At 67.3% G+C, this 54,498-nt stretch carries 56 protein-coding genes, 3 tRNA genes and 1 pseudogene; 20 read left to right on the top strand and 40 right to left on the bottom strand.

Annotated elements, in window-relative coordinates; all coding sequences use genetic code 11:
- Window positions 1-67: 67 nt before the first annotated feature.
- The 17 genes from AC3WRR_RS16540 to AC3WRR_RS16620 form a co-directional block, all read right to left on the bottom strand.
- Window positions 68-874 carry a hypothetical protein gene (locus AC3WRR_RS16540; protein WP_010809188.1) on the bottom strand — a complete coding sequence of 269 codons (807 nt, stop codon included), beginning with the start codon at window positions 872-874 and terminating at the stop codon, window positions 68-70.
- 41 nt (window positions 875-915) lie between these two features.
- The gene (locus tag AC3WRR_RS16545) at window positions 916-1,257 is read right to left on the bottom strand and encodes a hypothetical protein (protein ID WP_492297496.1); all 342 of its coding nucleotides are present in this window, start codon (window positions 1,255-1,257) and stop codon (window positions 916-918) included.
- 16 nt (window positions 1,258-1,273) lie between these two features.
- Window positions 1,274-2,017 carry a lytic transglycosylase domain-containing protein gene (locus AC3WRR_RS16550; RefSeq protein WP_010809190.1) on the bottom strand — a complete coding sequence of 248 codons (744 nt, stop codon included), beginning with the start codon at window positions 2,015-2,017 and terminating at the stop codon, window positions 1,274-1,276.
- Window positions 2,017-3,387 (bottom strand): OmpA family protein, encoded by a 1,371-nt coding sequence (locus AC3WRR_RS16555; RefSeq protein ID WP_439669013.1) that lies wholly within the window; start codon window positions 3,385-3,387, stop codon window positions 2,017-2,019. The genes AC3WRR_RS16550 and AC3WRR_RS16555 overlap by 1 nt, the downstream gene beginning before the upstream one ends.
- A 58-nt stretch (window positions 3,388-3,445) precedes the next feature.
- Window positions 3,446-3,838, bottom strand: a complete 393-nt coding sequence (locus AC3WRR_RS16560) for a hypothetical protein (protein WP_492297498.1) — start codon at window positions 3,836-3,838, stop codon at window positions 3,446-3,448.
- Between the two features lie 168 nt (window positions 3,839-4,006).
- Window positions 4,007-4,717, bottom strand: coding sequence for a TadE family protein (locus AC3WRR_RS16565; protein WP_010809193.1), 711 nt, complete (start codon window positions 4,715-4,717; stop codon window positions 4,007-4,009).
- The gene (locus tag AC3WRR_RS16570; protein WP_492297500.1) at window positions 4,714-5,079 is read right to left on the bottom strand and encodes a DUF192 domain-containing protein; all 366 of its coding nucleotides are present in this window, start codon (window positions 5,077-5,079) and stop codon (window positions 4,714-4,716) included. Before AC3WRR_RS16570 ends, AC3WRR_RS16565 begins: the two co-directional genes overlap by 4 nt.
- The gene (locus tag AC3WRR_RS16575) at window positions 5,076-5,957 is read right to left on the bottom strand and encodes a type II secretion system F family protein (protein WP_010809195.1); all 882 of its coding nucleotides are present in this window, start codon (window positions 5,955-5,957) and stop codon (window positions 5,076-5,078) included. The genes AC3WRR_RS16570 and AC3WRR_RS16575 overlap by 4 nt, the downstream gene beginning before the upstream one ends.
- Window positions 5,958-5,969: 12 nt before the next feature.
- Complete coding sequence (locus AC3WRR_RS16580; protein WP_011614826.1) at window positions 5,970-6,818, bottom strand: type II secretion system F family protein; 849 nt, start codon at window positions 6,816-6,818, stop codon at window positions 5,970-5,972.
- Window positions 6,819-6,827: 9 nt separating this feature from the next.
- Entirely contained in the window at window positions 6,828-8,687 is a 1,860-nt protein-coding gene (locus AC3WRR_RS16585) for a TadA family conjugal transfer-associated ATPase (RefSeq protein WP_010809197.1), read from the bottom strand.
- Between the two features lie 7 nt (window positions 8,688-8,694).
- Entirely contained in the window at window positions 8,695-10,236 is a 1,542-nt protein-coding gene (locus AC3WRR_RS16590; protein WP_010809198.1) for a type II and III secretion system protein family protein, read from the bottom strand.
- A gap of 54 nt (window positions 10,237-10,290) precedes the next feature.
- A complete protein-coding gene (gene cpaB / locus AC3WRR_RS16595; protein WP_011614823.1) occupies window positions 10,291-11,322 on the bottom strand; it encodes a Flp pilus assembly protein CpaB in 1,032 nt (343 codons plus the stop codon).
- A 42-nt stretch (window positions 11,323-11,364) separates the two neighbouring features.
- Window positions 11,365-11,538 carry a hypothetical protein gene (locus AC3WRR_RS16600; protein WP_010809200.1) on the bottom strand — a complete coding sequence of 58 codons (174 nt, stop codon included), beginning with the start codon at window positions 11,536-11,538 and terminating at the stop codon, window positions 11,365-11,367.
- 4 nt (window positions 11,539-11,542) lie between these two features.
- On the bottom strand, window positions 11,543-12,268 hold the full coding sequence (locus AC3WRR_RS16605; RefSeq protein ID WP_011614822.1) for a hypothetical protein: 726 nt from the start codon (window positions 12,266-12,268) through the stop codon (window positions 11,543-11,545).
- A 1-nt stretch (window position 12,269) separates the two neighbouring features.
- A complete protein-coding gene (locus AC3WRR_RS16610) occupies window positions 12,270-13,031 on the bottom strand; it encodes a hypothetical protein (RefSeq protein WP_010809202.1) in 762 nt (253 codons plus the stop codon).
- A gap of 58 nt (window positions 13,032-13,089) precedes the next feature.
- Window positions 13,090-14,619 (bottom strand): pilus assembly protein TadG-related protein, encoded by a 1,530-nt coding sequence (locus AC3WRR_RS16615; RefSeq protein WP_010809203.1) that lies wholly within the window; start codon window positions 14,617-14,619, stop codon window positions 13,090-13,092.
- A gap of 52 nt (window positions 14,620-14,671) precedes the next feature.
- A complete protein-coding gene (locus AC3WRR_RS16620; RefSeq protein ID WP_010809204.1) occupies window positions 14,672-14,965 on the bottom strand; it encodes a Flp family type IVb pilin in 294 nt (97 codons plus the stop codon).
- A gap of 431 nt (window positions 14,966-15,396) precedes the next feature.
- Here AC3WRR_RS16620 and AC3WRR_RS16625 point away from each other — a divergent pair, with 431 nt between their 5' ends.
- Window positions 15,397-15,693: an ArsR/SmtB family transcription factor gene (locus tag AC3WRR_RS16625; RefSeq protein WP_010809205.1), complete on the top strand. Its 297-nt coding sequence runs from the start codon at window positions 15,397-15,399 to the stop codon at window positions 15,691-15,693.
- A gap of 514 nt (window positions 15,694-16,207) precedes the next feature.
- Complete coding sequence (locus AC3WRR_RS16630; RefSeq protein ID WP_011614818.1) at window positions 16,208-17,050, top strand: class I SAM-dependent methyltransferase; 843 nt, start codon at window positions 16,208-16,210, stop codon at window positions 17,048-17,050.
- On the opposite strand, the gene AC3WRR_RS16635 is transcribed toward AC3WRR_RS16630, so the two are convergent.
- Window positions 17,051-17,626, bottom strand: coding sequence for a DUF1415 domain-containing protein (locus AC3WRR_RS16635; RefSeq protein ID WP_011614817.1), 576 nt, complete (start codon window positions 17,624-17,626; stop codon window positions 17,051-17,053). It abuts the gene before it with no gap.
- A 90-nt stretch (window positions 17,627-17,716) separates the two neighbouring features.
- Between AC3WRR_RS16635 and AC3WRR_RS16640 the strand changes: the two genes are divergently transcribed.
- Complete coding sequence (locus tag AC3WRR_RS16640) at window positions 17,717-18,982, top strand: TIGR03862 family flavoprotein (RefSeq protein WP_439668647.1); 1,266 nt, start codon at window positions 17,717-17,719, stop codon at window positions 18,980-18,982.
- Here AC3WRR_RS16640 and AC3WRR_RS16645 read toward each other — a convergent pair.
- Window positions 18,979-20,604 (bottom strand): NAD(P)/FAD-dependent oxidoreductase, encoded by a 1,626-nt coding sequence (locus tag AC3WRR_RS16645; protein WP_010809209.1) that lies wholly within the window; start codon window positions 20,602-20,604, stop codon window positions 18,979-18,981. The genes AC3WRR_RS16640 and AC3WRR_RS16645 overlap by 4 nt on opposite strands.
- A 67-nt stretch (window positions 20,605-20,671) precedes the next feature.
- Window positions 20,672-21,043, bottom strand: coding sequence for a hypothetical protein (locus AC3WRR_RS16650; protein ID WP_010809210.1), 372 nt, complete (start codon window positions 21,041-21,043; stop codon window positions 20,672-20,674).
- A 176-nt stretch (window positions 21,044-21,219) separates the two neighbouring features.
- Here AC3WRR_RS16650 and AC3WRR_RS16655 point away from each other — a divergent pair, with 176 nt between their 5' ends.
- Both AC3WRR_RS16655 and AC3WRR_RS16660 read left to right on the top strand, forming a co-directional pair.
- Window positions 21,220-22,656, top strand: coding sequence for an aminotransferase-like domain-containing protein (locus AC3WRR_RS16655; RefSeq protein WP_010809211.1), 1,437 nt, complete (start codon window positions 21,220-21,222; stop codon window positions 22,654-22,656).
- A 152-nt stretch (window positions 22,657-22,808) separates the two neighbouring features.
- Window positions 22,809-24,314: a sensor domain-containing diguanylate cyclase gene (locus tag AC3WRR_RS16660; protein WP_439668646.1), complete on the top strand. Its 1,506-nt coding sequence runs from the start codon at window positions 22,809-22,811 to the stop codon at window positions 24,312-24,314.
- An 11-nt stretch (window positions 24,315-24,325) separates the two neighbouring features.
- Here AC3WRR_RS16660 and AC3WRR_RS16665 read toward each other — a convergent pair whose 3' ends face one another.
- From AC3WRR_RS16665 to AC3WRR_RS16685, 5 genes are all read right to left on the bottom strand, one after another.
- Window positions 24,326-24,580, bottom strand: coding sequence for a putative hemolysin (locus AC3WRR_RS16665; protein ID WP_041687227.1), 255 nt, complete (start codon window positions 24,578-24,580; stop codon window positions 24,326-24,328).
- An 89-nt stretch (window positions 24,581-24,669) separates the two neighbouring features.
- Window positions 24,670-25,572: a lipid A hydroxylase LpxO gene (lpxO, locus tag AC3WRR_RS16670; protein WP_492297505.1), complete on the bottom strand. Its 903-nt coding sequence runs from the start codon at window positions 25,570-25,572 to the stop codon at window positions 24,670-24,672.
- Between the two features lie 157 nt (window positions 25,573-25,729).
- Window positions 25,730-26,041 (bottom strand): hypothetical protein, encoded by a 312-nt coding sequence (locus AC3WRR_RS16675; protein ID WP_010809215.1) that lies wholly within the window; start codon window positions 26,039-26,041, stop codon window positions 25,730-25,732.
- A gap of 32 nt (window positions 26,042-26,073) precedes the next feature.
- A complete protein-coding gene (locus AC3WRR_RS16680; RefSeq protein ID WP_052181627.1) occupies window positions 26,074-27,516 on the bottom strand; it encodes a DUF2252 domain-containing protein in 1,443 nt (480 codons plus the stop codon).
- Between the two features lie 136 nt (window positions 27,517-27,652).
- Window positions 27,653-28,096, bottom strand: coding sequence for a carboxymuconolactone decarboxylase family protein (locus tag AC3WRR_RS16685; RefSeq protein WP_010809217.1), 444 nt, complete (start codon window positions 28,094-28,096; stop codon window positions 27,653-27,655).
- A gap of 142 nt (window positions 28,097-28,238) precedes the next feature.
- Between AC3WRR_RS16685 and pdxR the strand changes: the two genes are divergently transcribed.
- Both pdxR and AC3WRR_RS16695 read left to right on the top strand, forming a co-directional pair.
- Window positions 28,239-29,687, top strand: a complete 1,449-nt coding sequence (pdxR, locus tag AC3WRR_RS16690; protein WP_010809218.1) for a MocR-like pyridoxine biosynthesis transcription factor PdxR — start codon at window positions 28,239-28,241, stop codon at window positions 29,685-29,687.
- Window positions 29,688-29,845: 158 nt separating this feature from the next.
- Window positions 29,846-30,154 (top strand): hypothetical protein, encoded by a 309-nt coding sequence (locus AC3WRR_RS16695; protein ID WP_010809219.1) that lies wholly within the window; start codon window positions 29,846-29,848, stop codon window positions 30,152-30,154.
- A 43-nt stretch (window positions 30,155-30,197) separates the two neighbouring features.
- Here the strand turns inward: AC3WRR_RS16695 and AC3WRR_RS16700 are convergent.
- Window positions 30,198-30,880: pseudogene (locus AC3WRR_RS16700) on the bottom strand (Fe2+-dependent dioxygenase).
- A 149-nt stretch (window positions 30,881-31,029) separates the two neighbouring features.
- Here AC3WRR_RS16700 and AC3WRR_RS16705 point away from each other — a divergent pair.
- Window positions 31,030-31,311 (top strand): hypothetical protein, encoded by a 282-nt coding sequence (locus tag AC3WRR_RS16705; protein WP_010809220.1) that lies wholly within the window; start codon window positions 31,030-31,032, stop codon window positions 31,309-31,311.
- A gap of 144 nt (window positions 31,312-31,455) precedes the next feature.
- Here the strand turns inward: AC3WRR_RS16705 and AC3WRR_RS16710 are convergent.
- The 4 genes from AC3WRR_RS16710 to AC3WRR_RS16725 form a co-directional block, all read right to left on the bottom strand.
- A tRNA-Met gene (locus AC3WRR_RS16710) sits at window positions 31,456-31,531 on the bottom strand.
- A 91-nt stretch (window positions 31,532-31,622) separates the two neighbouring features.
- Window positions 31,623-31,862 (bottom strand): hypothetical protein, encoded by a 240-nt coding sequence (locus tag AC3WRR_RS16715; protein WP_010809221.1) that lies wholly within the window; start codon window positions 31,860-31,862, stop codon window positions 31,623-31,625.
- A 157-nt stretch (window positions 31,863-32,019) separates the two neighbouring features.
- Window positions 32,020-32,280, bottom strand: coding sequence for a hypothetical protein (locus AC3WRR_RS16720; protein ID WP_010809222.1), 261 nt, complete (start codon window positions 32,278-32,280; stop codon window positions 32,020-32,022).
- 213 nt (window positions 32,281-32,493) lie between these two features.
- A tRNA-Arg gene (locus AC3WRR_RS16725) sits at window positions 32,494-32,570 on the bottom strand.
- 156 nt (window positions 32,571-32,726) lie between these two features.
- Between AC3WRR_RS16725 and greB the strand changes: the two genes are divergently transcribed.
- Complete coding sequence (gene greB, locus AC3WRR_RS16730) at window positions 32,727-33,290, top strand: transcription elongation factor GreB (RefSeq protein ID WP_010809223.1); 564 nt, start codon at window positions 32,727-32,729, stop codon at window positions 33,288-33,290.
- A gap of 111 nt (window positions 33,291-33,401) precedes the next feature.
- Here greB and AC3WRR_RS16735 read toward each other — a convergent pair whose 3' ends face one another.
- The 4 genes from AC3WRR_RS16735 to AC3WRR_RS16750 form a co-directional block, all read right to left on the bottom strand.
- Window positions 33,402-35,813 carry a RelA/SpoT family protein gene (locus tag AC3WRR_RS16735; RefSeq protein WP_037024397.1) on the bottom strand — a complete coding sequence of 804 codons (2,412 nt, stop codon included), beginning with the start codon at window positions 35,811-35,813 and terminating at the stop codon, window positions 33,402-33,404.
- 196 nt (window positions 35,814-36,009) lie between these two features.
- Complete coding sequence (gene rpoZ, locus AC3WRR_RS16740; RefSeq protein WP_006578656.1) at window positions 36,010-36,213, bottom strand: DNA-directed RNA polymerase subunit omega; 204 nt, start codon at window positions 36,211-36,213, stop codon at window positions 36,010-36,012.
- A gap of 105 nt (window positions 36,214-36,318) precedes the next feature.
- On the bottom strand, window positions 36,319-36,981 hold the full coding sequence (gmk, locus tag AC3WRR_RS16745; RefSeq protein WP_010809225.1) for a guanylate kinase: 663 nt from the start codon (window positions 36,979-36,981) through the stop codon (window positions 36,319-36,321).
- Between the two features lie 31 nt (window positions 36,982-37,012).
- Window positions 37,013-37,948, bottom strand: a complete 936-nt coding sequence (locus AC3WRR_RS16750) for a YicC/YloC family endoribonuclease (protein WP_010809226.1) — start codon at window positions 37,946-37,948, stop codon at window positions 37,013-37,015.
- Window positions 37,949-38,136: 188 nt separating this feature from the next.
- Between AC3WRR_RS16750 and AC3WRR_RS16755 the strand changes: the two genes are divergently transcribed.
- The 5 genes from AC3WRR_RS16755 (at window position 38,137) to hemW (ending at window position 42,815) form a co-directional block, all read left to right on the top strand.
- A complete protein-coding gene (locus tag AC3WRR_RS16755) occupies window positions 38,137-39,183 on the top strand; it encodes a serine/threonine protein kinase (protein WP_011614808.1) in 1,047 nt (348 codons plus the stop codon).
- A gap of 56 nt (window positions 39,184-39,239) precedes the next feature.
- The gene (locus tag AC3WRR_RS16760; protein ID WP_011614807.1) at window positions 39,240-40,154 is read left to right on the top strand and encodes a PP2C family protein-serine/threonine phosphatase; all 915 of its coding nucleotides are present in this window, start codon (window positions 39,240-39,242) and stop codon (window positions 40,152-40,154) included.
- Window positions 40,155-40,236: 82 nt separating this feature from the next.
- The gene (gene rph / locus AC3WRR_RS16765; protein WP_492297508.1) at window positions 40,237-40,956 is read left to right on the top strand and encodes a ribonuclease PH; all 720 of its coding nucleotides are present in this window, start codon (window positions 40,237-40,239) and stop codon (window positions 40,954-40,956) included.
- Between the two features lie 15 nt (window positions 40,957-40,971).
- On the top strand, window positions 40,972-41,589 hold the full coding sequence (rdgB, locus tag AC3WRR_RS16770) for an RdgB/HAM1 family non-canonical purine NTP pyrophosphatase (protein WP_010809230.1): 618 nt from the start codon (window positions 40,972-40,974) through the stop codon (window positions 41,587-41,589).
- Entirely contained in the window at window positions 41,586-42,815 is a 1,230-nt protein-coding gene (gene hemW / locus AC3WRR_RS16775; RefSeq protein WP_010809231.1) for a radical SAM family heme chaperone HemW, read from the top strand. Before rdgB ends, hemW begins: the two co-directional genes overlap by 4 nt.
- Before the next feature lie 79 nt (window positions 42,816-42,894).
- Here hemW and AC3WRR_RS16780 read toward each other — a convergent pair whose 3' ends face one another.
- Window positions 42,895-43,392, bottom strand: coding sequence for an outer membrane lipoprotein (locus AC3WRR_RS16780; RefSeq protein WP_010809232.1), 498 nt, complete (start codon window positions 43,390-43,392; stop codon window positions 42,895-42,897).
- 287 nt (window positions 43,393-43,679) lie between these two features.
- Here AC3WRR_RS16780 and AC3WRR_RS16785 point away from each other — a divergent pair.
- Window positions 43,680-43,769, top strand: a tRNA-Ser gene (locus tag AC3WRR_RS16785).
- A gap of 47 nt (window positions 43,770-43,816) precedes the next feature.
- Here the strand turns inward: AC3WRR_RS16785 and AC3WRR_RS16790 are convergent.
- Genes AC3WRR_RS16790 through AC3WRR_RS16810 form a run of 5 tightly spaced genes read right to left on the bottom strand, consistent with a single transcriptional unit; the run spans window position 43,817 to window position 47,731 of the window.
- The gene (locus AC3WRR_RS16790; protein WP_010809233.1) at window positions 43,817-44,188 is read right to left on the bottom strand and encodes a hypothetical protein; all 372 of its coding nucleotides are present in this window, start codon (window positions 44,186-44,188) and stop codon (window positions 43,817-43,819) included.
- Window positions 44,189-44,228: 40 nt separating this feature from the next.
- Entirely contained in the window at window positions 44,229-45,398 is a 1,170-nt protein-coding gene (locus AC3WRR_RS16795; protein WP_492297510.1) for an osmoprotectant ABC transporter ATP-binding protein OsmV, read from the bottom strand.
- A complete protein-coding gene (locus tag AC3WRR_RS16800) occupies window positions 45,395-46,045 on the bottom strand; it encodes an ABC transporter permease (protein WP_010809235.1) in 651 nt (216 codons plus the stop codon). The genes AC3WRR_RS16795 and AC3WRR_RS16800 overlap by 4 nt, the downstream gene beginning before the upstream one ends.
- 10 nt (window positions 46,046-46,055) lie before the next feature.
- The gene (locus AC3WRR_RS16805; RefSeq protein ID WP_231881390.1) at window positions 46,056-46,988 is read right to left on the bottom strand and encodes a glycine betaine ABC transporter substrate-binding protein; all 933 of its coding nucleotides are present in this window, start codon (window positions 46,986-46,988) and stop codon (window positions 46,056-46,058) included.
- A gap of 26 nt (window positions 46,989-47,014) precedes the next feature.
- Entirely contained in the window at window positions 47,015-47,731 is a 717-nt protein-coding gene (locus tag AC3WRR_RS16810; RefSeq protein WP_010809237.1) for an ABC transporter permease, read from the bottom strand.
- Window positions 47,732-48,421: 690 nt separating this feature from the next.
- On the opposite strand from AC3WRR_RS16810, the gene AC3WRR_RS16815 reads away from it, so the two are divergent.
- The 5 genes from AC3WRR_RS16815 to AC3WRR_RS16835 all read left to right on the top strand — a co-directional run bounded on the left by AC3WRR_RS16815 (window position 48,422) and on the right by AC3WRR_RS16835 (window position 54,478).
- On the top strand, window positions 48,422-49,354 hold the full coding sequence (locus AC3WRR_RS16815; RefSeq protein WP_010809238.1) for a pirin family protein: 933 nt from the start codon (window positions 48,422-48,424) through the stop codon (window positions 49,352-49,354).
- A gap of 316 nt (window positions 49,355-49,670) precedes the next feature.
- Window positions 49,671-51,233: an ABC transporter ATP-binding protein gene (locus AC3WRR_RS16820; RefSeq protein WP_492297512.1), complete on the top strand. Its 1,563-nt coding sequence runs from the start codon at window positions 49,671-49,673 to the stop codon at window positions 51,231-51,233.
- The gene (locus AC3WRR_RS16825; RefSeq protein WP_010809240.1) at window positions 51,226-52,335 is read left to right on the top strand and encodes an ABC transporter permease; all 1,110 of its coding nucleotides are present in this window, start codon (window positions 51,226-51,228) and stop codon (window positions 52,333-52,335) included. The genes AC3WRR_RS16820 and AC3WRR_RS16825 overlap by 8 nt, the downstream gene beginning before the upstream one ends.
- 18 nt (window positions 52,336-52,353) lie before the next feature.
- Window positions 52,354-53,274: an ABC transporter permease gene (locus AC3WRR_RS16830; RefSeq protein WP_492297514.1), complete on the top strand. Its 921-nt coding sequence runs from the start codon at window positions 52,354-52,356 to the stop codon at window positions 53,272-53,274.
- Window positions 53,275-53,332: 58 nt separating this feature from the next.
- A complete protein-coding gene (locus AC3WRR_RS16835; RefSeq protein ID WP_010809242.1) occupies window positions 53,333-54,478 on the top strand; it encodes a BMP family ABC transporter substrate-binding protein in 1,146 nt (381 codons plus the stop codon).
- Window positions 54,479-54,498 lie beyond the last annotated feature (20 nt).

Consider the following 54,498-nt stretch of genomic DNA (forward strand, 5'->3'; position numbering starts at 1 on the left):
GCCGCGTCGGCCGGGCTGCCATCGCCTTCGTGGAGAAGCCTGGGGGACGATCCGGACGATGTCCGGGCTATTTGACCGAGACCACCTCGATGGTGCCGGTCTGGCCGTTCTGCACGACCTCCTGCTTCATGACCAGGCCCATGTCGGGGCAGTACCAGTCCGTAACGCTGGCGCTCGCCGGCGGCACCGACACGGTGTGGCCCGCCACCGTGACCGGCGCCATGGTCGTGCTGCGCTCGTAGCGGACCGGCCAGCAGGATTTCTGGCCGAGGCGGGTGGGGATGGTCGCGCGCTTGCCGACGACCTTGCCGCCGATGGTGACCTTGGCGGACGGGATCCTGGCCTGGCCGGCGCTCTGGCCGGCGGCGGTCATCTGCAGGTCCATGCGCACCGTCTGCGATTCGCCCGGCAGCCGCTGTCCTTCCGCTTCAATGACGCCGCCATAGGCCAGGGTCCCGACCGCGCTGCTGTCGAGCATGCCCGATGCCGTGCCGGCGGCGCTCTTGCCCTCGACCTTGCCCGGCGCGCCGCCGCGCGAGATGGTCAGGCGGTCTTCGATCACCGCCATGGTGTAGTCCAGCCGCGTCTCGTTGCCCGAGCCGGCCGCGGCCACATTCGACACGACGCTGATATTGGCATTGCACTGGCCCTTGCCCGACTTGCGCACGCCGGACACGGACATGGTCGCCGTGCCCGGCGCACCGCCCTGCATGGTCATGCGGATCTCGCCGCCGTCATGCATCCACGGCGCATCGCAAACGCCGGCCGCTGCGGCTGCCGGCAGCAGCAGCGCAGCGAAGGCCACGCTTGCGCCAAGCGCCGTGCGGCGGTCCAGGGATTGCCGCGCGCTAGCGCGGTCGGAATTCTTCGGCATCTGTCGCCTCTCCATTGGTCAGTTCAGCAAAGCACCGGCAGTCAGTCCTTGCATTGCGGCATGTCGCGGAAGCTGTCGCGCACCGTCGCACAGGACTGCGCCAGGCCATCCTTGTCGGAGACGTCGGCCCAGCGCGTGCGGATCGATTCCAGCTCGCCGGGCAGCCCGTCGCGCAGGGTCTGGGCGGCCGCGGCCTGCCCCGATTTGTCGAGCTGGGCCGCCATGTTCTCGGTGCAGGCGCGCTGCGCGGCCTCGGCTTCCTGGCAGGCCTTCGGCAAGGCATCGCTGGCCGCTACGGAACGCCCTTCTTCCTTGCCACAGCCGGCAACGGCCAGCGCCAGCATGACCGGCAGGCAGGCACGCGGAATCCAGTACGACATCATGACTTCTCCTTTTTCTTCACCGCGGAGGCGGGGGGTTCTGATACGAGACAATGGCAAGGCCGCCGTGCTGCGCCGGCGACGCCGGCTGGCGCAAGGGCGCCGCGGCGCTGCCGTCCTGGCCGCCGCGCAAGCGCGCATAGCGGCCCAGCACCTGCGGCACGTAGGCCTGGGTCTCGGCAAACGGAGGGATGCGCGACCCGTGGCGCAGCACCGCGCCTTCGCCCGCGTTGTAGGCGGCCAGGGCCAGGCTGGTGTCGCCGTTGAAGCGCGACAGCAGGCCGCCCAGGTAGGACGCACCGGCCTGCAGGTTCTGGGCCGGGTCATAGGCATCTGTCACGCCCAGCATGCGAGCCGTGGCCGGCATCAGCTGCGTCAGGCCGATGGCGCCCTTGTCGGAGGTGGCTTGCGGGTTCCAGCCCGACTCCACCTCCACCATGGCCATCAGCAGATGCGGGTCCACCGCCGCGGCCTGCGCCGCGCGGTGCGCGAGGGCAACCAGCTCAGAGGGTGGGGACTTGGCGCTGACGACCGCGGCCTTTGCCGCCGCCAGCGTTGGCAGCCCGATAAACGCCCGCGCTGGCAATGCCGCGGGCGCCGCGGTGGACGCCAGCCGTGCCGGCGCGGCGCTGCGCGACGTGAGGAAGGTCACGCCGCTGCCGCGGTCGGCATGCATCACGATCTCGGCGCCGGCCGGCACCGCGCCCGCCACCAGCATTGCCGCCACCACACCGCGCGCCGGCGCGGCCACGAGCGCAGGCATCACTGCTTGGCCAGCTCCACGCGGCGGTTCTGCGCGCGGCCGAACGGCGTGTCGTTGGGCATCAGCGGATGGGTGGCGCCATAGCCCTTGGCATCGAGCCGGTCGGCGGGCACGCCGGCGCTTTCCAGATAGCGCCTGACGGCGGCGGCGCGGCGCTCGGACAGCGGCTGGTTGCGCGCGTCGCCGCCGGTGCTGTCGGTATGCCCCTCGACGCGCAGGCGCCAGTCGGGGTGCGCCAGCACCGCCTTGGCGGCACGGTCCAGCAGCGGCCGGGCCGCCGCGCTCAGCACGTCGGAATCGGTTTCGAAGTTGACGCCGTAGAGCTGCACGCGGCCCGCGCCTTCCAGCGCCTGGCCGATGGGATCGGGGGCGGCCTCGGCCTTCGGGAAGCACGGCGGCGCCTTGTCCGCCAGGCGCCAGCCGCCGGCCTCGCGCACGCTGTCGAAGGTGCGGGCATCGCCCTTCACCAGCGCCGCGTAGGCATGGCTGCCGTCGGGGCTGAAGGCCATGGCGCCCTTCTCAGGCGCGCCCTCGGTGGTGCGCCGGAAGGCCAGCAGGGCGCCGTTTTCCAGCCCGCCGGAAATCGTTCCCAGCACCTGCGTGATCTTCATCTGCTTGTTGCTGTAGTCGCCTTCCACGTAACAGCCTTCCACCGCGGCGCCGTCTTGGTGCAGCAGCACGTAGCCGGACGAACCGAATTCCACCGGAAACTGGTAGATGCCGCCCACCTGGCGCACCTTGTCGGCCGCGGCCTCGGGCTTGCCGTAGGCCATGAACTGCTGCAGGCCGATCTGGCCCTCGTCCTGGTCGCCCGGCCAGCGGTTGCCGGTAAGCGTCAGGCGCAGGGCCCCGGCCTTGACGGGCTGGGCCAGCGGCACGCGGGTATCGTAGCCGTCCTGCCCCGGCAGGTCCGCATCGTAGATCACGGTCCAGGGGCCTTGCGTGCCGCCGGCCGAGGCTTCGACGCGGGCATGGCGCGCATTGCTGCGCGCCCCGGCATCGGACAGGCCGCGGAAGCGCAGCACGTCGACGGACGAGGCCTGCGCCAGCGCAATCACCAGCTCCTGCCGGCTGCCGTTGCGCATAAAGCCGGCATGGTCCGGAATCTCATTGAGCAGCGGATACCACGAGCGGTCTTCCTTGTCGCGGTTGACCACGAACGCGCCCGACCACAGCCCGGCAACGTTGGTTTGCGCGGGCGTTGCCGGCGCCGATGCCACGGGCTGCGCCGATGCCGCTGCAGGCGCGGGCTGCGCATCGCCTTGCGCAGCGGCGCTGTCAGCAGGCTTCTTCTTGCAGCCCGCCAAGGCCAGCAGGGCCACGACGCCCAGGCCAATGGCGGCCTTGCGGGTCGTCAGTCCAAACGTCATTCCCTTCAAGGTACTTCCCCTTCTTCTTTTTGTGATGCCGGCCTGTCCGGTACGCGCCTCAATGCGGGGCGCGCATCAGCATGTCGATCTTCTGCAGCCGCACGCGGACTTCGCGCTCCAGCGGCACCAGTGTTTCCGGGCTGGCTCCGGCCTTGCTGGCGCGCGCGTAGTTCGCGATCGCCTCGTTCATGCCGCGCTGCTCTTCGGCCAGCGCACGCTTGACCAGCTCGCGCTCATCGCTGGCCGCCACGCTCGGAATCGCCGCCTGCGCGGCCCCCGCGACGGCGGCCTGCGCCAGGGCGGGCGCGTTGCCGCGTGCGGACGGTGCCGCTGCCTGGGGCGCGGAAGCCGCCGGAGCCCGCGCTGCCGACGCCGGCACGGCGCCGCTCACCGCCGGCGGCGCACGCCGCGTGGTGATGATCTGCACGCCTTCGGAGCGAGAAACCTCCATCGCCGCCAGCGCCGGTTGCGGCACGAACCCGAGGTTACACAACAACAGCAACGCCAAACAACCCCGCTTCGGCAATTTTGTCGACCTTGTCGATTCTGGCATCGGTGTCTTCGGGCATATCCCGGCAAATTTTCACAAATACTTACAAAAACGGCGACTGCGGATGCGTCAGTTGCCGCGATACGGCGATTGCATCCGCACGATCGCCTCGGACTCGAGCGGGATGCGCCATTCCGACGCCAGCGTGGCCCGTCCGGTGCAGAAATTGGGCGTGGTCGGGACCTCCATGCCGCGGTACGAACCGGTCGCAACAAAATTCCGGATGCCGTTGACCAGCGAGTAGATGGTGCGGTCGGCAAACGGCACGAACATTTCGTAGCAGTACGTGACCCGGATCTTCAGCAGGTTGGCGTCCTGGATATTGACGCCAGAGGACGGCCCCGCGCTGGTGGCGCGGTACATCAGGCTGTCGTTGGGGATCTCCCGCGTGGTCTTGCCGGCGTAGTAGCCGCTTCGCCCGAAATCCTGCAGCGCCGCCGGCGTCGGGTTCAGCACGTCGATCCTGGCCTGGGTGCGGGCCTCGAACTGGGCCTTGGCATAGCCGGTGGCATGCGCGGTACGGTCGGCGGAGCGCACGAACAGCGGCGTCAGCCCCAGCGCCAGCCCCTTGCGCATGCTGGCCAGCCGGCCGTGGTCGACGGCGCCTTCGCGCGCGGCCTGCAAGGCGGCGTGGTCTAGCGTGGCCTTGGCCTGGTACAGCAGCCCGAACTGGATCACGCCCAGGCACAGCAGCAGCAGCGCCGGCGCGATGATCAGGAATTCCACCGCGGACTGTCCCCGTGCCCCGCGCCGCGCCGCGTGCTTTTGCTGGTGCGTCATGGCCCCTCCTCCCGCAGTTCCAGGTTCTGGCCCGGCGCAATCCCCAATGCCGCCGCGCGCCCCGCGCCGAGCTCAAGCGTCTGGCGCGCGCGCCAGTGGGCACGCACGCGCAGGCGTCCCACGCACGGGTGCACCGCCAGCACGCGCTGCCGCTTGTCGAGAAACACCACGTCGATCGCCATGCGCATGCCAAAGGTGTGGACTGCGCCGCAGGGGGACAGCAGCAAGGCTTCGTCCGGTGCCATCGAATCGCGGCTGAGCAGCCCCGTCATGCGTTCGCGCGCAGTGGCCGCCACCGACACGCGCACGCCGGTGTCGAGCGTGCTGTGGCCGGCCTGCAGGTAGAGGCGCGCCTGCCTCACAGCAGCCCTTCCTGCATAAACTTCATCACGATCGGGAAGCCAAGCACGATAAAGGTGACCGGGAAGATAAACACCACCAGCGGAAAGATCAGCTTGACCGGCGCTTCCATGGCCTGCTTCTCCGCGCGCTGGAAGCGCTCGGTGCGCCGCTGCTCCGACTGGAAGCGCAGCGTGGCGGCCAGCCCCGAGCCCATGCGCTCCGCCTGGATCACGGCACCGACGAAATTGGTGACCTCCTTCACGCGCAGGCGGTCATCCATGCGGCGCAGCGCATCGGCGCGGCTCAGGCCCGACTTCAGGTCGCGCAGCACGTGCTCGAACTCGCGCCGCAGCGGGCCCTCAGGCCCCTTCTCCACCGCCTGCAGCAGGGCGCCGTTGATGTTCAGGCCGGCCTCTACGCTCAGTGTCAGGAAATCCAGAAACACCGGCAGGTGGCGCGTGACCTGCAGCAGGTTGCGCTTGCGCACGTCGCGTAGCCAGATGCGCGGATAGAAGAAGCCCAGCGCGCTGGCGGCAAGCAGCAGCAGCGGCGAGAACACGCCCAGCCCCAGCATGGCTATGCCCGCCAGCAGGCAGAACGCCAGCGCCGAAACGATCGACAGCGACAGGAACTGGCGCGCCGTCATCAGGAACGACATGCCCGTCAGGCGCAGTTGCTCGTCCACCGCGGCGCGCAGCGACTTCGGCGTGATCCAGACGAGATGGTGGTCGAAGAAGCGCACCACCGGCCAGACCGCGCGCAGCGACGGCGGCAACGGGTCGAGGTAGTCGCGCGCCTCGTCGGGAACGGCCACGGTGAGGCGGCGCATGGCCATGGTGGTGGCGGCGAGCACGCCGACCAGGCCGGCGGCAAGGGCGAAGGCAACAACAAGCATCATGGTCGGCCCCGGTCAGACATCGATATGGGTGATCTTGCTGATCGCCTTGTAGCCAAGCAGCTCCATCACCGCGATCACGGACAGCGTGCCCCAGCCGATCGGCGAACTGAACAGCGGTGCCATCGCCACCGGCTCCATGTGGTTCAGCACCACGATCAGGAACAGCGGCAAGCCCGTCATCACCAGGCCCTGCATCTTGCCCTGCGCGGTCAGCGCGCGGATCTTGCCTTCCATCTGATGCTTCTCGCGCAGCGTGCGCGCCACCGACTCCAGCGTCTCGGCCAGGTTGCCGCCCACCTCGCGCGAGATCGTGATGGCCGCGGTCACCATCAGGAAGTCGGGCACTGGAATGCGTTTTTCCATATTGCGCAGCGCGTCCATCAGGTCCACGCCAAGCCGGACTTCGCGCATCAGCAGGTCGAACTCCTGCGAGATCGGCGGGCGCGACTCCGCCACCACGCTTTCCAGCGCCATCGGGAAGCTGGCGCCGGCGCGCAGCGCGCTCGACATCATCAGCAGCGCGTCGGGCATCTGGTCTTCGATGGCCATCAGGCGCTTGCGCTGCATCTTCTTCACCAGCGCGCGCGGCAGCAGCAGGCTCACCGGAATGCTGAGCATCGCGAAGAACACGTTCTGCGATACCAGCCAGGTCAGCAGCGGCAGCGCGAACACCGCCACCACCGAGATGCCGGCCACCTGCCGCATATTGATGAAGATAAAGAGATCGGCCAGCGAGGCCTCGACCTCGGTCGCCAGCGTCTGCGTATGCCGCACGAACCAGCGCTTGCCCTGCGACAGCACTGCCCACGCAATCAGCACGGTCATCAGGAAGGCGCCGCACAGCACCAGGGCAAGGTTCATATTGCCTCCTTACTCGTCGCGGGCGGTGAAGATGCCCGTATTGACCTGGATGCCGCGCCGGATCAGGTCCTGGTAGAAATCCGGGATATACGAGGTCGCGACATAGCGCCCCTTGACCTTGCCGTCGGCACCGTAGCCTTCCTCGCGGAACATGAACACGTCCTGCAGCTGCACCACGCCCGTTTCCATGCCGCTGACCTCGGTGATATGCGTCACGCGCCGCGAACCGCAGGAGAAGCGCGTCTGCTGCACGATCACGTCGACCGCCGAGCAGACCTGTTCGCGAATGGCCTGCACCGGCAGGTCCAGCCCCGCCATCAGCGTCATCACCTCAAGACGCGACAGGCAGTCCCGCGGCGAGTTGGCGTGGGCCGTGGTCAGCGAGCCGTCATGGCCGGTATTCATGGCCTGCAGCATGTCCAGCGCTTCCCCGCCCCGGCATTCGCCGACGACGATGCGGTCCGGGCGCATGCGCAGGCAGTTCTTGACCAGGTCGCGGATCGTCACCGCGCCCTTGCCTTCCATATTGGGCGGCCGCGCCTCCAGCGACACCAGGTTGGGCTGCGACAGCTGCAGCTCGGCCGCATCCTCGACCGTGACGATGCGTTCGTCATCCGGGATGAAGCTGGACAGCACGTTCAGCAGCGTGGTCTTGCCTGAGCCCGTGCCGCCGGAGATCACGATATTGGCGCGCCGCTCCACGGCGGTGCGCAGGAACTCCAGCATCTCGGGCGACAGCGAGCCGAAGCCGACCAGGTCTTCGCCCCTGAGCTTCTTGCGCGAGAACTTCCGGATGGTGATGTTCGGCCCCTTGAGGGCGAGCGGCGGGATCACCGCGTTCACGCGCGAGCCATCGGGCAGGCGCGCATCGACCATCGGCGAGCTTTCATCGATGCGCCGTCCCAGCGGCGCGACGATGCGCTCGATGGCGCCCAACACGGCGCGGTCGTCGGTAAAGATCACCGGCGAACGCGTCAGCCTGCCGGCGCGCTCGACAAAGATCTCGTCATGGCAGTTGACCATGATTTCCGAGACCGCGTCATCGTCCAGCAGCTCTTCGAGCGGACCCAGCCCGATCACTTCGTCAAAGACGCTCTGCTTGAGCGCGTCCAGCGGGATCTCCTGGCTGCGGAACACGCTCTCCTTGAGGATGTCGTCGAGCAGCGAGCCGACCAGTTCGCATAGCTCGTCCTCGGCCATGCGCGCGACGTTGACGCGGCGCAGGTCGAGCGCAGCGATCAGGCGCTGGTGCGCCTGCTTGCGCAGTTCCACGCCGCGCGGCGAGTTGATGGGTGCGCGCAAGGCCTCGTCGAGCGGCGCCACCGGCGCAGGTTTGGCGGCCACCGGCGCTGGCTTCGGCGCAGGTGCCGGCGGCCTGGGTGCGGGCACCGCTTCGCGCGGCACCGGCACGCTTGCCTGGGGCGATGGCGACAGGGTCACCGCCTCCCGCGGCGGCGACGGAGGCGGCACAGGCATGGGCACCGGCACCACCGGTTGAGGCGCCGCGGCATCCTGTGGTGGTTGGGCGTGGTGCTGCTGCGGCGATGGCTGCGCCGCCACGCCCGCTCCCGCTCGCCCCGGCTCGGCCACGACGGACAGCACGAAGCCGCCGATCTCGATCTGGTCGGCCGCCGCCAGCGGGCCATAGCGCGTGACCGGGTCGCCATTGATCAGCGTCGAGGCAATGCCGCCCTGATCCTCGATATACCAGCCGCCGTTGTGTCCTTCGATGCGGGCGTGGACCTTGCCGATCAGCAGGCCCTTGAGGACGATGTCGCAGCCGGGATCCTTGCCGATGGTACAGCCCGGCCCCTTCACATGGATCACCTCGGCGCTGCCATTGCGCTGCTGCAGGCGGATATTGAGCATGGCCGGATCAGCCTCCGTTCATCGGATCGACGCCGGGCGGGGGCAGCGGCGGCCGCTTCTGCTCCATCACTTCCTGCTCACGCACGGCATTCGCAGCGGGCAGCGGGCTTGGCTCGCCGAAGCGGTGGCGGTAGTTGGCATCGACATCCGCGCCACGCTGCAGCAGCGCGGCGTTCTCCGGGCTGGCCGGGTCATAGACGACCGGGGTGACAAAGATCACCAGGTCGCTCTTGTTGTTGCGGAATTCGTCGGAACGGAACAATCGCCCGAGGATAGGGATGCTGCCCAGCAGCGGCACCTTGTCGACGGCCTTGGATGCGTCGGCATTGACCAGCCCCGAGATCGCCAGCGTTTCGCCCGCGCGGATCGAGGTCTCGGAGGTGGTGCGGCGCGTCAGGAAGGCCGGGAAGCCGCCGAACGATACCGACGGGTCGATCTGGCTGATCTCGGTTTCCAGCGTGGTCGAGATGACATTGTCGACGTTCACCGCCGGGCGGATGTTGAGCTTGATGCCGTACGGCTTGTAGTCGACGTCGGTGGTGCCGAACGCGCCGGCCTTGGGAATCGGCACTTCGCCGCCGGCCAGGAAGGTGGCCAGCCCGCCGCTCTTGCTGTTGAGCTCCGGCGCGGCGAGCACGTAGGCATCGCCATCGGAAATGGCCAGGTTGATGCGCGAGAAGATGGTCGTGGCAATGCCGAGATAGAAGCCGCTGGCGGCGCCGGCCACCTGGCTCGGGGTATCGGTGAAGGTGGCCGCATCGGTGGACGGCAGCGTGCGATAGCGCCCGGTGTGCACCGGATTGCCCGCGAACGCGATCTGCGGGCCGTTGAAGCTCTGCTGCCAGGCAATGCCAAGCTTCTCCATGCCGCGCCGGGTGATCTCCATGATGTGCACCTTGAAGTGCACGGTCTTCTTCAGCGCATCGCCCTCGTCGGCGCGCACCAGGTTGACCACGCTGTCCAGGCCCGAGGTGGCGGTCTTGATCAGCGGCACCATCTGCGGATCGACGATGCCCGACAGCACCACGCTGGGACCGACCACCTCGATCTTCAGGCCGCGCACGCTGCCCAGCGACGCCCGCAGGCGCTGGGCCACGTCGGCGGTATCGGCCGGCGCCACGCGCAGCTTGCCCTGCAGCGCCACGCCGCGCTCGTTCCAGACGATCAGGCTGGTGGTGCCGATCTCCTCGGCCAGCAGCAGCAGGCGGCCGTCGACCACGGTGCTGCTGACCAGCGCGCCATTGCCGATGGCCACGCGCTTGATGGTGCCCGGCACCTCGAGCGCGCGCACCTCGCCCTTGAACAGCTCGATCGCACCAAAGCGCGCCGGCAGCTCGTACGACGGCGGCTGCGCGCCTGTGCGGGCCGCGGTGGTCACGGGCTCGGCGGCCCAGGCTCCCGAGGCCAACGCTGCTGCCGCCAGTGCTGCCATACCCCCGCGCACCGCATGGCGCGCCCCCTTACCCGTTTTCCCGTCCGGTGCTCCGTGTACCGTGACCGCCTGCAGGCGCCCGGCGATGCCGCCGCGCTGCGCGAAAGACCCATCCATTGCGTGTTCCGTCAGTTGGTGTTCTGGATAATCCGATGTCGTGCACCGCCGCGCTCAACGCGAGGCCGGCCGGCCCGCCATGGCGTTGGCGGCGTTGGCAACGGCGCCCTGCTGGGCCTGGGCGATGCCGCCCGCGGAACCGCCCATGGACCCGCCATTGGCCAGCGCCGAAGAAATGGCGTTGCCGATGTCCTGCGCGGTAGGCAGCTTGGAGATCATGTTGGCGCCCGCGGAACGGCCACCGACGATGTATTCGATGGCCGCTTCGTCGCCACCGGCGAAGAGCGCGTGCTCGCTGACCGCGATCTGCGGGGTCGCGGTCTTGTCGGCCGCATTGCGCAGCACCGCGCGCAGGCTGCCGACCTTCTGCGCCAGCGCCAGCCGCGCCGCCTGTTCGGGCGACACCATCAGCGTGAGGCTGTCGTAATCCGGGTTGGTGTCCACGCCCTCCGCGCCTTCCGCGGCCTGCGCCGCCATGGCTTCGCCATAGTCGCGCGGGCGCACGTCCTGGCCGGTGGCCAGCACCAGCATGTCCGACATCAGCAGCCGCGCGGTCTGCTTGTCGGTGCCTGCCGCAGTGGGCGAGGTGGAGCTGATCAGGAACAGGTCGACATGGTTGCCAGGCTTGAGCATCTTGGCCGTCGAGTTGACCATGTCGACCTCGATGGTGAAGGCGCGCTTGCCGGGCTTGAGCAGGTCGGAGAAATCGCGCGACTGCAGCGCTTCAACGTCGGCACGCCGCACCGGCTGGCCCTGCCGCACCTGGCGCACCAGGCGCAGGTTCGCCACCTTGTCGAAGCTGCTCGCCAGGATCATGTCTTCGTAGACCAGGTCGGCCGGAATCTCCCGTGCCGCGAAGCCATTGCCGTCGATCACCGTGCCCGGCGCGGCGTTGCGCACCGGCACCATGACAGCCACGCGGCGGCCCTCGTTCAGCTGCGCGGCCAGCTGCTCTTTCAGTGCCGCTTCGCGCCCGCTCAGGAAGTGGTAGATCCACAGTGTCAGCAGGCCGGCGACCAGCACGGCGATGACGAGGACGACCCAGGGATTCCCGATGATTGAATGAATCTTGATTTTCTTCAGCATGAATGTGCTTGCAGTAGCCAGACGCCGCCCGCTGGCGGTGCGTCAGGGAAGTGACAGGGAAAAGCTGTATGCCTGAAAGAAGGACCTGAACGCCGCGGCCAGCATGCTGATGACCGAGTTGTCGCCGCCGGCGACCAGCACGGCAACGACCAGCAGCGTGATGACGATGTATTCGAACGCGGCCTGCCCGCGCTGGCGCCTGCTACGGATTGCCATCGCGCTACTCCGGCCGCGCCACGGTGATCACCGCGTCGGTCTGGCCGGCGCGGTCGACAAAGGTGGCATCCATGCGTTCCTGCTGCCGCTGCATGGCCAGCGTGAGGCCCTCGATGCGGCCCGAACCGTCGGCCACGGGCGCGGGCATCTGCACCACCGAACTCCAGCCCTGCGCCGCCAGCCGCTCGGCGGCGCGCTGCCGCGCCGCCTGCGCGTTGCCGGGCAGCCGGACCACCAGGGTGCGCCCGCGCTGGCCGCGGTCCGTGCTCTGGACATCCGACAGGACCTTGGCGCCGGGCGGCAGGCCCAGGTCGCCCAGCCCGGTGCCGGACGCCACCGGCGCCAGCTTGCTGACCGAGAAGATGCCCGCCACATGCCCGCCCGGCGCGGGCCTGGGCTCCAGCGACAGCACATAGTGGCAAAGCCCGTCGATCGCGCTCAGCACGTACTGGCCGCCGGCCCGCTGCCCGCGCGCCGGCACGCCTTCGCGCGTCCAGTACTGGCGCCACGCGTCCGAGACCGCTTCGGCGGTGCCGGCGAACTCCATCGTCAGCACCCGCGTGGGCAGGCCGTTGACCACCATGTCGGTGCCGACCGCATGCGCCCTGGCAGGCGCAACCGGCTGCCGCGTGCAGTCCGTCGCGGTCGCTGCCGCCGCGGACCAGGCGAGCGCGGCCGGCAGCAGCGCGGCCAGGCAGCGCATCAGCACGCCATGCATGCAGGCTTTCATCTCAGCGGCTCCCCAGGCGGTCGGCGGGGACCACGTCGGGCTGGATGCGGCCCAGGTCCAGTTTCAGGATTTCCGGCCCGAAGGCGGCCAGCCCGACGGTCAGCGCGGTGTCGATCACGCCGCCCTTGCTGGTGGGCACCGCTTCCTTGATCACGGCGAGCGTGCCGTTGCGCCCCTCGGGCGTCCAGGCGTTGGTCAGCAGCACGGTGTGGTCCTGCATGCCGAAGCCGGTCCAGCCCGGCCACAGCGCGCGCAGGGCCGCGTTGTCGCCGGCGACGGACAACCCCACCTCGGCCCGGTAGAGGTTGCGCGTGGCCAGGTCGAAGCCGGCACTGACCGCGTTGGCCGCACCCATGGCAGCCGTGATCGGCTTGAGCGTGGCTGCCGGGGTTTCGTCGACGCCGCTGCCCAGGGTCACGTCGGCATAGTTGCGCAGCATGTCGACGCCGGCATGGTCCTTCCACATCGGCGCCATGCCGCCGGGCAGGCGGCGCGCGGTGCGGTCGCTCGACGCCAGCGCGGCCTGGTCGTGCCCCAGCACGCGCTGCACGAATTCGCTGCGGATCTCTTCGTCGCCCTTGCTGGCGAAGCTGCCGTGCGACGCGCGCCAGCCCGGGTCGACGGTCCAGACCGTGCGCTCCCAGCCGGCATAGCGCGAGGCCATCAGCGCCTTGTTGCGCACGTCGCTGAACTTGCCCAGCATCGCCATGCCGAGAAACAGCACGCCGAGCACCGTCATCGCGGCGATCACGAATTCGATCATTGCCTGTCCGGCTGCCCGGTTCGGCCTGGCTGGCCTGCGCATGCGCATGTCCGCTCCCTCAGTTGCCCTGTGCCGCGATCGCGGCAACGCGTTCGAGATCGCTGGTCTGCGTCAGCGATGCCTGCCAGTACGGATTGAAGAGGCTCGGGTATTCGATGCGCGAATCGGCGCGCCGCCACCCCGCCGCGCTGCGCAGCGCACCCGCCATGCCGCCGCTGTCGGTCGGGCGGATAAAGTACGCGCTGCCGCTGGCCAGCGCGCGCATCATGCCGCCGGCCATGCGCCCGTCCAGCGTCAGGCGATCTCCGCCCGGCAGCACGCGCGAACTGGTGACGACTGAAGTGTCCTGGCGCTGCGCCTCGATCGTGATCGAGGGCGCGCGGTTGAAATCGTCCACGGGCCCGGTGCCAGGCTTGGGCTGGTTGCTCAGGTCGGCGTACTCCTGCAGCCCCGCGGGCTTGTTGTGCAGGGTCTTGCCCGGGCCCGACGAGTACTGCATCTGCGCGGCGATCAGCGTCAGCGGGTTCAGCAGCGAACCGCCGAAGTTGCTGTAGCCGCCATAGCCGGAGCGGCCCGAATAGCGCCCGCCCGGGCCATTGGCCGCGCCGCCGCGCCCGACACTGGACACCGTGGGAATCGCAAACCCGACCGGGCCGGCCGGCGTGGCCCAGACACAGGCAAGCGTGCCGTTGGCCTGCGAGGCATCGAGTGCTTCCCAGCCCTTCTTGTCGCGGCGCAGATGCGTGCCGCCATCATGCGTGACGACGGTCACCATGATGGCCACCACCGCGCCCTTGCAGCCCTTGTAGGCAGTGGGGACCGCCGTCGGCGAGCGCGGCGAGCCGCGGTCCTTCAAAAAGCCGTCGAGCGTGGTGCCGTCGGTGGTGACGTCGGCAAAGCGGTCCTTGCCGGTGGCCGAACCCTGCTTGGGATTCTGCGGATCAGTCACGGTGGTGAACTTGGTCCAGCGGGCCAGCTGAACGCCATAGCGCGGGCCAAGGAAGTAGCCGGAACTGACCGTCGAATCCGGCTGGTTGCGCTTGGCGACTTCGTCGGTCACCAGCGGTACCGCGGCGATGGTGCCCGCGTGGTAGGCGCGCTGCGCCATGCTGAGCGCGGCGATGATGTCATCAAGCCCGGTCACCAGCGGCGGCAGCAGCGTGTTCAGGGCGGATCGCACCGGCGTGATCGCGGCCTTGCCCAGTTGCTTGGGCGTGGTCCACAGCAACTGCCCGTCGGAGAAGATCTTGACCAGCGTGTCGATCCAGGTGTTTTCCGTGTAGGTGCCCTTCAGCTCGTCGATCCACGACTTAAGGCTCACGGCCTGGGCCACGGCCACCTGGTTGGCCACCATCGCGCGGTTCGCGTAGGCGGCAAAGTTGTAGTCGCGCGCCTGCAGCACCGCGGCGCTATAGGCCGCTGCGTCCGCCGTGTTCTGCAGCTTGGTCTTGGCGCTGGTCAGCTGGCTCGCGTTGAAGGCGAGATACAGGGCCAGCCCGCCGATGGCGAGGAACACCAGCGCGAAGGCGAGTGCCTGACCGCGCTGGCCGGGACGGCTGCGTCGATGCGCAAGACCTGTTTTGCCCATGTTCCGGGATCGCGAGTGCTGGAGCGCAGCGAGCAACTGGCGGCGATGCCGCTTAGTTGTTCTTGCCCGTGTCGTTGCCGACGTTGTAGTTGTTCAGCCCCTTGCCCTGGTTGGCCTTGGAGCTGGCATCGTCCGCGGCGCTGCCGGCTTGCTTGATGGCCTGCTTGGATGCCGAGTTCTTGCCGGCCATTTCCTGGGCGAGGCCCGCGGTCTGGTTGCGAATGGTCTGGCCGAACATGGCATAGACGCCGATCGCGGACACGGCGATCAGTGCCACGATGATGATGTATTCGGTCATGCCCTGACCTTGCTGACGCGCCTTGCGGCGCAGATTTGCGAATGTCATAACGACTCCTTCCATGGGAATGCACAGAAACGGTTGCGCCATATGAAAGGCGCCTCATATGGAAGCCATATGTAAAGGAAAACACTGATGCGAACGGTTATCCGGCAGCAGCGGCGTGCATGCTATCAAAAGGTTCCTTAGGGCCGAAGAGGAATAATTTCAATATTTTTAATAGCGTTGAAATAACCCTACCAGGGACTCCCCCGAATGTAACAAAAAGTAATCCTTCACAATGGGCGGAGGTTATACGAACTATTCTCGGAACCGGCACATTGCCAGCAATGGGGTGCTGTTGAGCGTTGATTTACGGATGACAAGCCGCGCCACGGGCGGCAGGCCGCATGCGGCCTGCCTGCTGGACTTCAAGGCGAACCGGGGCAGTCATACCGCCCCTGCCAGCTGCCCGCGGCATAAAATAAAGAAGCAAAAAAATGGCAGAACTGGATATAAAGAATGCAGTGGAAATACTGGGGGCGTTAGCACAGGAAAATCGGCTCAGGATATTTTTACTGCTCGCCGATTCCGGACCGGAAGGAATACCGGCAGGTATTATCTCCGCATCTTCCGATTTAACTCCCTCTTCCGTAACATTCCATTTGAAGGAATTGGTCAGGACGGGGTTGGTTAAAAGCCGCCAGCAAGGGCGGTTCATGATTTACTCCGCCACCACCGACGGCATTTCCTCAGTCCTCGCATTTCTTGGCGGGAAATGCGCTTCCCTGCAGTAGAGGGCACTGTTCCGGCGGCGCGCCGCGCCGCCGGACGTCCCGCCGCGCGGGCCTGCGCCGCCAGCCCGGCACCTCATCCCGACAATCACGTCTGCCAAATTTGCGTATTTCGAATTCATGACACAAATCGTGTCAATTATGTTGTTTCAGGATCATTGCCGATTTCGGAATTCAGCCTTGATCCAGATGCGACACGCCGCCGCTGGTGGCCAAGGCAGGCGGTTTCTGACCATTTGCCGCGCTTTCGCCGGAGCCGAGCGGCAGACGCCCGGAGAAACGCAGGCATCCCGTGACGGTAACAATGCAGCATTTTTAATACTTTTACCATTTATCCGACAGCAGCTCGCAAGCTCGATCGAGCCCGCCGAGAGTCCGTGCCGGCGATGCGAAAGCGCCAACCACACCGCGCCCCGCACCGGTGAGGTCAGCGTCACTCGGGGACCAAGCGGGACTTTTCGGTAAACTGTCGGCATTCCGGGACGCGCCGCGTCCCGCAGCCTGCGCAGTCCCCCTCATGTCAAATACCCACGAAATCCGCCCCGGCCAGTCCATCGAACTGCTCAAGGAACTCCATATCCTGACGCGCGACGGCAAGATGAATCAGGACAGCCGGCGCAAGCTCAAGCAGGTCTACCACCTGTTCCAGTTCATCGAACCGCTGCTGCAGGAGGTCAAGGCCGAGCGCGGCCGCGTCACGCTGGTGGACCACGGCGCCGGCAAGTCGTACCTGGGCTTTATCCTCTACGACCTGTTCTTCAAGGCGCTGCAGGACGACTCACACATCTTCGGCATCGAAACCCGTGAAGAACTGGTGAAGACCTCGCAGGCGCTGGCTGCGCGGCTGGGCTTTGCTGGGATGTCGTTCCTGAACCTGTCGGTGGCGGATTCGATCACCTCGCCGCAGCTGCCGCCCACCGTCGACGTCGTCACCGCGCTGCATGCGTGCAATACCGCGACCGACGACGCGATCCGCTTTGCGCTGGCCAAGCAGGCCCGCCATATCGTGCTGGTGCCGTGCTGCCAGGCCGAGGTGGCCAGCGTGCTGCGCAAGCACAAGGGCAAGCTGCTGGCGGGTAATCCGCTGACGGAAATCTGGCGCCACCCGCTGCACACGCGCGAGTTCGGCAGCCAGGTGACCAATGTGCTGCGCTGCCTGCAGCTGGAGGCGCATGGCTACCAGGTCAGCGTGACCGAGCTGGTGGGCTGGGAACACTCGATGAAAAACGAGCTGATCATCGCGCAGTACAAGGACCTGCCGCGCCGCCGCCCGGCCGAGCGGCTGGAAGAGGTGCTGGAAAGACTGGGGCTGGAAGAGATGCGCGAGCGCTTCTTCACCGCGCCGGTGTCGGCTGCGTAATCAGCCTTTGCCGGGCTCGTCCTCGCCCGCCATCCAGCGCTGCCAGCCCTCGTGGCCCAGGCGGCGCATGGTGGCCTGGTTGCGCTCGTAGATATCCGCCGCATCCGGGAACGCCGCCGCCGCGCGGGCGATGGAGTCCTCGCGCAGCAGGTGCAGGATCGGATACGGGGCGCGGTTGGTGTAGTTCTCGATATCGTCCGGCTCGGTCCCGGCAAACTGGTACTGCGGATGGAAGCTGGCGATCTGCAGCGTGCCTTCCAGCCCGAGGCTGCCGAGCAGGCGCTCGGCAAAATACAGCAGGTCGTTGAAGTCGAGAAAATCGGCCACGGCATCCGGCAGGATCAGCAGCGTGGTGTCGATCTGGTCGGGGTCGGCGTCTGCCAGCAGGCGCAGTTCGCGCTCCAGGTCGTCCATCACGTCCGGCGCTTCGGTGACGGTGCTGACCGCGTAGCGCACCTGCTCCTTCACATACACGCTCTTGGCGAACGGGCACAGGTTGAGCCCGATCACGGCGCGCTCCAGCCAGTGGCGGGTGGCGGCGATGACGGTGTCTGCGGAGTGAGTGGCGGAGGTCATGATGGCGATGCGCGGCAAAGCGTCATTCTAGCGCTGCCGCAGGCTCTATAATCCGCGGCGGAAACACCCCGCCCCCTGCCGAGCCTCCTGATGCCCTCTTCCGCCACTTCCTCCCCTTCCCAAGCCAGCGTCGACGTTGCCGTCATCGGCGGCGGTCCGGCCGGCCTGATGGCGGCCGAAGTGCTGGCGGCGCAAGGTGCCAGCGTGGCCGTCTACGACGCGATGCCGTCGGTCGGGCGCAAGTTTTTGATGGCCGGCAAGGGCGGCATGAACCTGACCCACGCGGAGCCGGAGCCGGCCTTCCTCGGCCGCTATGGCGCCCGCACCGCACAGATCGCGCCGATGCTGGCGGGCTTCGGCCCGCAGGCCCTGCGCGACTGGGTGCACGGGCTTGGCATCGAGACCTTCGTCGGCAGTTCCGGCCGCGTCTTTCCGACCGACATGAAGGCCGCGCCGATGCTGCGCGCGTGGCTGCACCGCCTGCGCGAGTCCGGCGTGCAGTTCCATATGCGTCACCGCTGGCTGGGCTGGGACGAGGGCGCGCAGCATGCGCTGCGCTTTGCCACGCCGCACGGTGAAACGGTCGTGCAGGCACGCGCGGTGGTGCTGGCGCTGGGCGGTGCCAGCTGGGCAAGGCTGGGATCGGATGGTGCGTGGGTGCCGCGGCTGGCCGAGCGCGGCGTCGGGATTGCGCCGCTGCGGCCTGCCAACTGCGGTTTCGATGTGGCGTGGAGCGAAGCGTTTGCGGCGCGCTTTGCCGGCGAGCCGGTCAAGCCAGTAGCCATCGCCCTGACCGACCGCGACGGGCAAGCGCACTACCGCCAGGGCGAGTTCGTCATCAGCGCGACCGGCATCGAAGGCAGCCTGGTCTACGCGCTGTCCGCGCCGATCCGCGACCGCATCGAGGCCGATGGCGGCGCCACCATCCACCTGGACCTGCTGCCGGCGCATAGCGCCGAACATGTCAGCGCGCAGGTAACGCATCCGCGCGGCGCGCGCTCGCTGTCGAGCCACCTGCAAAGCCGGCTCGGCCTCACCGGCGTCAAGGCCGGACTGCTGCGCGAATGCCTGTCGAAGGAAGCGATGCACGATGCCGGCACGCTGGCCGCATCGATCAAGGCGCTGCCGCTGCGGCTGCTGCGCCCGCGGCCCATCGACGAAGTGATCAGCAGCGCCGGTGGCGTGCGCTTCGAGGCGATGGATGAAGGGTTGATGCTGCGCGCGCTGCCGGGCGTGTTCTGCGCCGGCGAGATGCTGGACTGGGAGGCACCCACCGGCGGCTACCTGCTGACGGCGTGCTTTGCCAGCGGGCGCACCGCGGCGCTCGGCGCCGCGGCTTACCTGCAGCAGGCTTAGGCGGCCTTGCCGCCGACGATGCTGAGCGCCACCGCCTCGGCCACTTCGATGCCGTCGATCGCCGCGGAGTAGATGCCGCCGGCATAACCCGCGCCTTCGCCCGCCGGGTACAGGCCCTTCACATTGATGCTCTGGTAGTCATCGTTGTTGCGGCGGATGCGCAGCGGCGACGAGGTGCGCGTCTCCACCCCGGTCAGCACGGCATCATGCAGGGCAAAGCCAGGCAGCTTCTTGTCGATCTCGGGAATGCCCTCGCGGATCGCCGCGATCACGTAGTCAGGCAGCGACGTGCTCAGGTCGGTCGGCGTCACGCCGGGCTTGTACGAGGGCTCGACCGAACCCAGCGACGTCGACGGCCGTCCCGCGATGAAATCGCCCACCAGCTGGCCCGGCGCGCAGTAGTTGCTGCCGCCCAGCTCGAACGCGCGCTCTTCCCACTTGCGCTGGAATTCGATGCCGGCGAGCGGGCCGCCGGGATAGTCCTCGGGCGTGATGCCGACCACGATGCCGGCATTGGCGTTGCGCTCGGCGCGCTTGTACTGGCTCATGCCGTTGGTCACCACTCGGCCCGGCTCTGACGCAGCCGCCACCACCGTGCCGCCCGGGCACATGCAGAAGCTGTACACCGACCGCCCGTTGCTGCAGTGATGCACGACCTTGTAATCGGCCGCGCCCAGCAGCTTGTTGCCGGCGAACTTGCCGAAGCGGCTGCGGTTGATCAGCCCCTGCGGATGCTCGATGCGGAAACCCAGCGAGAACGGCTTGGCCTCCATGAACACGCCGCGCCTGTGCAGCATCTCGAAGGTGTCGCGCGCGCTGTGGCCGACCGCCATGATGACGTGGTCGGCTTCCAGGTATTCGCCGCTGGACAGCTTCAGGCCGCGCACCTGGCCGTTGTCGATGTCGATATCGTCGACGCGCGTCTCGAAGCGGATCTCGCCGCCCAGTTCGATGATCTCGGCGCGCATCTTCTCGACCATGCTGACCAGCCGGAAGGTACCGATGTGCGGGCGCGCCTTGTACAGGATGTCCTCCGGCGCGCCGGCGCGCACGAACTCGTTGAGCACCTTGCGGCCATAGTGCTTGGGGTCCTTGATCTGGCTGTACAGCTTGCCGTCCGAGAACGTGCCCGCGCCGCCTTCCCCGAACTGCACGTTCGATTCCGGATTGAGCACGCTTTTGCGCCACAGGCCGAAGGTGTCCCTGGTGCGCTCGCGCACTTCCTTGCCGCGCTCCAGGATGATCGGGCGGAAGCCCGACTGCGCCAGGATCAGGCCGGCCAGCAGGCCGCACGGGCCCATGCCGATCACCACCGGGCGCGGATGCGAGCTGCCCGCCTGCGCGCGCGCGACGAAGTGGTACGCCATGTCGGGCGTCACGCTCCAGTTCGGCTTGCCGGCCATGCGTTTGATTGCCGCAGCCTCGTCGCCGACCTCGATATCGATGATGTAGGTGAGCTTGATATCCGAGCGCTTGCGCGCATCGTGGGCACGGCGGAACACGGTATAGCCGATCAGGGCGTCTCCCTTGACGCCGATCTGCGCGGCGCTGGTGCGCACGGCGGCGTCCAGGTCGCTTTCGGTATGGTCGAGCGGGAGTTTGACTTCACTTAGACGTAGCATGGGGAACCCGAGAACTGCGGCCGGGGGGTTGGGCACACCAATGTGCCAGGCCGGCCGGAGCGCAATTTTATAGGCTTTCGGGCGCGGAGTCGGGAATCTGGCGGGATTCGGGCTGGCGGGCCGGGCCGGTGCGGCGCCAGGACAACGCCAGCCAGGCTTGCAGCCGGGGCAGCCAGCCCGGCGGGTCAGTGATCGACAATGCGCCGGCGCGGCTTGCCGACAGCGTCAGCCAGCCGCGCGCGGGCACGGTCCACGTATCGCCCGCGCGCAGGCGCCGCCGCGGTACGTAGCAGGTCTCGGCCAGCCATTGGGGCGGCCCGGCCAGCTCCAGTTCACCCGCGCCGGCATGCAGCACGGTGCCCGCCGCCACGCGCAGGCGCAGGCACTGGCCGGCCAGAAGCGGCACCACGGTTGATGTGTCGTTGAGATCGCTTTGCATGGCAGGACTCCGGTAACAGGCACAGGACTCCAGCCTATCGACCTGATCTCAGCCGCGGCAGGCACACCGCGGAACCGCCTGGACCGGAACAGCCATGCGAATTCAGCCCTGTTACGATACAGTTGCCCCGCTTCTGTATCTGTACTGATGCGGCCAACCGCGCCACGATGGCCCCAATGGAATCCGCCCCGCTCTACCGCCAGGTTGCCGGCCACTACCGCCGCGCCATCGAATCCGGAACGCTCGCCGCCGGTGACCGCATGCCGTCGGTGCGCGCGCTGATGGCGCTGCACAGTGTGAGCCTGTCCACCGCGCTGCAGGCATGCAGGCAGCTCGAGAGCGACGGCTTGCTGGAAGCGCGGCCGCGCTCGGGTTATTTCGTCGCGGCACCGCTGCGTTCGCCGCTGGCGGCGCTGGCCGAGCCGGCCGCGGCCTTGCCTGATCCGGCGCAGTATGTCGGCATCCACCAGCGCATTTCCGGCTTGCTGGCGCGGGGCCAGCACCAGCATGTGCATACCAACCTGGGCGGCGCCTATTGCGCGCCGTCACTGTATCCGACCGAGGCGCTGCGCAGCGCCGCGACCCGTGCGCTGCGCCGGCATCCGATGCTGTTCGGCGAAGCGGTCGAGCCCGAGGGCTACCAGCCGCTGCGCTCCGCGCTGGCGCGCCAGGCGTTGCGGGCGCGCGTGCAGCTCGCGCCGGAAGAAATCGTCATCACCAACGGCTGCACCGAGGCGCTCAACCTCGCGCTGCGCGCGGTGGCGGGGCCGGGCGACGTGATCGCGGTGGAATCGCCGACCTACTACGGCCTGCTGCAGATCCTGGAAAGCCTGGGCATGCGCGCGCTGGAGATCCCGTGCAGCCCCCAGACCGGCATCTCGCTGGAGGCGCTGGAGCTGGCCGCGCAGCACTACGACAACATCCGTGCGGTGGCGGTGGTGCCCAACCTGCAGAACCCGCTCGGCTGCATCATGCCGGACGCGCACAAGGCGCGGCTGGTGCAGTGGTGCGAAGCGCGCGGCATCGCGCTGATCGAGGACGACTGCTTCTCGGCCACCGCCGACAGCGATGCGCCGCCGGCCGCGGCCAAGGCCTGGGATGGCAGCGGCAACGTGATCCACTGCGCTTCGCTGCACAAGGTGCTGGCGCCCGGCATGCGCCTGGGCTGGATCGCCGCCGGCAAATGGCAGGCGCGCGTGGAAATGCTCAAGTTCGGCCTGTCGCGGCCCAACGAGATGCTGTCGCAGATGGCGGCCGCCGACTTCCTGGCTTCCGGCGCGCACGACCGCCACCTGCGCCGGCTGCGCACCCGGCTGTGCGCGCAGCGCGAATGGTTCGCGCAGGCCATCGCCGCAAGCTTTCCCGCCGGCACGCGGCTGGGGTCCCCGCGCGGCGGCATGCACCTGTGGGTGGAACTGCCCGCCCAGATATCGTCCGAGGCGGTGTTCGACCAGGCGCTGCAGGCCGGCATCCGCGTGATGCCGGGCGTGATGTTCTCCAACGCCGGCCGCTTCGACCACTGCCTGCGCGTCAACTGCGGCACGCCGCGCTCGGCGCAGATCGAGCGGGCGCTGGGCACGCTGGCCGCCATCGTGCAGCGGCTGGCGGGCTAGCCCTGGCGCCTGCCTGCAATATCCCTCCCCTTTTGCCTGCGCCTCGCCTATGCTAATGCGCTGGTGCGCAGGGGCGGCCCGGCTGGTCTCCGGGGGCGAAGACCGACCACGGGGCGCCGTGCACCACGGGAAAAAGAAAAAGGAGAAAAGCCTTGAGCAGTGCATCCGCGGCAACGTCCGTCGGCAAGAGTGCCGGCAACCCTGCCGGCAACAACCTGGACGACTATCAAACCCTGTTCCAACTGGCACCTGTCTCGCTGTGGCTGGAAGACTTCAGCGCCGTGCGCGAGTATTTTGCGCAACTGCGCAAGGAAGGTGTCACCGACCTGCGCGCCCACCTGCGCGCGGACCCGCGGCAAGCGGCGCAGTGCTCGGCGCTGATCCGCGTGATCGACGTGAACCGGCGCACGCTGGAGCTGTTCCGGGCAGCCGATCTCGACGACCTGGTGGCCAACCTCGACACAGTCTTCCGCGACGACATGCTCGACCAGCATGTCGAGGAGCTCGGCCAGTTGTGGGACGGCGGCAATCGCTTCGCCAGCCAGACCGTCAACTACGCGCTGGATGGCGAGCGGCTCGATATCCAGCTGGAGGCCACGGTGTTGCCGGGCCACGAAGATACCTGGGAGCGCGTGCTGTTGTCGATCAGGGACATCACCCCGCGCATGCGCACCGAGCGTGAACTGCGCCGCAGCGAGCAGTATGCGCTGGGACTGTTCGAGCATTCGCCGGTGTCGCTGTGGGTAGAGGACTTCAGCGCGGTCAAGGTGCTGCTCGATGAAGTGCGCGGCGCCGGCATCACCGACTTCCGCACCTTCCTCAACGTGCATCCGGACTTTGTCTCACGCTGCATGCAGGAGATCCGAGTGCTCGACGTCAACCAGCAGACGCTGCAGATGTTCGGCGCGGACAGCAAGCAGGCCCTGCTGTCGCGGCTGGGCGATGTGTTCCGCGACGACATGCGCATCCATTTTGCCGAGCAGCTGATCGACCTCTGGCACGAGAAGCTGTGGCAGCAGCGCGAAGTCATCAACTACGCGCTCGATGGCCGCGCCGTGGACGTCTTCATGCAGTGGTCGGTATTCCCCGGGCGGGAAGCGGACTGGGACCAGGTGCTGGTGTCGCTGACCGATATCACGGCGCGCAAGAAGGCAGAAGCCTATGTCGAGTTCCTGGGCAAGCACGACGTGCTGACCAAGCTCTACAACCGCGCCTACTATGAGGACGAGCTGGCGCGGCTGGGCCGCAAGGGCCCGTGGCCGGTCAGCGTGGTGGCGGTGGACCTGAACGGCCTCAAGGTGGTCAACGACCAGTTCGGCCATGCCGACGGTGACGGGCTGCTGCGCCGCACCGGCGAGGTGTTGAAGAAGGCGGTGGGCGAGCAGGCCTGCGTGGCGCGTATCGGCGGCGACGAGTTCATGATCCTGCTGCCCGGGCGCGACGAGCGCGGCGCCGCCACGGTGGTCGAGCAGATCGGCAAGGTGGTGGAGCTGAACAACCAGTTCTACCCGGGCACACGCCTGAGCCTTTCCATCGGCCACGCCACCTGTCTGCAGGGCGACCGGCTGAATGAGGTCGTCAAGCTGGCCGACAGCCGCATGTATCAAGCCAAGCGCGACTACTACACCACGCTGGCCAACGAACGCCGCCGCGATTGAAGCCTGGCGGCTCAGCCCGGGGTGCATTCGCCGCGCATCAGCGCCCACTCCTCGCATTGCTTGCCTGACGGGAAGATGCAGATGCCGGACTGGCCGGCCGGGGTCGACACGATCTGCAGCTTGCCGCCGCGCTGCGTGCAGTTGACGGAGGCGGGGTTGGGCTTGCCGATTGTCTGGGCGCTCCCCGGGCGCTCTGCCGGGGTGTTGCTGCAAGCGGCCGCGCCAACGACAGCGAAGGCCAGCAACACTGCAATACGGGTGCGCATCGGGGTCTCCGCGAGGAAAAGAAACGGGCCCATTGTTTGCTCCCCTCTCCCGCAGGCGGGAGAGGGAGCAAACCGCCGGATTTTGCTTCTTACAGGAAGACGATCAGCCCCACGCCCAGCACGATCAGGCCGAACTTGGTGACGTAGTAAAGCTGGCGGTTCCAGGCCTTGAAGCGGCGGCGATACTGGCCGCCCAGCCAGACAAAGCGGAACAGCCGGTTGATCATGCCGGTCTGGTCGTGCTCGTCATTGGGCGAGCTGGCCGCGGTCATGACCTTGCGGCCCATCCAGTGGTTGAACTTCGCAGCCCAGCCGTAGCGCATCGGGCGCTCGATATCGCAGAACAGGATCAGCCGGTTGGCATCGCTGCGGTTCTCGGCCCAGTGCAGGTAGGTTTCGTCGAAGACCACGCCCTCACCGTCGCGCCAGCTGTGGCGCTCGCCGTCGACCTCGATAAAGCAGCGGTCGTCGTTCGGCGTGGCCAGGCCCAGGTGGTAGCGCAGCGAGCCGGCGAACGGGTCGCGGTGCGGGTTGAGCTTGCCGCCCGGCGGCAGCTCGGCAAACATCGCCGCCTTCACCGTGGGCAGCTCGCGCAGCAGCGCCACGGTCTTGGGGCAGAACTGCTCGGCCGACGGGTGCTGGGCCTCGTACCACTTCAGGTAGAAGCGCTTCCAGCCGTACTTGAAGAAGGAATTGAAGCCGGCGTCGTCGTTCTTGTCCGCTGCCTTGATCTTGCGCATCGCGGTCAGCGCCAGGCCTTCGTCGCGGATCTCGGGCCAGGCGGCGCGCAGCTTTTCCAGGTCGGGGAAATTGTCGACCGGGATGTACGGCGTGCGGGGCACGCCCGAGAACGCATACATGAAGCAGTTGATCGGGGCCACCAGGGCCGAATGGTCCAGCAGCTGGCGCCAGATGCGCAGGCGCACCTTGCCGCGGAAGTGCACATACAGCACGGCACCGAGGTAGCCCGCGACGATAATCCACTTGATCACCGAAATCCTCCTGGTCAGCCGCCTCCGCCGCGTGTCAGTCACAGCGCGGACCGGCTGGGTGAAAACGCGTATTTTAGCGAAACGGCAGAGCCGCCGCAGCTTGAGACGATTGCGGCACATGGCCCGCGGTGCGGGCCGGGAAGTCAGGCTGGCGCGTTCAGGCCCCGCCGCGCGACTGCCGCGCGATGCGCTCGATCAGCGCCTGGGCGTCGTCGGGCAGGCCCTGCAGCCTCAGCAAGCGCGCGTTCAGCACCAGGTTTTCCAGCACCAGCTTGGCTGTCGAGGCCCACATCGTGGCCAGCAGCGCTTCCACCGGCAGGCCGGACGCCTCCATCTCGCTGGAGCGCTCGGCGATCAGCCGGCACGCCAGCCGGCGCAGCGCGGCGTCGTCGAACGGCAGGTCGGCGTAGTCGATGGGGTCTTCCTTCTCGACTTCCGTCATCAGTTGCAGCAGGGTGTCTTCTGTCATGGGCAGACTCCTGGCCAGGCAAGGCGCGTGGGCTACACGCGGAAATCAGCAGCCATGTCGGCATCGGTGCGCGCCTCGAGGCGCCCCGAACGGCACGCGGCGACAAACTGATCGTAGTCGCGCTCGACCTGGTCAGCATAGCCATTGGCATAGCCTACCATCGCCTCGGCCATGCGGTCGCTGCGGCCCAGGTAGCCGCTGACCTCGGCGGCCAGTCCGCTGGCCTTGGCGTGCGCCCGCGCCAGCACCCAGCCACACAGCGAGGCATAGCGGCCGAGCAGCTCGCCGTCCATCAGCTCGATCTGTGCCGACAGCTTCATGTCGCGCAGCTGCCGCAGATAGAAGTGCCGCCCGAACGGCCCCTTGGTCCAGCCGAGGAACAGGTCGCTCGCGGCCTGCATCAGCCGCTGGCCCTCGACCACGCGGCGGCCCTCGTGCGCGGTCGGCGCGCTCTTGAAGTAACGCGCCACCACCGACCTGGTGGCCTCCTTGACCTGCAGGAACAGCGGCTTGTCATGCTGGTCCACCAGCAGCTGCACCAGGCAGCGCTTGCCCACGCTGCCCACCCCGACCACCTTGAAGGCCAGGTCATGGCGCGTGAAATGGCCGAGCAGCCGGCGCCGGTCGGCAGCCAGCGTGGACAGGTAGTCCTGGTAGGCCTGGTCCAGCGCCAGGTCCGCGTCGCTGGCGGCCAGCCAGTCGTCGCCCGGCCCGAACAGCGTCTGCTCGCCGCGCACGTGGAAGATCGCCGGCGGCGCATCGAGTATCGACCAGCGGTCGCCGATGCGCTCGGCCAGCTTGGGCAGCAGCGACTCGTGGGTGCGGTCGGCGGCGCGCTCCATGCCGCGCCGGATGCGCTTCTGGACTTCGGGCAAGGTGTCTTCTTCAAGCAGCCGCTCGAAGGTAATGCGGTCGTACCAGGTGTCGAGCATGCCCATTTCGCCATAGGCGAGCATGCGGCGCTGGTAGCTGCCCACCGCCTCGCGCACCATGTCTTCGGCCACAGCGGACTTGTGCCGCAGGTGGCGTGCCGCCACCACGAAGCTTGCGCACAGGCGCTTGAGGTCCCATTCCCACGGACCGGGACTGGTTTCGTCGAAATCGTTGAGGTCGAACAGCAGCGCGCGCTCGGGCGTGGCAAAGCCGCCGAAGTTGGCCAGGTGGCAGTCGCCGCAGATCTGCATATGCAGGCCGGAATCCGCGGTGCCGGCCAGGTCGTGGGCCTGGAGGATGGCGCTGCCGCGGTAGAACGCGAACGGCGACTGGATCATGCGGCCGTAGCGCAGCGGCACCAGCCGCTCAACCCGGCCCTGGCTGCTGATTTCCAGCAGTTCGACGGGGTCGCGGTCGACGTTGCCGATGGCCTCGTGCGCACCGCGCGGCACCTGCTGGCGGGCGGCCCTGCCGCGCTCGCGCCGGGCCTCGACAGTACCCTTGGCCACGGCTTGCCCGCCCTCCTGACGTGTCGCCACCATGCCCCCAATGCCGGCGCCGCCGGCGGTTGCCATTTGTGCAGCATCTGCAACAGAAGCTAATGCACTGCGCCGCGGCTTGTCAATCGGCAGGCCACGGCGCGGGTCAGGCTGGGGTCGGGCGGATGTGCGCCGTGGCTCAGAGCGCAGGCGGCTGGCGACGGAAACCGACGCCGAAGCGGTTCCATGCATTGATGGCCGAGATCAGCAGCGTCAGGTCGGCCATTTCCTTTTCCGAGAATTGCTCTCGCAAGTCCTGGTAGTCCGCATCCGGCGCCTGGCTTTGCGGCAGCAGCGTCAGCGCCTCGGTCCACGCCAGCGCGGCGCGCTCGCGCGGGGTGAACCAGCTCACTTCACGCCAGGCCGGCAGCAGGTTCAGGCGGCGCTCGCTTTCGCCATGCTTGCGCGCATCGGTGATGTGCATGTCCAGGCAGAACGCGCAACCGTTGATCTGCGAGGCGCGGATCTTCACCAGTTCCTTGAGCGTGGTCTCCAGCGAGCAGCGTGCCAGATAGACCTCCAGGCCAATCATTGCCTTGTAGGCGTCAGGGGCCACGTCTTGCCAGTTCATCCGTTCTTCCATGATCGATCTCCGCTTTGACAGGTTGGATTCGGCGGGCACTGGTGTCGCGCCCGTTGGGATGAAAGATAGATCCATCGATTGGCCCCGCACACTGCCAATTTCCGGCAGAATCAGTAGACCAATCCTGACCGACGCGTACCTTATGGAACTGCATCTCGCCCTGGACCAAGCCAGCGACCTGACCGCGCAGATCGTCCACCAGATCCGCGACGCGATCCAGGGCGGCCGGCTCGAGGCCGGCGCACGCATGCCGCCTACGCGCCTGCTTGGCACCCAGCTGGGCGTGGCACGCAAGACGGTGACCACGGCGTATGAACGGCTGGTGGCCGAAGGCTGGCTGCACGCGCGCGTCGGCGACGGCACCTATGTGGCCGAGGGGCTGGCCCGCCCGGCCATGCGCATGGCGGCGGCGCCGGTGCTGCCGCCTGCCGTGCAGCGCTGGATGGCGGTGCCGACGCCGTTCCTGGACTCCGGCGGCGGCGCGCGCTATGGGTTCCAGCCGGGGCAGGCCGATACCACGCGCTTTCCGCATGAAGCCTGGTCGCGCTGCGTGCGCGCGGCGCTGGCCGCCGAGCGCCAGCGCCCGCCCGGCGTCGCCGATCCGGCCGGTGAGATGGTGCTGCGCCAGGCCATTGCCCGCCATATCGCCTTCACGCGTGGCGTGCAGAGCATGCCGACCGACATCCTGGTCACGGGCGGCGCGCAACAGGGCATCGACCTGCTGGCCCGGCTGCTGCTCGGGCCCGGCGCCGTGGTGGCGATGGAGGATCCCGGCTATCCGATGGCGCGTTCGTTGTTCCAGGGGCTGGGCGCACGGGCGGTGCCAGTGCCGGTCGATGGTGAAGGGCTGGTGGTGGAGGCGCTGCCGAACGATGCCACGCTGGTCTATGTCACGCCATCGCACCAGTCGCCGCTGGGCGTGCCGATGAGCCTGGCGCGGCGCCAGGCGCTGCTGGACTGGGCGGCACGCCGCCACGCGGTGATCCTGGAAGACGACTACGACAGCGAATTCCGCTACGGCGGCCAGGCGCTGGACGCACTGCAGACGCTGGACCGGCATGGCCGCGTGGTCTACCTCGGCACGTTCTCGAAGACGCTGGTGGCCAACCTGCGCTGCGGCTACCTGGTGGTGCCGCCCTGGCTGATGCCGGCCGCGCGCAAGGTCAAGCACCTGATGGACTGGTACACGCCGACGCTGATCCAGCAGGCGCTGGCGCGCTTCCTGTCCGAGGGTCACCTGCTGCGCCATATCCGGCGTTCGCACGCGCGCCACGCCCAGCGCCGCGCCCGCCTGCTGGCGCGGCTGCACGGCGACCTGTCGCCGTGGCTGGAGCCGCTGCCGGCAATGGCGGGCTTCCACCTGGCGGCGCGGCTGCGCGTGCCGGTGGCGTCCGAGGCACTGGTCTCGACTGCACGCCTGGCCGGCCTGGCACTTGCCACGCTCGATCCCTGCTATGCCACGCCCCCTGCTACCTGCGCGGGGCTGCTGCTGGGCTTCGGCGCCATCGACCTGCTGGATATCGATCCTGCCCTGGACCGGCTGGCAATGGTACTCTCTGCACTGGTACCTGAGCCGGCGCACGCCACGTGATGCGGGCCGCACAGGAGCGATACCAGGTGACGCATGCCACGCGCATGCCATCACAGCGACATGGCGCCGCTGTCATGCTGGTATTTCGCAAACCGACGTGAACAAACCGGAAGCGTGCGGGTCTCATTCGCACTTTCCACACAACCAGAGTCGCGTTCATGACCAAGCGTTTGTTGTCCGCCATGCGTCAGTACGCATGGTTTGCCGGGGTGAAGCACCATGTCGTGCAGGGCGTCGAAGCCCTGGCGGAACTGCTCAAGTCCCCTTCCGCCGCGGCGCGCGCCGTCGCGGCCATCGTTGCCGAAACCGAGCACGGCGTACAGGTCTGGGTCTCGTACTTCGGCAAGCCGCTGGATCCGCACACCAACTACGTGCTGTGGCCCAACCGCGCGCTGCGCCCGGCGCGGCGGCGCATCCAGCCCTCTCCGATCGAACTGTTGCAGATGCAGCGACGGCGCGACGGATAGCCGCGCCTGCTTGCTGGCTGACGGGATGCAGCGCCGCCGGAGTTCAGGAGTCCGCCCAGCGGCGCAGCAGGTTGTGATAAACCCCGGTCAGGCCGATCACCGATTCATGCGCCTGGCCGAGTTCCTGCGCCACCTGGCGGATACGCGCGTCCAGCTCGAACAGCAGCGCGCGCTGGCCATCGTCGCGCACCATGCTCTGGATCCAGAAGAACGATGACACCCGCGCCCCGCGCGTGACCGGCGTCACGTGGTGGATGCTGGTGGCCGGGTACAGCACCATATGCCCGGCCGGCAGCTTCACGCGCTGCTGGCCGTAGGTGTCCTCGATCACCAGTTCGCCGCCGTCGTATTCGTCTGGCTCGGTCAGGAACAGCGTCGCCGACAGGTCGCAGCGGATACGGAAGCTGGTGCCGCGCAGGTAGCGGATCGCGTTGTCGACATGGTTGGCAAAGGTATGCCCGCCTTCATAGCGGTTGAACAGCGGCGGATAGACCTTCAGCGGCAGCGCCGCCGAGAAGAACAGCGCGTTGTTGCCGAGCGCGTCCTGGATCAGGTCGCCCACCTGGCGCGCCGCGGCGAGCCCTCCGGCAACTGCAGGTTGCGCTTGGTCAGCGCCGACTGGTAGCCCGAGGTCTCATTGCCGTCGGCCCACGCCGCCGCGTCGATGACCTGCCGGACTTGCGCCACCTGGGCCTTGGACAGTACGTCGGGAATCTGCAGCATCATGATGGCAAATGTCGGAATGAATCGGGCAGGTGCACTTTGTATGGGAAGCGCGGCAGGGACCCGAACAAGAATCATTACCGTTTGATCCTGTGCAGGCGGCGGCTTCACTACAATGGGTTCTGTATCCCCGTCACCGACAAGGAGCCGACATGTCCGAACCGCTACACGATGAAGCGCTGGTCAATCTCTACCTGGAACGCATCTCGGCTCTCTCGGTGAGCGCCTTCGATGGTGCCGATGTCAGCGGCGAGCTCGATGCGGTGATGCGCGAAGCGGTAACCAAGTGCCAGGCCGCGGGCGGGCCGCAGGCGCACGGAACACTGACGGTGCTGGCCACGCGGCTGCGTGAGCATGCCGACGCCGCGGAGCGTGAAGACCAGCCGCTGGTGCGCGATACCTTCAGGCGTGCGGCGGAACTGGTGCGCACCTAGTGGTGCCAGCGCACGAACGCTGCAAGGCATGCCTTTGGGTTGCGCGGAATGACATCGGAGCAGTGAGTGAGTCAGGCCGGACGGCCTTGAGAACAACGCCTTGAAGGACTGCGGCGAATGCCGCTGGATACTGATATAAGGCGTTGGTTGCGGGGGCAGGACTTGAACCTGCGACCTTCGGGTTATGAGCCCGACGAGCTGCCAACTGCTCCACCCCGCGTCTGAAGGAGACGGATTATGGGCGATTCATCCGCGCATGGCAAGCGCTATTTTGCCGTGCGCATGAAATCGTTCGCTCGTGCCTCGCGCCATCATGCAATGCGCCTGACTTTGCCGTCCGGTTCGTGCGTTGCAAGCACGGCTTCGACATAGCGATTGACGTGTTCGAGCGCCTCGAGCTTGGTGTCGAACGGCTGGTTGGGAAACGGGTTGTGCCGCCCCGCGAGAATCTGGCCGTCGGTGCGGCGCATGATCTCGATCAGGATGGCCCACTTGGACCTGGGCAGCGCAATCACTTCATAGACGATCTTGTAGCCTGCATATTCCGGCATGGCGGGGGCACTCCTTTCTGCTGCAATGGCGAGCGAGACTTCGCTCGCTTCATTTCCAGCGTAGGAGTGCCGGGCAGGATCAAGAATGATCCGCGTCAATAGCAATAGATCACGGCATGATATAAGCCGTTGCGCCAACCACAATGACGCGCAACCCTTATTCGGCGGGCCCGAGCAGTCGGTCCACCAGGGCATAGCCCGCGCCGAAGGCAGCCACCTCCGCCGCATGGCGCGTGGCGAACTGCTGCGGGCCGCTGGCAAGCAACTCGGTATCGCCCGCGTCGGCCGGGTCGGCGCCTTCCTGCGACACGCGGACTTCATAGCCCCAACGGCCGATGCTGTCCTGCCCGTGCGGCGATACCAGGACATAGACATCCATGCCGCGGTACTCTTCAACGCGCCACTCTGCGTTTTCCATGCGCTCAGCTCCAAGGGTCGAGGTTGTGCCTGATTCGAGCCTAGGAGGCCGCACGCGCGACCGCAAGGCGTGACGCAGCAATCGCAGGTTTGCGTGGGCGCAGACGGAAAGCGGGAACGGTAGCCGCGGCGCGCAAGTCGAACGGCACGACGGCGAAAGGACGGAAACGAAAAAGGGCTTCCGTTTCCGGAAGCCCTTTTCTTTCTGCATAGGTGGCGCGGCTGGCAGGATTCGAACCCACGACCCCTTGGTTCGTAGCCAAGTACTCTATCCAACTGAGCTACAGCCGCACGCGAGAAAAAGATTATAACCCAGTTTTTATTTTTGGGAAGCCCCTTCGCAACCTTTTTGTGATCTTTCTTTGGAAGGGGTGCAGCAGATGCCCGCCGGCGAGGTTCGCCTGTGGCGTTTTCCTATAATGACAGATCCAAGAAGTGATCCGGAACATGAACAAGGCATTTGTCAAAGAGTCGTCCGGCGACGAGGACGACGACCTCCCCGAAGGCGCAACGCCGCTGCCTCCCGGCACCAAGAACTACATCACCGCCGAAGGCTACAACCGCCTGCGCAATGAGCTGATGCAGCTGATCGACGTCGACCGGCCCGATGTAGTGCAGATCGTGTCGTGGGCGGCCTCCAATGGCGACCGCTCGGAGAATGGCGACTATCTCTACGGCAAGAAGCGCCTGCGCGAGATCGACCGCCGCATCCGCTTCCTGACGCGCCGCCTCGACAAGGCGGAAGTGGTCGACCCGTCGCTGCAGGGCGACAACGACCAGATCTTCTTCGGCGCCACCGTCACCTACGCCAATCGTGCCGGCGAAGAAACCACCATCACCATCGTCGGCATGGATGAAGTCGACCTGGACAGCAACCACGTGAGCTGGATCTCGCCGATCGCCAAGGCGCTGATCAAGGCGCGCGAGGGCGACACCGTGGCGCTGCGCACGCCGGCCGGGGTCGAGCAGATCGATATCCTGGAAGTCCGCTACCCGTCGCGGAAACAATAGCCTGGAGTGGAGGCCGTTTTAGGGCGGCCCTGGCTAGGCGTGCGGCCGCAGCCAGTACAAGTAGCACGGCAAGGGCGCACAACGACGCCAGGGCCGTCCTAGAACGGCCTCCTAGCCGTCGTTGCGGTCGCGGAATATCCGGATGACGTCCGGGTTGCGGCGCAGCCCGCGCATCACGTTGGCCAGGTGCAGGCGGTTCTGCACCTGGATGATGAACTGCATATAGGTGGCTTCCTGGTGGCCGGCGTCCTGCTGCTCCATGGCCACGTGCGCGACGTTGGCGTCGGCGGCGGTCAGGTCGGCAGCCACGCGCGCAACGATGCCCTTGACGTTGCGCACCATCACCTTGATCGACACGTCGAAGGCGCGCGTGGTCTTCTTGGCCCACATCACGTCGATCCAGTGCTCCGGATCCTTGCTGTGCAGGCGCTTGGCGATCTTGCAGTCCTGCACGTGGATCTGCAGCCCTTCGCCCTTGCCCAGGTAGCCAACGATGGAGTCGCCCGGGATCGGGCGGCAGCACGCCGAGAAGATCATCGACATGCCTTCGTCGCCGGTGATCGGCACCGCGGGCGCTTCTTCGCCGGCAAAGGTCTGCACCGCCGCCAGCAGCGCGCTGTCGACATCGCCGGACAGCTCCTGGAGCAGGATCTCCATGCGCTTGGCCACCACCGCCGGCACGCGCCGGCCCAGTGCCAGGTCGGCAAAGATGTCTTCGCGCTGCTTGTTGCCGGTCCACTGCACCATGCGGTCCCACACCGACTGCGGCACCGCCTTGAGCTCGAAGCCGAGCTGGCGCGCCGACTGTTCCAGCAGGCGCTCGCCGAGCTGGATGGCTTCGTCGAGCTTGGTGGTCTTCAGGTAGTGGCGGATCGCCGCGCGCGCCTTGCCGGTGCGCACGAACGACAGCCACGCCGGATTGGGCTTGGAGTACGGCGCCGTCACCACCTCGACGATATCGCCGCTCTTGAGCTCGGTGCGCAGCGGCAACATCTCGTTGTTGATCTTGACCGCGACGCACTGGTTGCCCAGGTCGCTGTGCACCGCGTAGGCAAAGTCCAGCGCGGTGGCGCCGCGCGGCAGCGCGCGGATATGGCCCTTGGGCGTGAACACGTAGACCGCATCCGGGAACAGGTCGATCTTGACGTGCTCGAGGAATTCCTGCGAATCGCCGGTCTGGCTCTGGATATCGAGCAGCGACTGCAGCCACTGGTGCGCCTGCTGCTGGATATCGTTGGCGTGATCGGCCTGGTGCTTGTACATCCAGTGCGCGGCCACGCCGGCCTCGGCGATCTGGTGCATGTCGCGCGTGCGGATCTGGAACTCCACCGGCGTGCCGAACGGACCCACCAGCGTGGTGTGCAGCGACTGGTAGCCGTTGATCTTGGGGATGGCGATGTAGTCCTTGAACTTGCCGGGCATGGGCTTGTACAGCCCGTGCAGCGCGCCCATCGCCATGTAGCAGTGCATCTGCGTTTCCACCACCACGCGGAAACCATATACGTCCAGCACCTGCGAGAACGACAGCTGCTTGTCGTGCATCTTGCGGTAGATGCTGTAGAGCGTTTTCTCGCGCCCGGACAGTTCGGCCACGATGCCGGCGTCGGCCAGCCCCTTCTGCGCGGCTTCCAGGATACGCTTGACCACCTCGCGGCGGTTGCCGCGCGCGGCCTTGACGGCTTTTTCCAGCGTGGCGTAGCGGAACGGCGAGCCGACCTTGAAGGACAGCTCCTGCAGCTCGCGGTAGATCGTGTTGAGACCGAGACGGTGCGCGATCGGCGCATAGATCTCCATGGTCTCCAGCGCGATGCGGCGGCGCTTCTCCGGCGGGACGAAGTCGAGCGTGCGCATGTTGTGCGTACGGTCGGCCAGCTTCACCAGGATCACGCGCACGTCGCGCGCCATCGCCAGCAGCATCTTGCGGAAGCTCTCCGCCTGCGCCTGCTCGCGGCTCTGGAATTCGAGCTTGTCCAATTTGGTCAGGCCATCGACCAGTTCGGCGACCTTGGGGCCGAATTTCTCGACCAGCTCGCTCTTGGTGATGCCCTGGTCTTCCATCACGTCGTGCAGCAGCGCCGCCATGATGGACTGCACATCCAGCTTCCAGTCCGCGCACAGCTCGGCCACCGCCACCGGATGGGTGATGTAGGGCTCACCGCTCTGGCGGTACTGGCCCAGGTGGGCTTCGTCGGAAAACTGGAAGGCCTCGCGCACGCGCGCCAGGTCGGGCGCCTTCAGGTACGCGAGTTTCTCCATCAGCCGGGTGATGGAGATGACCTGCTGGCGCGGCGGCACCGCCGGCTGCGAGGTCGGGCCGAAGAAGTGCCGGTATGACTGCGCCAGCACTGCGTCGATAAACAGGCTGTCAGCCGCCGGCGCCACATCCTGCATCGCGGCCAGCTCGTCCTGCAGCGCCGCGCCCCTGGACTTGCCCGGCGCCAGCGCGGGCGCGACGGCACGCTCGCCGACGACATCGTCGCCGAGCGGATCGGGAAGATTGGGAGCGCCGGTGCGCGCGTTCACGGAGGGCTGGCCCGGAATGGTGCGCTTAGGCGCCGTAGGCGGGGCCGCATCGCCAAGCGCCGGCGCCACGGCAGTCGGCGACGGCTGGGAGGGAGGCTTGGAGGGCGAATGCGGCGAAGGCATGGCGGCGGCCCCTGGAATCCGGCTGGATACGTGCTGGCACGATGCGAGGATAAGCCATGGGCCGCCTGACCAATCAGGTCGGGACCTTCTTCAGCATCTCGATGCCGACCTGGCCCGACGCGATCTCGCGCAGTGCCACCACGGTCGGCTTGTCCTTTGCTTCGACTTTGGGCGTGTGGCCCTGCACCAGCTGACGGGCACGATACGTGGCCGCCAGCGCGAGCTCGAAGCGATTCGGAATGTGTTTCAGACAATCTTCGACGGTAATACGCGCCATATCAAATCCACCTTGGGACAAAACCTTACGTTGGGTTGCTATTTTACAGCACGCGGCGGAAAACGCCGGCGGCGCCCCGCGCGGCTGTCATCGGCAGGCATCGGCTCAGTGGATGCCCAGCTCGATAAACAGCTCCGTATGCCGTGCTTTCTGCGAGGAAAACCGCAGCCGCGTGGCGCTGATCACGTTGCGCAACTGCTCCAGAGCATCGTCGAAGACCTCATTGATGATGACGTAGTCCGACTCCGAGGCGTGGGCCATTTCACTGCCCGCCGCCAGCAGCCGGCGCACGATCACATTGGGCTCGTCCTGGCCGCGTTTTTTCAGGCGCTCTTCCAGAGCCGTCAGCGACGGCGGCAGGATGAAGATCTCGACCGCGTTGGAAAAGCGCTGGTGCACCTGCTGCGCGCCCTGCCAGTCGATTTCCAGCAGCACGTCGTTGCCCTGCGCCATCTGCTGCTCGATCCACACGCGCGAGGTCGCGTAGTAGTTGCCGTGGACCTCGGCCCATTCCAGGAAGTCGCCGCGGTCGCGCGCGGCGCGGAACGCGTCGACCGTGACGAAGTGGTACTCGCGCCCGTCCTGCTCGCCCGGGCGCGGGGCGCGTGTGGTGTGCGAGATCGACAGGCGGATGGCCGGGTCCTGCGACAGCAACTTGTTGACCAGCGTCGACTTGCCGGCTCCTGACGGCGCCACCACCATGAAGAGGTTGCCGGGGTAGACGGTATCGATGGCAGTGTGTGGCGCGGATTGAGGCGTTGGGCTCATGATGATTCTTTGGTGATTCCTGGGGCTGTCTTTATTCGAGATTCTGGACCTGTTCGCGCATCTGCTCGATCAGCAGCTTGAGCTCCATCGAGGCATCGGCCAGTTCCTTGGCGGCGGCCTTGGAGCCAAGCGTGTTGGCCTCGCGGTTGAGCTCCTGCATCATGAAGTCCAGGCGCTTGCCGGCCTGGCCGCCCTTCTTCAGGATATGCCGGGTCTCGTTCAGGTGCGCCTGCAGCCGCGACAGCTCTTCGGCGATGTCGATGCGGATGCCGTAGACGGTGGCTTCCTGGCGGATGCGCTCGGCGATCTCGTCGCGGCTCATCGACGGCATGCCGGTGGGCGCGGCCAGGTTGAAGGCTTCCTGCAGGCGCTCGGTCAGCTTTTCCTGGTGGTGCGCGATCAACTGCGGGATGGTCGGCGTCAGGCGCTCGACGATCGCCAGCATGGCGTCGATGCGCTCCATCAGCGTCGCCTTGAGCGCGTCGCCTTCGCGGCGGCGGGCTTCCAGCAGCTGGTCCAGCGCCTCGCGCGCGGCGCCCAGCACCGCCTCGCGCAGTGCCTCCTGCGACAGTTCCGGCTCGACCAGCACGCCCGGCCAGCGCAGGATCTCGCCCATGCGCAGGGTGCCGGCGCTGGCGAAGGTGGCGGCGACGGTGGTTTCCAGCGCGCGGATCTGCGCCAGCAGCCCCTCATTGAGGGCCAGGGTGGCGCCGCCGGTGTCGGTGCGCTGCAGGTTGATGCGGCACTCCAGCTTGCCGCGCGACAGCTCTGCCATCAGCATCTCACGCAGGGCCGGCTCGAACGCGCGGCACTCTTCCGGGGCCCGGAACAACAGGTCGAGGAAACGCGAATTGACAGTGCGGAATTCCACCGAAACGGACGCGGAGCGCCCGCTGGGCTCGCCTTGCGCGTTGGTCAATGGCGCCTGGCGCGTCGCCAGGCCATAGCCTGTCATGCTGTGGATCATTGGATGTTCTCGTGAATGGCGGCGGCCCCGGGCTGCTGGCGACCGGCGGGTCCCGCCTCGAGCGCCCCGTACGGGATTCCGGGGAGCTCTCAATACGTTGAAAGGAGGGCAACAATGCCCTTATTTGTGTTCTTTACAAGTGACCGATTAGCCCGGACAATCCGGAGGCAAATCAGGTCCCTATTCCCATGACAGAGCCAAAGGGCACGACACAACCGAAGAGTGCACCGCTGCCCGTCGGCACGCTGTTGTCCAACTATCGTATTGTAAAGAAGTTGGCCAGCGGGGGGTTCAGTTTCGTCTACCTGGCCACCGACGATACCGGCGCACCGGTTGCCATCAAGGAATACCTGCCGGCGTCGCTGGCGCGGCGCAACCCGGGCGAACTGATCCCCGTGGTGCCCGAGGAAAACGCCGCCGCGTTCCGGCTGGGCCTGAAGTACTTCTTTGAAGAGGGCCGCTCGCTGGCCCGCATCTCCCATCCCAGCGTGGTGCGCGTGGTGAATTTCTTCCGCGAGAACTCCACCGTCTACATGGTGATGAACTACGAGCTCGGCAAGACGCTGCAGGAGCACGTGCTGGCCGCCCGGCAGCAAGGCGGCCCCAAGGTGCTGCGCGAGCATTTCATGCGCAAGGTCTTCCACGACCTGATGAGCGGCCTGCGCGAGGTCCATATCCACAAGCTGCTGCACCTGGACATCAAGCCCGGCAACATCTACCTGCGCGAGGACGAATCCCCGATCCTGCTGGATTTTGGCGCCGCGCGGCAGACCCTGACGATGGAAGCGGCCCGCTTCCAGCCGATGTACACCCCCGGCTTTGCCGCGCCCGAGCTCTATGGCAAGCATTCCGACCTGGGCCCGTGGACCGATGTCTACAGCCTGGGCGCCACGCTCTATGCCTGCATGGCCGGCATGCCGCCGCAGGAAGCCAACCAGCGCGAAAAGGAAGACCGCATGGGCGATGCCCTGGCGCGGCTGCGCAGCAGCTACACCAACGGGCTGGTGGACCTGGTCGAATGGTGCCTGCGGCTGACGCCGGCCGAGCGCCCGCAGAGCGTGTTCCGGCTGCAGAAGGAGTTGCGCGAGCAGACCAACGCCCTCGGCGAACAGGCGCTGGCGCCGCAGACGCAAGCCCCGGCCCTGGCGCCGGCGGAGCGGCCCGCGGCGACATCGCGCTTCCTGACCCTGCTGCGCCGGCGTGACGAACCCGTCCCCGGCGCGAGCGTCGACTGAATCACAAATCTGGCGCCCCGCTTGCGGCCAGTCCACTGAATTCCCTGAAAGCCAACATGCGATTCTCTGTCTACCAGGAAAGCAGGAAAGGCGGCCGCCGCGTCAACCAGGACCGCATGGGCTATTGCTTCACGCGCGACGCGCTGCTGATGGTGCTGGCCGACGGCCTGGGCGGCCATGCGCACGGCGAGGTCGCCGCGCAGCAGGCGCTGCAGACGCTGGCGCGCCAGTTCCAGGTGCAGGCGCGGCCCACGGTGCGCAACCCGGCCGAGTTCCTGCAGGACACCATCATGCTGGCCCACCGCGAGATCCACCGCTATGCCGAGGCCAACCAGATGGCGGACGTGCCGCGCACCACGGTGGTCTGCTGCCTTGTGCAGCAGGGCCAGATCTACTGGGCCCATGCCGGCGACTCGCGCTATTACCTGCTGCGCAAGGGCCGGCTGCTGACGCGCACGCGCGACCACTCCAAGATCGAGAACCTGCTGCAGCAGGAACGCGTGCTGCCGATGCATGTGGCCAACCACCCGGAGCGCAACAAGCTCTACAACTGCCTGGGCTCGCCCAACCTGCCGCTGATCGACCTGGGCGGCCCGGTGCGGCTGGAGCCGGGCGACGTGGCCCTGCTCTGCTCCGACGGCCTGTGGGGCGCGCTCGAAGAGCCCGCGCTGGTGGACAAGCTGTCGCGCCTGTCGGTGGTGCAGGCGGTGCCGGCGCTGATCGAGCAGGCGCTGCAGAACGCCGGCGAAGGTGCCGACAACACCACCGGCATCGCCATGATGTGGGAACTGGACAGCAATGCGGCGGGGCAGGATTCGGTCATGACCGACACCCTGCCGCTGAACGCCTTCACCACCTCGATCCTGGAGCGCACCGGCACTGACAGCGACCTGCTGTCCGAAGAGGAGATCGAGCGCTCGATCGCAGAGATCCGCGCCGCCATCGACAAGACCAGCAACCTGATGCGGTAATGCCCTCCCCGCGTGCGATGCGGCGCTCAAGGGCTGGCGGCGTTAGAATCGCGGTCTCTCCCCGATTCGGACAAACCATCCCATGCGACCCAGCGGCCGCGCAGCCGATGCGCTGCGTTCCATCAGCCTTACCCGCCACTACACCCGCCACGCCGAAGGCTCTGTCCTGTGTGCCTTTGGCGACACCAAGGTGCTTTGCACCGCCAGCGTGCTGGCCAAGGTGCCGCCGCACAAGAAGGGCAGCGGCGAAGGCTGGGTCACGGCCGAATACGGCATGCTGCCGCGCGCCACGCATACCCGCTCTGACCGCGAGGCCGCGCGCGGCAAGCAGACCGGCCGCACCCAGGAAATCCAGCGCCTGATCGGCCGCGCCATGCGCTCGGTGTTCGACCTGGCGGCGCTGGGCGAATACACCGTCCACCTGGACTGCGACGTGCTGCAGGCCGACGGCGGCACCCGCACCGCGGCCGTTACGGGCGCCTTTGTCGCCGCCCATGACGCGGTTTCGACCATGCTGCGCGACGGCCTGATCGCCGCCAGCCCGATCCGCGACCATGTTGCCGCGGTCTCGGTCGGCATGGTCGACGGCGTGCCGGTGCTGGACCTGGACTACGCCGAGGACAGCAGCTGCGACACCGACATGAACGTGGTCATGACCGGCAGCGGCGGCTTTGTCGAGGTGCAGGGCACCGCCGAAGGCGCACCGTTCAGCCGCGCCGACCTGGACGCCATGACGCGCCTGGCCGAAGCCGGCATCGCCCGCCTGGTGCAGCACCAGCGCGAAGCGCTCGGCCTGGCCTGAGCAGCGGGACCCGCGATGCAACGCCTGGTACTGGCTTCCAACAACGCCGGCAAGCTGCGCGAATTCGGCGCGCTGCTGGCCCCGCTCGGCTTTGACGTGGTGCCCCAGGGCGAACTGGGCATTCCCGAGGCCGAAGAGCCCTTTGCCACCTTCGTCGAGAACGCGCTGGCCAAGGCCCGCCATGCCAGCCGGCTGGCCGGGCTGCCCGCGCTGGCCGACGATTCCGGCATCTGCGTGCAGGCGCTGGACGGCGCGCCCGGCGTCTATTCCGCGCGCTATGCGCAGATGGCCGGGCAGGCCAGGTCGGATGCCGCCAACAATGCGCACCTGGTCTCGCAACTGGCCGGCAAGCTGAACCGCCACGCGCACTACTACTGCGTGCTGGTGTTCGTGCGCCATGCCGAAGACCCCTGCCCGATCATTGCCGAAGGCCTCTGGCACGGCGAGGTCGTCGACGCGCCGCGCGGCGCGGGCGGCTTTGGCTACGACCCGCACTTCCTGCTGCCGCACCTGGGCAAGACCGCCGCCGAGCTATCGCCCGAAGAGAAGAACACGGTCAGCCACCGGGCCCAGGCGCTGCGCGCGCTGGTGGCACGGCTGCAGGCCGATGCCGCGCAAAGCGCCACCCGATGATCCCGATCGTACCGGTCTCCGCGTCCGTGCCCGTGGACAGCAAGCAGCTCTGGCTCAAGCCCGGGCAGATCAGCCTGCCCGGCTCGCCGCCGCTGTCGCTGTACGTGCATATCCCGTGGTGCGTGCGCAAGTGCCCGTATTGCGATTTCAACTCGCACGCCGCACCCGCCGACAACCACGAGATCCCGGAAGACATCTACCTGGACGCGCTGCGCGCGGACCTGGAGCAGTCGCTGCCGCTGGTGTGGGGCCGGCCGGTGCATACGGTCTTTATCGGCGGCGGCACGCCCAGCCTGCTGTCGGCGGCAGGCATGGACCGGCTGCTGTCGGATATCCGCGCGCTGCTGCCGCTGGATGCCGACGCCGAGATCACGATGGAGGCCAACCCCGGCACCTTCGAGGCCGACAAGTTCGCCAGCTACCGCGCCAGCGGCATCAACCGGCTGTCGATCGGCATCCAGAGCTTCAACGACCGGCACCTCCAGGCGCTCGGGCGCATCCACGGCGGTGCCGAAGCGCGCAAGGCGATCGACATCGCCCAGGCCAGCTTCGACAACATCAACCTGGACCTGATGTACGCCCTGCCCGGCCAGACGCTGGATGAATGCCGGCAGGATGTGGAAGCCGCGCTGTCGTACGGCACCACGCACCTGTCGCTGTACCACCTGACGCTGGAGCCCAACACCCTCTTCGCCAAATTCCCGCCGGCGCTGCCGGACGACGACAGCGCGTACGAGATGCAGGACTGGATCGAAGCGCGCACCGCTCAGGCCGGCTACCGGCACTACGAAACCTCTGCGTACGCAAAGCCGCATCGCGAGGCGCGCCACAACCTGAACTACTGGCGCTTCGGCGACTACCTCGGCATCGGCGCCGGCGCGCACGGCAAGCTGTCGTTCCCGCATCGGATACTGCGCCAGATGCGGCACAAGCATCCGGCCACCTACATGGAGCGGGCGCTGGCCGGCAATGCCGTGCAGGAAGCGCGCGATGTCGGCGCCGACGAGCTGCCGTTCGAGTTCATGCTCAACGCGCTGCGCCTGACCGACGGCGTGCCGGCATCGAGCTTCCACGACTACACCGGGCTGCCGCTGCATACCATCAGCAAGCAGCTGGCCGAGGCGGAAAAGAAGGGGCTGCTGGAAGCGGACCTGACCACCATCCGCGCCACCGAGCTGGGCCGGCGCTTCCTCAACGACCTGCAGGAGATGTTCCTGAAGGACTGAGCGCGAGCGCACGCCGGTAGCAAAAAAAGGCCACGCGATGCGTGGCCTTTTACATGCTGGCAAACGTCAGGCTGGCATGTCAGTACGGCGTTGCCATGTCATTGGCCACGCGTGCGCGCATGCCCACCTGCAGGTTGCCCAGGCTCGACTGGGTCACCGTGGCGATGCGGCCATCATCCAGGCGCACGTTGACGCGGTACGCGGTCTGGGTGTTGCTGCCCGCGCGCTTCTCGATCTGGTTGCCGGCCACGGCGCCGACCACGGCACCGCCGATGGTCGCCGCGGTCTGCCCGCGTCCGCCGCCGATCTGGTGGCCCAGCAGGCCGCCGGCCGCACCGCCGATCACGGTGCCGAGCAGGCCCGAGCTGCCTTGCGTACTGGTGATCGGTTCAATCGATTCCACGCGGCCGTAGTACACCGCGCCGGCCGGGGCCTGCGAGGTGTTGGGAGTCTGGTACCCCGGAGGCGGGGCGTTGTAGCCGGTGTTGTAGCCGCTGTCATACGGAGCGGCACAACCGGCCAGCACGGCCGCTGCAGCCACCGGAACGATCAGCCATTTCTTGCTATGGATTCGCATTTTGAGTTCTCCTCTGTTGCCAGGCGAAAGCCGGGGATGCGGCACACACCGCGCCATCCGGCACGACAATATGAGCGATGCCGGCGTGTGAAGGTTCCGTAATGTCAGACAGACGCCGACATCCGCGGCAGCGGATGTGGCAGGAAGTTTACGCGCGCTTGCGTGCCGCAACACAAGACCACCATCGATCCACGCGAGCCTTGTATAATGCGCGGCCTGACCGTCAGGTCTGCAGGCGGCAGCGCGCCGGGCCCATGCCCTTTCGCGCTACAATGCCCGCACTTCCAGGAAGCGTGGCCGAGTGGTTTAAGGCAGCAGTCTTGAAAACTGCCGATGGGGTGACCCATCCGTGAGTTCGAATCTCACCGCTTCCGCCAGACAAGAGAAACGGCCCGCACCAGTAACTGGTGCGGGCCGTTTTTCATTAGAGATCGCCGTGCAGGTCTTGCGTCAGCAGACGGTACGCCTCGGCTTCTGAAATCCTGAGCCGGTACTTGCACGCCAGCACGCGCGCCAGGCCATGCGCCGCGCCCGGCGGGCTGTGCCGCAGTTGTTCGCGGTAGGCCTCCACTTCATAGCGCAGGCGCCAGCGCCGGCTGGCCAGGTAGAGCACGCCCATCAGGCCCCAGCTGCGCCAGAACTGGCGCACATGCACCTTCTCATGCTCGATCAGCGCCTGGCTGGCGCCGGGGCGCAGCAGGATCAGCGGACCGGGCGTGAAGCCGTCAAACCCGCGCGGTATCAGCCAGCGGGTTTCGACGACCAGGCACAAGGGCGAGCGGCAATAGCGGAGCATGCACCTAGCATAGCGCGGATGCCGCCGCCCTGCCGCTGGCTCAGGCCGCCGCCCGCGGCGGCGCGGAAGCGGAGGCGGCCAGCACCCCGGCCTGCCCGCGCGAACGTCCCGAGCTCAGGTACCCTGCGATCGATTCCTGCGTGACCTCGCCCAGGTAGGCGCCGTCCGCGCCCATCACCGGCAGCCAACTCGTGTTGTGCTGGTACATGCGCGACAGCACGATGCGCAGGTGCTCGTCGAAGGCCGCGGTGACGGCGAACGGGCGCATCACGTCGCTGCACTGCCCCTTGCCGGATCGCGCATCGCGGCGCGTGACGTAGCCCAGCGCGACCTGGGCGTCGTCCACCACCGGCAGGTGGCGCACGTCGGCATCGTCCATCACGCCCAGCGCTTCGGCCAGCGGCATGTCGGGGCGGCAGCTCGGCGGCATGGTGGCGGCGTCGCCGGCGCGCACCAGCAGCAGTCGCTTGAGGGTGTTGTCATGGCCGACGAAGGCCTGCACGAACTCATCGGCCGGATGCGCCAGCAGCGCGTCGGGATGGTCGAACTGCACCAGCTTGCCGCGGCGGAACACCGCCACCTTGTCGGCCAGCTTGATCGCTTCGTCGATATCGTGCGAGACCATGATCACGGTCTTGCCGAGCTGGCGCTGCATCTGCAGGAATTCGTTCTGGATGCTCTCGCGGTTGATCGGGTCGACCGCGCCGAAGGGCTCGTCCATCAGCAGCAGCGGCGCGTCGGCCGCCAGCGCGCGGATCACGCCGATGCGCTGCTGCTGCCCGCCGGAGAGCTCGCGCGGATAGCGCGTCAGCAGCCGGTTGGGATCGAGCTGCACCATCGCCATCAGCTCGCGCGCGCGCTCGCGGCATTGCTTCTTGTCCCAGCCGAGCAGGCGCGGCACCACCATGATGTTCTCTTCGATGGTCATGTTGGGGAACAGGCCGATCTGCTGAATTACGTAGCCGATCTTGCGGCGCAGGGTCACGCCGTCAAGGCCGCGCGTATCCTCGCCCTCGATGCGCACCGTGCCCGAGGTCGGCTCGATCAGCCGGTTGATCATCTTCAGCGTGGTGGTCTTGCCGCAGCCCGAGGGGCCGAGGAAGACGCAGATCTCGCCGCGCGGCACCGTCAGCGACACGGTGTCGACGGCGCGCGTTTCGGTGCCGTCTTTCTGCGGGAAGGACTTGGTGAGTTGGTCGAGTTCGATCATATGCGGATTCCCTTTGGCGTCAGTGCCCGCTGCAACCACTGCAGGAAGGCGTCCGCCACGATGGCGAGCAGGCTGACCAGGACCGCGCCCACGGCCAGCTTGCTCATGTTGCTCTGGCTGATCGCCTGCAGGATCAGCACCCCAAGGCCACCCGCGCCGATGATGGCGGCAATGGTGGCAACCCCGATATTCATCACCACGGCGGTACGCACGCCGCCGAGGATCACCGGCACCGCCAGCGGCAGGTCCACCAGCCGCATGCGTTGCCAGGCGGTCATGCCGATGCCGCGCCCCGCTTCCTGGATGCCGGGGTCGACATTGGCCAGCGCGGTGTAGGTGTTGCGCATGATCGGCAGCAGCGAGTACAGGAACACCGCCGTCACCGCGGGCACGTAGCCGAGCGCATGGCCGAAGCGCGCGAAGATCGGGATCATCAGCCCGAACAGCGCGATCGACGGCAGCGTCAGCACGATCGTCGCCAGCGCCAGCAGCGGCGTGGCTAGCGCGCGGAAGCGCGTGATCACGATGCCCATTGGCACCCCGATCAGGATCGCCAGCCCCACTGCCGAGCCCACCAGCGCCAGGTGCTCGCCGGTCATTTTCAGCAGCGTGGGCCAGCTGTGCTGCAGGTAAGAGAACAAGTCCATGCGGCCTCCCTCAGATCAGTCCGTGGCTGCGCAGGAAGTCCTCCGCGACCTTGTCCACCGGCTGCTGGCCGATGTCCACCTTGTAGTTCATGTCGGTCATGCTCTCGTTGTCGAGCTTGGCAGCGAGTGCATTGAGCAGGCCGGCCAGTTCCGGATGCTTGTCGAGCACCGGCTTGCGCACCACCGGCACCGCGTTGTACGGCGGGAAGAAGTGCAGGTCGTCTTCCAGCAGCACCAGGTCGAAGCCCTTGACGCGGCCGTCGGTCGCATAGACCAGGCCCAGCTCCACCTGGTTGTTCTTCAGTGCGGTGTAGACCAGGCCCGGGTCGAGCTGGATCACGTCGCGGCGCGAGAACGGCAGCTTGTACAGCGCCTTGAGCGGCTCCAGGCCGTCCGGGCGCGCAGCGAATTCCATGTCGACCGCGAACGGGTGGCTGGCGTCGGAGCCGGCGCGGCGCATCTGCTCGGCAAAGCCCGACAGCGTGGTCACGCCGCTGGCCGCGCGTTCCTTTGGCATCGCCAGCGCATAGGTGTTGTTGATGTTCGAGGCATCGAGCCACACCAGCCCGCGCGCGCCGTCCATCTGCTTGACGCGCTCGTAGCTTTCCCTGGCGCCGAGTTTTTCCTGGACCTTGTTGAACACGATCAGCGCGGTGCCGGTGTAGTCCCACACCACGTCGAGCTGGTTGCTCTCCATCGCCTGGCGCATCAGCGTGCTGCCCAGGCCGGCGGTCAGTTCGGTGGTGAGGCCCTTGGCGCGCAGGTATTTCGAAGTCATCGACGACAGCAGCAGCTGCTCGGTGAAGTTCTTGCCGCCCACGCGGATCGGCGTGGCCTCTGCACGCGCTTCAGGCGCAGTGGCCAGCGCCAGCCCCGCCGCAAAAGCGGTGACGGCAGCCACCACCAGGGCGACGCGCCGGGCACGGCGGCGGATGAATTGCATCTGGTTTTCCATTTCGGTCCCCATGTTCAGCGCGCCAGCCCGCGCCGGCGCAGGTACAGCTGGCCGGCGGCGGCAAAGAGCGCGTCCAGGGCCAGCGCCAGCAGCGCCGTGGCGGCCGCGCCCAGCAGCAGCAGCGGCTGGTTGTTCAGGTAGATGCCCGGGAAGATCAGCTCGCCCAGGCTGTTGGCACCGATCAGGAAGGACAGCGGCACCGTGCCCACGTTGATGACCAGGGCGATGCGGATGCCGGCCAGCATCACCGGCAGCGCGTTGGGCAATTCCACGCGCACCAGGCGCTGCACCGGCGTCATGCCGATGCCACGCGCCGCTTCCAGCAGCGTGGGCGAGACATTGCGCAGGCCTTCGTAGGTGTTGCGCACGATCGGCAGCAGCGAGGCCAGCCACAGCGCCAGGATGGCGGGCCGCTCGCCGATGCCGAGCACGGCCAGGGCCAGCGCCAGCACCGCCAGCGACGGCACGGTATTGCCCACGTTGAAAACCTGCATCAGGCGGTCGGCCCAGCGGCGCATGCACGGGCGGCTCAGCGCGATGCCGGCCGGGATGCCGGTGGCCAGCGCCAGCGTCATGGACAGCACCACCAGGCGCAGGTGGTCGGCCACGTCGTAGAGCAGGCGCTCCTGGTACTGGCGAATCACATCGACGCCGATCCATGCCACCAGTGCAGCCAGCGCGGCCAGCGTCAGTCCTGCCCAGGCGAAGGCCCGTGCCGATTGCTTTGACATACTCTCCCCTTTTCCGAAACCGAAAAGCGCGCAGCACGCCACTTCCCGGCGATGGAAAACAATATGGGCTGGTGCGTGCGGAGATAGGGCGCCACCAGTCCCGGTTCAGATTGCATTGCCGCCATGACCGGCACGATTGCCGGCGGACGGTCTGTGGATTCCTCCGCCGTGGGCGGGAAGTCCGATTGACGGGATGCCGGGTTGGATTGGCAGTCCCTGAAGCGGCGCAACCGGCGACGCAAAGTTGTTGCGATCGGTTGGCCAGTGGCAGCGCAAATATTGAAGTTTTCCGACGCGCCGCCGGTCCATCGGCCGTTGACTGGCAAGGGCTGGCGAGGTTTTGACACCCCGCATCTCACCTCAACGGATGACAAAGAGAGCGCTATTATAGCGATCTTCATCGATCCTGTCATCTTCCCGCATTTTTCCGGCCTTCCTGCGCCGATCTTGCGCGAATTGGCGGCAGTGGGACGGCATGTTCGGCCGTGCATTAGCCGGCACACGGCGACCTCCCGGATCGTTCTGAATTCGAAAGAACCTGGACTAACAGTCGGTACGCCAGCAGAACAATCTGTTGCCCGGCGACCCTCTACTCTTTCCGCGCCAAAACACTAAATTGACGAGGTAGCTGAAACGACGGGGAAACCAGCCCGGCCATTGCCGCGCGGAACCCGCCTACAGGAGAAAGACATGGACACCCTTGCCACCACCTTCGCCACCGTTCCCGCCGCCGCCGCCGAAACCGTGCAACGCTCGCGCGCCGTGGACCGCGTGGTGCGGGGCATTGCCACCTCGGACGGCGCCGGCGTCAAGCTGACCCGCGTGCTGACGCAGAACCTGCAGCGCCGGCTGGACCCGTTCCTGATGCTCGATGCCTTCGGCACCGACAGCAAGGACGACTACATCGGCGGCTTCCCCGATCACCCGCACCGCGGCTTCGAGACCATCACCTACATGCTGGCCGGGCGCATGCGCCATCGCGACAGCGCCGGCAACGAGGGGCTGCTGCAGAACGGCGGCGCGCAGTGGATGGTGGCAGGCGCAGGCGTGGTCCACTCGGAAATGCCCGAGCAGGAAGACGGCCGCATGGAAGGCTTCCAGCTATGGCTGAACCTGCCGGCCGCGGACAAGATGACCGCGCCGTGGTACCGCGACCTGCCCGCCGCCGAGATCCCGACGGTTGCGCTGGACAACGGCGCCACGGTGCGCGTGCTGGCGGGCGCCACGCACGGCGTGGCCGGCGCGATCACGCGCCCGGTGACCGAGCCGGTCTACCTGGACGTGCACCTGCCGGCCGGCCAGACCTTTGCGCAGGCGCTGCCGGCCGGGCACAACGCGTTCGTCTACGTGTACCGGGGCGAGGTTTCGATCGGCAGCGGCGACGACCGCGCCGTGATCGAGGCCCAGCGCATGGGCGTGCTGGACAACGCCGGCCAGTCTGACGGCGTCATCGTCAGGGCCGAGGCCGACGCGCGCTTCCTGCTGATCGCGGGCCAGCCGCTGAACGAGCCGATCGCGCAGTACGGGCCGTTCGTGATGAACACGCAGGAGCAGATCTACCAGACCCTGGCGGATTTCCGCGACGGGCGCTTCGCCACCAGCGCCGCCACCACCGGCGCCTGAGCCCTGCCGGCGAGCGGCCGCCCTGGCCGCCCGCCGCTGCTCCAGTCCAGCCGCTGGCTCCGCAAGGAGCCGGCGGCTTTTTTTTCGTGCTGTGGCCGGCACGCGACTTGCAACCACCCCCAAACCGTTGCAGGGACTGGAATGACGCCGGAATCGGCCCGCCCGGTGTCCTGTCACTTATATAATCCATCACCAATATCGGGCATCACCAAACCATGATGAATGCTGCAATGCGTCGCGGCGATGCTGCGCCACGCACTGCCGCGCTGTTGACTCATCCCACGTTGCTGCCATCACAACAACCCGAGCCGCCTCAGTGACATCACAACTCCCTCCCAGGCTGGCGCTGGCCCATATCAGCAAGCGCTACCCGGGCGTCGTCGCCAATGACGACGTCAGCCTCAGCGTCACCCCCGGCGAGATCCATGCCGTGCTGGGTGAAAACGGCGCAGGCAAATCCACCCTGATGAAGATTATCTTTGGCGCGGTCCGTCCGGATGCCGGCGAGATGCACTTCAACGGGGCGCCGGTCACCATCAACAGTCCGCACGACGCCCGCAACCTGGGCATCGCCATGGTGTTCCAGCATTTCTCGCTGTTCGACACGCTGACCGTGACCGAGAACATCGCACTCGGCCTGCCCGCCGGACAGCAAGGCAACATGAAGCAGCTGGCCGAGCGCATCCGCGCCACCGCCGAGCGCTACGGGCTGCCGCTGGAGCCGAACCGCCATGTGCATACGCTGTCGGTCGGCGAGCGCCAGCGCGTGGAGATCGTGCGCGCGCTGCTGGCCAATCCGCAGTTGCTGATCCTGGACGAGCCCACCTCGGTGCTGACCCCGCAGGCAGTGGAAACGCTCTTCGTCACGCTGCGCCAGCTGGCCGCCGAAGGCACCAGCATCCTCTACATCAGCCACAAGCTCGACGAGATCCGCGCACTGTGCCATCAGGCCACCGTGATGCGCATGGGCAAGGTCACCGGCGTGTGCGATCCGCGCCAGGAAACCGCGGCCTCGCTGTCGCGGCTGATGATCGGCGGCGAGCCCCCGCGCGAGACGCGCGTGGCTGCCGAGCGCGGCCCGGTGCGGCTCAGCGTGCAGGGCCTGTCGCTGCCGCGCGCGCATGCCTTCGCGACCGAGTTGAGCAGGATCTCGCTGGATGTCCACGCCGGCGAGATCGTCGGCATTGCCGGCGTGTCCGGCAACGGGCAGCAGGAGCTGCTGGCCGCGCTGTCCGGTGAAGACACACGCGCAGACAACATGTCGGTGCAGCTCGGCGGCAAGCCAGTCGGCCGGCTCGATGCGCGCCAGCGCCGGCGCGCGGGCCTGGCCTTCGTGCCGGAAGAGCGCCTGGGCCGCGGCGCGGTGCCGGGCATGAGCCTGGCGACCAATATCCTGCTGTCGCACCAGACGCCACCCTATGTGAGGCAAGGCATGATTTCGCCCGGCGCGGCCGCCGGGCTGGCTTCGGCCGTGATCAGCCGCTTCCGCGTCAAGGCCAGCGGGCCGCACGCGCTGGCGCGCAGCCTGTCGGGCGGCAACCTGCAGAAATTCATTGTCGGCCGCGAGATCGAAAGCGGCCCTAAGGTACTGATCGTGGCGCAACCGACCTGGGGTGTGGACGTTGGCGCCGCGGCGCAGATCCACAACGAGATCCTGGCGCTGAAGGCCACCGGCTGCGCCATCCTGGTGGTGTCGGAAGAGCTCGACGAGCTGTTCGCGATCTGCGACCGGCTGCACGTGATCGCCAAGGGGCGCTTGTCGCCTTCGGTGCCGGCCGAGACCGCGACGCGCGAGCAAATCGGCCTGTGGATGAGCGGACTGTGGCAAGGCGGGCCCGCCCAGGCGCAATCCGGCGCGGAGGTGGCAAGCCATGGCTGATGTGCGACAACTGCTGCCCCGCTCCCCCCTCTCGCTGGCGCCGCGTGGCCTGCCCTCGCGCACCATGGCCTATGCCTCGCCGGTGGTCGCACTGGCGCTGACGCTCCTGTTCGGCGCGCTGCTGTTCCTGGTGCTCGGCAAGGACCCCGTGGCCGCGCTCAAGGTCTTCCTGGCCGATCCGCTGCGCGACCAGCGCGCCATCGGCGAGGTGCTGCTCAAGACCGTGCCGCTGGTGCTGTGCGCACTCGGCCTGTCGGTGTGCTACCGCGCCAACGTGTGGAATATCGGCGCCGACGGGCAGCTGATTGCCGGCGGCATCTGCGCCGGCGCCACCGTGCTTTACTTCGATGTGCCGGGCCAGGCCATGAACGGCACCGTGGTGCTGGTGCTGGCCTCACTCGCCGGCATGGTCGGCGGCATGCTGTGGGCCTCGCTCACGGCGGTGCTCAAGGACAGGTTCAACGCCAACGAGATCCTGGTCTCGCTGATGCTCACCTATATCGCGCAGCAGCTGCTGCTGTGGGTGGTCAACGGGCCGCTGAAGGATCCCAACGGCATGAACTTCCCGCAGTCGAAGGTGTTCTCGTCCGAGTACCTGCTGCCCAACCTGATGTCGGGCTCGCGCCTGCATGCCGGCTTTGCCGTGATGCTGGTGCTGGTGGCGGTGATGACCGTGTTCGTGTTCCGCAGCTTTGCCGGCTACCGCCTGCAGGTGGGCGGCACCGCGCCGGCGGCGGCGCGCTACGCGGGTTTCTCGGCGCGCAGCGCGCTGTGGAGCGCACTGCTGATCTCGGGCGCCACCGCGGGCCTGGCGGGCGCGTTCGAAGTGACCGGCCCGATCGGCCAGCTGCTGCCGTCGATCTCGCCGGGCTACGGCTTCACCGCCATCATCGTCGCCTTTATCGGCCGGCTGCATCCGGTCGGCACGGTCTTCGGCGGCATCATGATGTCGCTGTTCTATATCGGCGGCGAGATGGCGCAATCGCGCCTGGGCCTGCCGTCGGCCATTGGCTGGGTGTTCCAGGGCATGCTGCTGTTCTTCCTGCTGGCCTGCGACACGCTGATCGAAAACCGCCTGCGCTGGCGCGCCACCACGGCCTGAGCGGAGCTACAGAACAATATGGAACAACTCGCTCCCCTTATCGCCACCGCCATCAACGCCGGCACGCCGCTGCTGCTGGCCGCGCTGGGCCTGCTGATCAACGAGCGCTCGGGCGTGCTCAACCTCGGCGCCGAAGGCATGATGCTGGTCGCCGCGGTGGCCGGCTTCATGGTCGGCTACCAGACCCAGTCGCCGCTGCTCGGCTTTGCCGCCGGCGCGCTCGCCGGCATGCTGATGGCCACGCTGTTCTCGTGGCTGGCGCTGGTGCTGGCCACCAACCAGGTCGCCACCGGCCTGGCGCTGTCGATCTTCGGCACCGGCCTGTCGGCCTTCATGGGCCAGCGCTTTGTCGGCTTCGCCATGCCGGCGCAGGCCAAGGCCGTGCCCGGCCTGGCCGACCTGCCCTTCTTCGGGCCGGCCTTCTTCCAGCATCACTGGATGGTGTATTTCAGCCTGCTGCTGTGCTTTGCCATCATGTGGTTCCTGTTCCGCGCGCGCGCGGGGCTGACCTTGCGCGCGATCGGCGAAGCGCCGGAATCGGCGCACGCGCTGGGCTACCCGGTGCGCACCATCCGCTTTGGCGCGCTGCTGTTCGGCGGCGCCTGCTGCGGGCTTGCCGGCGCCTACCTGTCGCTGGTGTACACGCCGATGTGGGTCGAGAACCTGGTCGCCGGTCGCGGCTGGATCGCGCTGGCGCTGACCACCTTCGCCACCTGGCGCCCGGGCCGCGTGCTGGTGGGCGCGTGGCTGTTCGGCGGCGTGACCATCCTGCAGTTCTACCTGCAAGGGATCGGCGTGTCGGTGCCGTCGCAGTTCCTGTCGATGCTGCCGTACGCGGCCACCATCGTGGTGCTGGCGCTGATCTCGCGCAACCCGGCCTGGATCCGGCTGAACATGCCGGCCTCGCTGGGCAAGCCCTTCCGGCCCGGCAATGCCTGAGCCTCGAGTTTTTGACGGAAATCCCTGAGCTACCAACAATTCATCACAAGGAGAAATCATGATCGTCACGCGCAGGAAGACCCTGGCGGCCCTGGCCGCCACCGCCTTGCTGACCCTCGCGGGCTGCGGCAAGAAAGAGGCCGACAAGCCTGCCGAGACGGCGGGCGCGGCCTCCGCGCCCGCGGCCGAGCAGAAGGCCGAGCCGCTCAAGGTCGCCTTCGTCTATATCGGGCCGGTCGGCGATGCCGGCTGGACCTTCGCGCATGACAACGGCCGCAAGGCCGTGGAAGAGAAGTTCGGCGACAAGGTCAAGACCTCCTTCGTCGAGAACGTGCCCGAATCCGCGGCCGACGCCGAGCGCGTGTTCCGCGACCTGGCCAGCCAGGGCAACAAGCTGATCTTCGGCACCACCTTCGGCTACATGGAGTCGATGCTCAAGGTCGCCAAGGAATTCCCGGACGTAAAGTTCGAGCACGCCACCGGCTTCAAGACCGCCGAGAACCTGGCCCAGTACGACGTGCGCACTTATGAAGGCGCCTACCTGGCGGGCGTGGTCGCGGGCAAGATGAGCAAGACCGGCAAGATGGGCGTGGTGGCATCGGTGCCCATCCCCGAGGTGATCCGCAATATCGACTCGTTCACGCTGGGCGCGCGCAGCGTCAACCCCAAGGCCACGGTCAAGGTGGTGTGGGTCAACAAGTGGTTCGATCCGGGCAAGGAGCGCGAAGCCGCCACCACGCTGATCGGCCAGGGCGTCGACATGCTGATGCAGAACACCGACTCCGCCGCCGTGGTGCAGACCGCGCAGGAAAAGGGCGTGCACGCCTTCGGCTGGGACAGCGACATGAGCAAGTTCGGCGACAAGGCCCACCTGGCCGCGTCGGTGATCTCGTGGGGCGTCTACTACAACAAGGTGGTGGAAGACGTGCTGAACAAGCAGTGGAAGAACAGCACCACGTGGTGGGGCCTGAAGGAAGGCATGATCGACCTGAAGAGCTTCAACGCCGATGTGCCGGCTGACGTCAAGGCGCTGGTCGAAGAGCGCAAGAAGGGCATCGCCGACGGCAGCGCGCCGATCTGGAAGGGTCCGATCAAGGACAACACCGGCAAGGAACAGCTGGCCAAGGACCAGGTGGCCGACGACGGCTTCCTGCATGGCGTGAAGTTCTACGTCGAAGGCGTGGAAGGCAAGATCCCGGGCTGATTCGCCACGCAGCCCAGCCG

The organism is Cupriavidus sp. FW305-3-2-15-C-LB2 (assembly GCF_058787575.1).

Coding starts and splice junctions, on each gene's coding strand:
- AC3WRR_RS16540 (WP_010809188.1), bottom strand. CDS start 874: ATGCCGAAGAATTCCGACCGCGCTAGCGCGCGGCAATCCCTGGACCGC.
- AC3WRR_RS16545 (WP_492297496.1), bottom strand. CDS start 1,257: ATGATGTCGTACTGGATTCCGCGTGCCTGCCTGCCGGTCATGCTGGCG.
- AC3WRR_RS16550 (WP_010809190.1), bottom strand. CDS start 2,017: ATGCCTGCGCTCGTGGCCGCGCCGGCGCGCGGTGTGGTGGCGGCAATG.
- AC3WRR_RS16555 (WP_439669013.1), bottom strand. CDS start 3,387: ATGACGTTTGGACTGACGACCCGCAAGGCCGCCATTGGCCTGGGCGTC.
- AC3WRR_RS16560 (WP_492297498.1), bottom strand. CDS start 3,838: ATGGAGGTTTCTCGCTCCGAAGGCGTGCAGATCATCACCACGCGGCGT.
- AC3WRR_RS16565 (WP_010809193.1), bottom strand. CDS start 4,717: ATGACGCACCAGCAAAAGCACGCGGCGCGGCGCGGGGCACGGGGACAG.
- AC3WRR_RS16575 (WP_010809195.1), bottom strand. CDS start 5,957: ATGATGCTTGTTGTTGCCTTCGCCCTTGCCGCCGGCCTGGTCGGCGTG.
- AC3WRR_RS16580 (WP_011614826.1), bottom strand. CDS start 6,818: ATGAACCTTGCCCTGGTGCTGTGCGGCGCCTTCCTGATGACCGTGCTG.
- AC3WRR_RS16585 (WP_010809197.1), bottom strand. CDS start 8,687: ATGCTCAATATCCGCCTGCAGCAGCGCAATGGCAGCGCCGAGGTGATC.
- AC3WRR_RS16590 (WP_010809198.1), bottom strand. CDS start 10,236: ATGGATGGGTCTTTCGCGCAGCGCGGCGGCATCGCCGGGCGCCTGCAG.
- cpaB (WP_011614823.1), bottom strand. CDS start 11,322: ATGCTGAAGAAAATCAAGATTCATTCAATCATCGGGAATCCCTGGGTC.
- AC3WRR_RS16600 (WP_010809200.1), bottom strand. CDS start 11,538: ATGGCAATCCGTAGCAGGCGCCAGCGCGGGCAGGCCGCGTTCGAATAC.
- AC3WRR_RS16605 (WP_011614822.1), bottom strand. CDS start 12,268: ATGAAAGCCTGCATGCATGGCGTGCTGATGCGCTGCCTGGCCGCGCTG.
- AC3WRR_RS16610 (WP_010809202.1), bottom strand. CDS start 13,031: ATGATCGAATTCGTGATCGCCGCGATGACGGTGCTCGGCGTGCTGTTT.
- AC3WRR_RS16615 (WP_010809203.1), bottom strand. CDS start 14,619: ATGGGCAAAACAGGTCTTGCGCATCGACGCAGCCGTCCCGGCCAGCGC.
- AC3WRR_RS16620 (WP_010809204.1), bottom strand. CDS start 14,965: ATGACATTCGCAAATCTGCGCCGCAAGGCGCGTCAGCAAGGTCAGGGC.
- AC3WRR_RS16625 (WP_010809205.1), top strand. CDS start 15,397: ATGGCAGAACTGGATATAAAGAATGCAGTGGAAATACTGGGGGCGTTA.
- AC3WRR_RS16630 (WP_011614818.1), top strand. CDS start 16,208: ATGTCAAATACCCACGAAATCCGCCCCGGCCAGTCCATCGAACTGCTC.
- AC3WRR_RS16635 (WP_011614817.1), bottom strand. CDS start 17,626: ATGACCTCCGCCACTCACTCCGCAGACACCGTCATCGCCGCCACCCGC.
- AC3WRR_RS16640 (WP_439668647.1), top strand. CDS start 17,717: ATGCCCTCTTCCGCCACTTCCTCCCCTTCCCAAGCCAGCGTCGACGTT.
- AC3WRR_RS16645 (WP_010809209.1), bottom strand. CDS start 20,604: ATGCTACGTCTAAGTGAAGTCAAACTCCCGCTCGACCATACCGAAAGC.
- AC3WRR_RS16650 (WP_010809210.1), bottom strand. CDS start 21,043: ATGCAAAGCGATCTCAACGACACATCAACCGTGGTGCCGCTTCTGGCC.
- AC3WRR_RS16655 (WP_010809211.1), top strand. CDS start 21,220: ATGGAATCCGCCCCGCTCTACCGCCAGGTTGCCGGCCACTACCGCCGC.
- AC3WRR_RS16665 (WP_041687227.1), bottom strand. CDS start 24,580: ATGCGCACCCGTATTGCAGTGTTGCTGGCCTTCGCTGTCGTTGGCGCG.
- AC3WRR_RS16675 (WP_010809215.1), bottom strand. CDS start 26,041: ATGACAGAAGACACCCTGCTGCAACTGATGACGGAAGTCGAGAAGGAA.
- AC3WRR_RS16680 (WP_052181627.1), bottom strand. CDS start 27,516: ATGGTGGCGACACGTCAGGAGGGCGGGCAAGCCGTGGCCAAGGGTACT.
- AC3WRR_RS16685 (WP_010809217.1), bottom strand. CDS start 28,096: ATGGAAGAACGGATGAACTGGCAAGACGTGGCCCCTGACGCCTACAAG.
- pdxR (WP_010809218.1), top strand. CDS start 28,239: ATGGAACTGCATCTCGCCCTGGACCAAGCCAGCGACCTGACCGCGCAG.
- AC3WRR_RS16695 (WP_010809219.1), top strand. CDS start 29,846: ATGACCAAGCGTTTGTTGTCCGCCATGCGTCAGTACGCATGGTTTGCC.
- AC3WRR_RS16705 (WP_010809220.1), top strand. CDS start 31,030: ATGTCCGAACCGCTACACGATGAAGCGCTGGTCAATCTCTACCTGGAA.
- AC3WRR_RS16715 (WP_010809221.1), bottom strand. CDS start 31,862: ATGCCGGAATATGCAGGCTACAAGATCGTCTATGAAGTGATTGCGCTG.
- AC3WRR_RS16720 (WP_010809222.1), bottom strand. CDS start 32,280: ATGGAAAACGCAGAGTGGCGCGTTGAAGAGTACCGCGGCATGGATGTC.
- greB (WP_010809223.1), top strand. CDS start 32,727: ATGAACAAGGCATTTGTCAAAGAGTCGTCCGGCGACGAGGACGACGAC.
- rpoZ (WP_006578656.1), bottom strand. CDS start 36,213: ATGGCGCGTATTACCGTCGAAGATTGTCTGAAACACATTCCGAATCGC.
- gmk (WP_010809225.1), bottom strand. CDS start 36,981: ATGAGCCCAACGCCTCAATCCGCGCCACACACTGCCATCGATACCGTC.
- AC3WRR_RS16750 (WP_010809226.1), bottom strand. CDS start 37,948: ATGATCCACAGCATGACAGGCTATGGCCTGGCGACGCGCCAGGCGCCA.
- AC3WRR_RS16755 (WP_011614808.1), top strand. CDS start 38,137: ATGACAGAGCCAAAGGGCACGACACAACCGAAGAGTGCACCGCTGCCC.
- AC3WRR_RS16760 (WP_011614807.1), top strand. CDS start 39,240: ATGCGATTCTCTGTCTACCAGGAAAGCAGGAAAGGCGGCCGCCGCGTC.
- rph (WP_492297508.1), top strand. CDS start 40,237: ATGCGACCCAGCGGCCGCGCAGCCGATGCGCTGCGTTCCATCAGCCTT.
- rdgB (WP_010809230.1), top strand. CDS start 40,972: ATGCAACGCCTGGTACTGGCTTCCAACAACGCCGGCAAGCTGCGCGAA.
- hemW (WP_010809231.1), top strand. CDS start 41,586: ATGATCCCGATCGTACCGGTCTCCGCGTCCGTGCCCGTGGACAGCAAG.
- AC3WRR_RS16780 (WP_010809232.1), bottom strand. CDS start 43,392: ATGCGAATCCATAGCAAGAAATGGCTGATCGTTCCGGTGGCTGCAGCG.
- AC3WRR_RS16790 (WP_010809233.1), bottom strand. CDS start 44,188: ATGCTCCGCTATTGCCGCTCGCCCTTGTGCCTGGTCGTCGAAACCCGC.
- AC3WRR_RS16795 (WP_492297510.1), bottom strand. CDS start 45,398: ATGATCGAACTCGACCAACTCACCAAGTCCTTCCCGCAGAAAGACGGC.
- AC3WRR_RS16800 (WP_010809235.1), bottom strand. CDS start 46,045: ATGGACTTGTTCTCTTACCTGCAGCACAGCTGGCCCACGCTGCTGAAA.
- AC3WRR_RS16805 (WP_231881390.1), bottom strand. CDS start 46,988: ATGCAATTCATCCGCCGCCGTGCCCGGCGCGTCGCCCTGGTGGTGGCT.
- AC3WRR_RS16810 (WP_010809237.1), bottom strand. CDS start 47,731: ATGTCAAAGCAATCGGCACGGGCCTTCGCCTGGGCAGGACTGACGCTG.
- AC3WRR_RS16815 (WP_010809238.1), top strand. CDS start 48,422: ATGGACACCCTTGCCACCACCTTCGCCACCGTTCCCGCCGCCGCCGCC.
- AC3WRR_RS16825 (WP_010809240.1), top strand. CDS start 51,226: ATGGCTGATGTGCGACAACTGCTGCCCCGCTCCCCCCTCTCGCTGGCG.
- AC3WRR_RS16830 (WP_492297514.1), top strand. CDS start 52,354: ATGGAACAACTCGCTCCCCTTATCGCCACCGCCATCAACGCCGGCACG.
- AC3WRR_RS16835 (WP_010809242.1), top strand. CDS start 53,333: ATGATCGTCACGCGCAGGAAGACCCTGGCGGCCCTGGCCGCCACCGCC.